The 56,178-nt window shown below is 61.3% G+C and carries 57 protein-coding genes, 3 tRNA genes and 1 other RNA gene (2 of these 61 running past the window's edge); 32 read left to right on the top strand and 29 right to left on the bottom strand.

The features are described from left to right. The 3 genes in view from ACE2AA_RS13340 to ACE2AA_RS13330 are tightly spaced (each overlapping or abutting the next) and all read left to right on the top strand, a layout consistent with a single transcriptional unit that may run on beyond the window. A protein-coding gene (locus tag ACE2AA_RS13340; RefSeq protein ID WP_141261870.1) for a (Fe-S)-binding protein crosses the window boundary here: on the top strand, nt 1–448 show its 3' portion. It extends 296 nt beyond the left edge of the window; the window shows 448 of its 744 coding nt (coding positions 297–744); its start codon lies off the left edge, out of view; its stop codon occupies nt 446–448. Beyond that, nucleotides 445–1,857: a lactate utilization protein B gene (locus tag ACE2AA_RS13335; protein WP_141261869.1), complete on the top strand. Its 1,413-nt coding sequence runs from the start codon at nt 445–447 to the stop codon at nt 1,855–1,857. The genes ACE2AA_RS13340 and ACE2AA_RS13335 overlap by 4 nt, the downstream gene beginning before the upstream one ends. Continuing rightward, nucleotides 1,854–2,441: an LUD domain-containing protein gene (locus tag ACE2AA_RS13330; protein WP_141301957.1), complete on the top strand. Its 588-nt coding sequence runs from the start codon at nt 1,854–1,856 to the stop codon at nt 2,439–2,441. Before ACE2AA_RS13335 ends, ACE2AA_RS13330 begins: the two co-directional genes overlap by 4 nt. A 57-nt stretch (nt 2,442–2,498) precedes the next feature. On the opposite strand, the gene ACE2AA_RS13325 is transcribed toward ACE2AA_RS13330, so the two are convergent. From ACE2AA_RS13325 to ACE2AA_RS13315, 3 genes are all read right to left on the bottom strand, one after another. After that, a complete protein-coding gene (locus ACE2AA_RS13325) occupies nt 2,499–2,768 on the bottom strand; it encodes an HU family DNA-binding protein (RefSeq protein WP_010514654.1) in 270 nt (89 codons plus the stop codon). A 342-nt stretch (nt 2,769–3,110) separates the two neighbouring features. Beyond that, a complete protein-coding gene (locus ACE2AA_RS13320; protein ID WP_395370099.1) occupies nt 3,111–4,811 on the bottom strand; it encodes a hypothetical protein in 1,701 nt (566 codons plus the stop codon). Nucleotides 4,812–4,976: 165 nt separating this feature from the next. Continuing rightward, nucleotides 4,977–7,037 carry an NAD(+) synthase gene (locus ACE2AA_RS13315; protein WP_395370097.1) on the bottom strand — a complete coding sequence of 687 codons (2,061 nt, stop codon included), beginning with the start codon at nt 7,035–7,037 and terminating at the stop codon, nt 4,977–4,979. A 132-nt stretch (nt 7,038–7,169) separates the two neighbouring features. On the opposite strand from ACE2AA_RS13315, the gene ACE2AA_RS13310 reads away from it, so the two are divergent. Further along, entirely contained in the window at nt 7,170–7,340 is a 171-nt protein-coding gene (locus ACE2AA_RS13310) for a DUF1328 domain-containing protein (RefSeq protein ID WP_199858354.1), read from the top strand. On the opposite strand, the gene ACE2AA_RS13305 is transcribed toward ACE2AA_RS13310, so the two are convergent. From ACE2AA_RS13305 to ACE2AA_RS13270, 8 genes are all read right to left on the bottom strand, one after another. Further along, on the bottom strand, nt 7,294–7,803 hold the full coding sequence (locus tag ACE2AA_RS13305; protein WP_141261866.1) for a disulfide bond formation protein B: 510 nt from the start codon (nt 7,801–7,803) through the stop codon (nt 7,294–7,296). The two genes, ACE2AA_RS13310 and ACE2AA_RS13305, sit on opposite strands and share 47 nt — an antisense overlap. A 6-nt stretch (nt 7,804–7,809) precedes the next feature. Beyond that, nucleotides 7,810–9,162 (bottom strand): trehalose-6-phosphate synthase, encoded by a 1,353-nt coding sequence (locus ACE2AA_RS13300; protein ID WP_141261865.1) that lies wholly within the window; start codon nt 9,160–9,162, stop codon nt 7,810–7,812. Then, nucleotides 9,150–9,905 (bottom strand): trehalose-phosphatase, encoded by a 756-nt coding sequence (gene otsB, locus ACE2AA_RS13295; protein ID WP_395370094.1) that lies wholly within the window; start codon nt 9,903–9,905, stop codon nt 9,150–9,152. The genes ACE2AA_RS13300 and otsB overlap by 13 nt, the downstream gene beginning before the upstream one ends. A 96-nt stretch (nt 9,906–10,001) precedes the next feature. Beyond that, nucleotides 10,002–10,649 carry a DUF2155 domain-containing protein gene (locus ACE2AA_RS13290; RefSeq protein WP_395370092.1) on the bottom strand — a complete coding sequence of 216 codons (648 nt, stop codon included), beginning with the start codon at nt 10,647–10,649 and terminating at the stop codon, nt 10,002–10,004. Continuing rightward, a complete protein-coding gene (locus ACE2AA_RS13285) occupies nt 10,646–10,876 on the bottom strand; it encodes a hypothetical protein (protein WP_141261862.1) in 231 nt (76 codons plus the stop codon). The genes ACE2AA_RS13290 and ACE2AA_RS13285 overlap by 4 nt, the downstream gene beginning before the upstream one ends. Then, nucleotides 10,873–11,415 (bottom strand): outer membrane lipid asymmetry maintenance protein MlaD, encoded by a 543-nt coding sequence (gene mlaD / locus ACE2AA_RS13280; RefSeq protein ID WP_395370090.1) that lies wholly within the window; start codon nt 11,413–11,415, stop codon nt 10,873–10,875. Before mlaD ends, ACE2AA_RS13285 begins: the two co-directional genes overlap by 4 nt. A gap of 59 nt (nt 11,416–11,474) precedes the next feature. Beyond that, nucleotides 11,475–11,843, bottom strand: a complete 369-nt coding sequence (locus ACE2AA_RS13275) for an NADH-ubiquinone oxidoreductase subunit NDUFA12 family protein (protein ID WP_141261860.1) — start codon at nt 11,841–11,843, stop codon at nt 11,475–11,477. 72 nt (nt 11,844–11,915) lie between these two features. Continuing rightward, on the bottom strand, nt 11,916–12,050 hold the full coding sequence (locus ACE2AA_RS13270; RefSeq protein WP_395370088.1) for a hypothetical protein: 135 nt from the start codon (nt 12,048–12,050) through the stop codon (nt 11,916–11,918). Nucleotides 12,051–12,186: 136 nt separating this feature from the next. On the opposite strand from ACE2AA_RS13270, the gene ACE2AA_RS13265 reads away from it, so the two are divergent. From ACE2AA_RS13265 to ACE2AA_RS13240, 6 genes are all read left to right on the top strand, one after another. Further along, a complete protein-coding gene (locus ACE2AA_RS13265; protein WP_141261859.1) occupies nt 12,187–13,749 on the top strand; it encodes a vitamin B12-dependent ribonucleotide reductase in 1,563 nt (520 codons plus the stop codon). 46 nt (nt 13,750–13,795) lie between these two features. Next, complete coding sequence (locus tag ACE2AA_RS13260; protein WP_141261906.1) at nt 13,796–14,263, top strand: RidA family protein; 468 nt, start codon at nt 13,796–13,798, stop codon at nt 14,261–14,263. Nucleotides 14,264–14,341: 78 nt separating this feature from the next. Next, nucleotides 14,342–15,496, top strand: a complete 1,155-nt coding sequence (locus tag ACE2AA_RS13255) for a GNAT family N-acetyltransferase (protein WP_162851955.1) — start codon at nt 14,342–14,344, stop codon at nt 15,494–15,496. Nucleotides 15,497–15,603: 107 nt separating this feature from the next. Then, nucleotides 15,604–16,590, top strand: a complete 987-nt coding sequence (locus ACE2AA_RS13250; RefSeq protein ID WP_141261858.1) for a zinc-dependent alcohol dehydrogenase family protein — start codon at nt 15,604–15,606, stop codon at nt 16,588–16,590. A 319-nt stretch (nt 16,591–16,909) separates the two neighbouring features. Next, nucleotides 16,910–18,676, top strand: coding sequence for a DEAD/DEAH box helicase (locus ACE2AA_RS13245; protein ID WP_395370085.1), 1,767 nt, complete (start codon nt 16,910–16,912; stop codon nt 18,674–18,676). A 99-nt stretch (nt 18,677–18,775) separates the two neighbouring features. Next, entirely contained in the window at nt 18,776–19,531 is a 756-nt protein-coding gene (locus tag ACE2AA_RS13240) for a hypothetical protein (protein WP_141301943.1), read from the top strand. 92 nt (nt 19,532–19,623) lie between these two features. On the opposite strand, the gene ACE2AA_RS13235 is transcribed toward ACE2AA_RS13240, so the two are convergent. Then, entirely contained in the window at nt 19,624–20,091 is a 468-nt protein-coding gene (locus tag ACE2AA_RS13235; RefSeq protein ID WP_141261855.1) for a hypothetical protein, read from the bottom strand. Between the two features lie 309 nt (nt 20,092–20,400). Between ACE2AA_RS13235 and ACE2AA_RS13230 the strand changes: the two genes are divergently transcribed. The 6 genes from ACE2AA_RS13230 to ACE2AA_RS13205 all read left to right on the top strand — a co-directional run bounded on the left by ACE2AA_RS13230 (nt 20,401) and on the right by ACE2AA_RS13205 (nt 27,778). Next, on the top strand, nt 20,401–20,619 hold the full coding sequence (locus ACE2AA_RS13230) for a hypothetical protein (RefSeq protein WP_141261854.1): 219 nt from the start codon (nt 20,401–20,403) through the stop codon (nt 20,617–20,619). Next, on the top strand, nt 20,616–21,287 hold the full coding sequence (locus tag ACE2AA_RS13225; RefSeq protein WP_141261853.1) for a helix-turn-helix transcriptional regulator: 672 nt from the start codon (nt 20,616–20,618) through the stop codon (nt 21,285–21,287). Before ACE2AA_RS13230 ends, ACE2AA_RS13225 begins: the two co-directional genes overlap by 4 nt. An 84-nt stretch (nt 21,288–21,371) precedes the next feature. After that, complete coding sequence (gene lepA, locus ACE2AA_RS13220) at nt 21,372–23,177, top strand: translation elongation factor 4 (protein ID WP_141261852.1); 1,806 nt, start codon at nt 21,372–21,374, stop codon at nt 23,175–23,177. A gap of 145 nt (nt 23,178–23,322) precedes the next feature. Beyond that, nucleotides 23,323–23,413: transfer RNA gene (locus tag ACE2AA_RS13215), tRNA-Ser, on the top strand. A gap of 1,179 nt (nt 23,414–24,592) precedes the next feature. Continuing rightward, nucleotides 24,593–26,287, top strand: coding sequence for a transglycosylase SLT domain-containing protein (locus tag ACE2AA_RS13210; protein WP_395370082.1), 1,695 nt, complete (start codon nt 24,593–24,595; stop codon nt 26,285–26,287). A 726-nt stretch (nt 26,288–27,013) separates the two neighbouring features. Next, nucleotides 27,014–27,778: an SDR family oxidoreductase gene (locus ACE2AA_RS13205; RefSeq protein ID WP_141261851.1), complete on the top strand. Its 765-nt coding sequence runs from the start codon at nt 27,014–27,016 to the stop codon at nt 27,776–27,778. A gap of 149 nt (nt 27,779–27,927) precedes the next feature. Here ACE2AA_RS13205 and ACE2AA_RS13200 read toward each other — a convergent pair whose 3' ends face one another. Then, complete coding sequence (locus tag ACE2AA_RS13200) at nt 27,928–29,295, bottom strand: 8-oxoguanine deaminase (RefSeq protein WP_395370080.1); 1,368 nt, start codon at nt 29,293–29,295, stop codon at nt 27,928–27,930. Nucleotides 29,296–29,680: 385 nt separating this feature from the next. Between ACE2AA_RS13200 and ACE2AA_RS13195 the strand changes: the two genes are divergently transcribed. Then, a complete protein-coding gene (locus ACE2AA_RS13195; protein ID WP_141301937.1) occupies nt 29,681–30,244 on the top strand; it encodes a thioredoxin in 564 nt (187 codons plus the stop codon). Between the two features lie 153 nt (nt 30,245–30,397). On the opposite strand, the gene ACE2AA_RS13190 is transcribed toward ACE2AA_RS13195, so the two are convergent. Beyond that, nucleotides 30,398–30,472, bottom strand: a tRNA-Thr gene (locus ACE2AA_RS13190). Between the two features lie 96 nt (nt 30,473–30,568). After that, nucleotides 30,569–32,695, bottom strand: a complete 2,127-nt coding sequence (locus ACE2AA_RS13185; protein ID WP_395370078.1) for an AsmA family protein — start codon at nt 32,693–32,695, stop codon at nt 30,569–30,571. A 205-nt stretch (nt 32,696–32,900) separates the two neighbouring features. Between ACE2AA_RS13185 and ilvD the strand changes: the two genes are divergently transcribed. Continuing rightward, nucleotides 32,901–34,763 carry a dihydroxy-acid dehydratase gene (ilvD, locus tag ACE2AA_RS13180; RefSeq protein WP_395372212.1) on the top strand — a complete coding sequence of 621 codons (1,863 nt, stop codon included), beginning with the start codon at nt 32,901–32,903 and terminating at the stop codon, nt 34,761–34,763. A 206-nt stretch (nt 34,764–34,969) separates the two neighbouring features. On the opposite strand, the gene ACE2AA_RS13175 is transcribed toward ilvD, so the two are convergent. After that, nucleotides 34,970–35,182 (bottom strand): hypothetical protein, encoded by a 213-nt coding sequence (locus ACE2AA_RS13175; RefSeq protein WP_110556578.1) that lies wholly within the window; start codon nt 35,180–35,182, stop codon nt 34,970–34,972. A 666-nt stretch (nt 35,183–35,848) separates the two neighbouring features. Here ACE2AA_RS13175 and ACE2AA_RS13170 point away from each other — a divergent pair. Next, nucleotides 35,849–36,529, top strand: coding sequence for a hypothetical protein (locus tag ACE2AA_RS13170; RefSeq protein WP_395370076.1), 681 nt, complete (start codon nt 35,849–35,851; stop codon nt 36,527–36,529). Between the two features lie 105 nt (nt 36,530–36,634). Here ACE2AA_RS13170 and ACE2AA_RS13165 read toward each other — a convergent pair. Together ACE2AA_RS13165 and ACE2AA_RS13160 are read right to left on the bottom strand one after the other, a co-directional pair. Beyond that, nucleotides 36,635–37,386, bottom strand: a protein-coding gene (locus ACE2AA_RS13165) for an IS5 family transposase (RefSeq protein ID WP_395372138.1) whose coding sequence is annotated in 2 segments (ribosomal slippage) — nt 36,635–37,056 and nt 37,056–37,386 — 753 coding nt in all. Because the reading frame shifts where the segments join, the coding sequence is not laid out codon by codon here. 109 nt (nt 37,387–37,495) lie between these two features. Further along, nucleotides 37,496–37,678, bottom strand: coding sequence for a hypothetical protein (locus ACE2AA_RS13160; RefSeq protein ID WP_141261846.1), 183 nt, complete (start codon nt 37,676–37,678; stop codon nt 37,496–37,498). Nucleotides 37,679–37,773: 95 nt separating this feature from the next. Here ACE2AA_RS13160 and ACE2AA_RS13155 point away from each other — a divergent pair, with 95 nt between their 5' ends. Then, nucleotides 37,774–38,610 carry a DNA/RNA non-specific endonuclease gene (locus ACE2AA_RS13155; protein WP_395372211.1) on the top strand — a complete coding sequence of 279 codons (837 nt, stop codon included), beginning with the start codon at nt 37,774–37,776 and terminating at the stop codon, nt 38,608–38,610. 26 nt (nt 38,611–38,636) lie between these two features. Then, complete coding sequence (locus ACE2AA_RS13150; protein ID WP_141261844.1) at nt 38,637–38,918, top strand: hypothetical protein; 282 nt, start codon at nt 38,637–38,639, stop codon at nt 38,916–38,918. A gap of 104 nt (nt 38,919–39,022) precedes the next feature. On the opposite strand, the gene rpsI is transcribed toward ACE2AA_RS13150, so the two are convergent. Then, on the bottom strand, nt 39,023–39,526 hold the full coding sequence (rpsI, locus tag ACE2AA_RS13145; RefSeq protein WP_025439615.1) for a 30S ribosomal protein S9: 504 nt from the start codon (nt 39,524–39,526) through the stop codon (nt 39,023–39,025). A 5-nt stretch (nt 39,527–39,531) separates the two neighbouring features. Then, on the bottom strand, nt 39,532–40,014 hold the full coding sequence (rplM, locus tag ACE2AA_RS13140; protein WP_010510192.1) for a 50S ribosomal protein L13: 483 nt from the start codon (nt 40,012–40,014) through the stop codon (nt 39,532–39,534). 231 nt (nt 40,015–40,245) lie between these two features. On the opposite strand from rplM, the gene ACE2AA_RS13135 reads away from it, so the two are divergent. After that, entirely contained in the window at nt 40,246–41,592 is a 1,347-nt protein-coding gene (locus ACE2AA_RS13135) for a hypothetical protein (protein WP_395370073.1), read from the top strand. Further along, the gene (locus tag ACE2AA_RS13130) at nt 41,592–42,452 is read left to right on the top strand and encodes an SDR family oxidoreductase (RefSeq protein WP_395370071.1); all 861 of its coding nucleotides are present in this window, start codon (nt 41,592–41,594) and stop codon (nt 42,450–42,452) included. Before ACE2AA_RS13135 ends, ACE2AA_RS13130 begins: the two co-directional genes overlap by 1 nt. A gap of 49 nt (nt 42,453–42,501) precedes the next feature. Here ACE2AA_RS13130 and ACE2AA_RS13125 read toward each other — a convergent pair. Next, a tRNA-His gene (locus ACE2AA_RS13125) sits at nt 42,502–42,577 on the bottom strand. Nucleotides 42,578–42,620: 43 nt separating this feature from the next. Continuing rightward, the gene (locus tag ACE2AA_RS13120; protein ID WP_395372210.1) at nt 42,621–43,826 is read right to left on the bottom strand and encodes an aminotransferase; all 1,206 of its coding nucleotides are present in this window, start codon (nt 43,824–43,826) and stop codon (nt 42,621–42,623) included. A gap of 155 nt (nt 43,827–43,981) precedes the next feature. Here ACE2AA_RS13120 and ACE2AA_RS13115 point away from each other — a divergent pair, with 155 nt between their 5' ends. The 6 genes from ACE2AA_RS13115 to ACE2AA_RS13090 all read left to right on the top strand — a co-directional run bounded on the left by ACE2AA_RS13115 (nt 43,982) and on the right by ACE2AA_RS13090 (nt 50,744). Then, complete coding sequence (locus tag ACE2AA_RS13115; RefSeq protein ID WP_010510184.1) at nt 43,982–44,320, top strand: P-II family nitrogen regulator; 339 nt, start codon at nt 43,982–43,984, stop codon at nt 44,318–44,320. A gap of 122 nt (nt 44,321–44,442) precedes the next feature. Continuing rightward, nucleotides 44,443–45,903: a type I glutamate--ammonia ligase gene (gene glnA / locus ACE2AA_RS13110; protein WP_110556571.1), complete on the top strand. Its 1,461-nt coding sequence runs from the start codon at nt 44,443–44,445 to the stop codon at nt 45,901–45,903. A 221-nt stretch (nt 45,904–46,124) separates the two neighbouring features. Beyond that, the gene (locus ACE2AA_RS13105) at nt 46,125–47,168 is read left to right on the top strand and encodes an NAD(P)H-quinone oxidoreductase (protein WP_395370069.1); all 1,044 of its coding nucleotides are present in this window, start codon (nt 46,125–46,127) and stop codon (nt 47,166–47,168) included. A gap of 11 nt (nt 47,169–47,179) precedes the next feature. Then, complete coding sequence (locus tag ACE2AA_RS13100; RefSeq protein ID WP_141261841.1) at nt 47,180–47,971, top strand: alpha/beta fold hydrolase; 792 nt, start codon at nt 47,180–47,182, stop codon at nt 47,969–47,971. 129 nt (nt 47,972–48,100) lie between these two features. Beyond that, nucleotides 48,101–49,261: an energy transducer TonB gene (locus ACE2AA_RS13095; RefSeq protein WP_141261840.1), complete on the top strand. Its 1,161-nt coding sequence runs from the start codon at nt 48,101–48,103 to the stop codon at nt 49,259–49,261. Nucleotides 49,262–49,289: 28 nt separating this feature from the next. Continuing rightward, on the top strand, nt 49,290–50,744 hold the full coding sequence (locus ACE2AA_RS13090) for an AMP nucleosidase (RefSeq protein ID WP_395370067.1): 1,455 nt from the start codon (nt 49,290–49,292) through the stop codon (nt 50,742–50,744). A gap of 242 nt (nt 50,745–50,986) precedes the next feature. Here the strand turns inward: ACE2AA_RS13090 and ACE2AA_RS13085 are convergent, their stop codons facing one another. From ACE2AA_RS13085 to ACE2AA_RS13060, 6 genes are all read right to left on the bottom strand, one after another. Next, the gene (locus tag ACE2AA_RS13085) at nt 50,987–51,802 is read right to left on the bottom strand and encodes a YmdB family metallophosphoesterase (RefSeq protein WP_395370066.1); all 816 of its coding nucleotides are present in this window, start codon (nt 51,800–51,802) and stop codon (nt 50,987–50,989) included. Nucleotides 51,803–51,816: 14 nt separating this feature from the next. Next, a complete protein-coding gene (locus ACE2AA_RS13080; RefSeq protein ID WP_395370065.1) occupies nt 51,817–52,428 on the bottom strand; it encodes a 5-formyltetrahydrofolate cyclo-ligase in 612 nt (203 codons plus the stop codon). 9 nt (nt 52,429–52,437) lie between these two features. Beyond that, nucleotides 52,438–52,596: non-coding RNA, 6S RNA (ssrS, locus tag ACE2AA_RS13075), on the bottom strand. A 9-nt stretch (nt 52,597–52,605) separates the two neighbouring features. Further along, nucleotides 52,606–52,947: a cell division protein ZapA gene (locus ACE2AA_RS13070; RefSeq protein WP_141301927.1), complete on the bottom strand. Its 342-nt coding sequence runs from the start codon at nt 52,945–52,947 to the stop codon at nt 52,606–52,608. A gap of 5 nt (nt 52,948–52,952) precedes the next feature. Beyond that, entirely contained in the window at nt 52,953–53,216 is a 264-nt protein-coding gene (locus tag ACE2AA_RS13065; RefSeq protein WP_141261835.1) for a hypothetical protein, read from the bottom strand. Continuing rightward, nucleotides 53,203–53,418 carry a hypothetical protein gene (locus ACE2AA_RS13060; protein WP_395370064.1) on the bottom strand — a complete coding sequence of 72 codons (216 nt, stop codon included), beginning with the start codon at nt 53,416–53,418 and terminating at the stop codon, nt 53,203–53,205. Before ACE2AA_RS13060 ends, ACE2AA_RS13065 begins: the two co-directional genes overlap by 14 nt. Here ACE2AA_RS13060 and ACE2AA_RS13055 point away from each other — a divergent pair. Both ACE2AA_RS13055 and thiE read left to right on the top strand, forming a co-directional pair. Further along, nucleotides 53,417–53,740: a hypothetical protein gene (locus ACE2AA_RS13055; protein WP_395370063.1), complete on the top strand. Its 324-nt coding sequence runs from the start codon at nt 53,417–53,419 to the stop codon at nt 53,738–53,740. The genes ACE2AA_RS13060 and ACE2AA_RS13055 overlap by 2 nt on opposite strands. Beyond that, a complete protein-coding gene (gene thiE / locus ACE2AA_RS13050; RefSeq protein WP_141261834.1) occupies nt 53,733–54,368 on the top strand; it encodes a thiamine phosphate synthase in 636 nt (211 codons plus the stop codon). Before ACE2AA_RS13055 ends, thiE begins: the two co-directional genes overlap by 8 nt. 93 nt (nt 54,369–54,461) lie before the next feature. On the opposite strand, the gene epmA is transcribed toward thiE, so the two are convergent. After that, nucleotides 54,462–55,481 carry an EF-P lysine aminoacylase EpmA gene (gene epmA, locus ACE2AA_RS13045; RefSeq protein ID WP_395370061.1) on the bottom strand — a complete coding sequence of 340 codons (1,020 nt, stop codon included), beginning with the start codon at nt 55,479–55,481 and terminating at the stop codon, nt 54,462–54,464. 50 nt (nt 55,482–55,531) lie between these two features. Here epmA and ACE2AA_RS13040 point away from each other — a divergent pair, with 50 nt between their 5' ends. After that, nucleotides 55,532–56,178 carry the 5' portion of a lysine-2,3-aminomutase-like protein gene (locus tag ACE2AA_RS13040; protein ID WP_141301921.1) on the top strand. The gene runs 412 nt beyond the window's last position, so the window shows 647 of its 1,059 coding nt (coding positions 1–647); it begins with the start codon at nt 55,532–55,534; its stop codon lies off the right edge, out of view.

Raw genomic sequence — 56,178 nt, 5'->3', positions numbered from 1 at the left:
GCGGGAAAACACCTACGAACTGGTCGAATTCCTGCATGATGTCCTGAAGGTGGATGCCTTCCCCTGGGCGGAATTCAACCATACCGTGGGTCTGCACAACAGTTGCGGCACGCTGCGCGCCCTGCGCACGGCCAGCATGTCCGAGCTGGGTGAAAAACCGTTTTCCAAGCCGATGGACCTGCTGTCGAAGGTCAAGGGAATCCGCTTCGTCACCCCCAGGCGTCCTGATGAATGCTGCGGGTTCGGCGGCACCTTCTCGGTCACGGAAGAAGCCGTATCGGCCAGAATGGGTGTGGACAAGGTGCGTGACCATTATCAGGCAGGGGCGGAGTACATCGTCTCGGCCGACTCCTCATGCGTGATGCACCAGCAGGGCTGCGCCGAACGTGCGGGGGTACCAATCCGCTTCATTCATATCGCGCAGATCCTTAACGGAGCAGCTCAATGAGCAACAAGCCCGTCAACCATGCCAAGGCGGCGGAGCATTTCCTTGAGGATGCGCCCCACCTGCAGTTCCACGACGAACGCCTGTGGGACATGCGCCAGAAGCGTGACGCCCAGATGCACATCCTGCCTGAATGGCAGGAACTGCGCGAGGAAGCGTCACGCATCAAGGAACATACGCTTTCCCGCCTGCCCGAATACCTTGAGCAGTTCGAGGAAAACGCGAAAAAGAACGGCATTCACGTCCACTGGGCGCGCGATGGGGCGGAACACAACCGTATCGTGGGCGAGATCCTGAAGGCCCATAACGCGCGCAACCTGATCAAGAGCAAGTCCATGGTCACCGAAGAGTGTGACATGCGACCCTATCTTGCAAAACAGGGCGTCACCGTAACCGAAACCGACCTGGGCGAGCGCATCCAGCAGCTTGATGACCAGCTTCCCAGCCACATCGTGGTGCCGGCGGTGCACAAGCTGACATCGGACGTGGCCAAGATCTTCGCCAAGGATTACCACACCGACCCCAACATCCGTGACCCGCACCTGCTCGCCGAAGCGCAGCGCCAGGCAGCCCGTCCGGTGATCCTGCATGCCGATGCGGGCATGACGGGTGGCAACTTCGTGGTGGCGGAAACCGGCACGTTCGTGGTCTGCACCAACGAAGGCAACGCCGACCTGAGTGCGACGGTACCCAACCTGCACATCGCAACCATCGGAATCGAACGCCTTGTGCCACGCATGGCCGATCTGGGCGTATTCATCCGCCTGCTGTCACGCAGCGCGCTGGGATCACCGATCACGCAGTACACCACTCATTTCCGTGGCCCGCAGAAGGGTGGCGAAATGCATGTGGTGCTGGTCGATAACGGTCGTTCCGCCCGCCTTGGCATGGAAGATTTCTGGACGTCGCTCAAATGCATCCGCTGTGGCGCGTGCATGAACACCTGCCCGGTGTACCGCCGTTCAGGCGGCCTGTCCTATGGCGCGGTGTATTCCGGCCCGATCGGCGCGATCATTGACCCGACTTTCAATGAACGCAAATACAGCACGCTTCCCTATGCCTCGACGCTGAACGGAAGCTGCACCAATGTCTGCCCGGTCAAGATCAACATCCACGAACAACTGTACAAATGGCGTCGCGTGCTGGTGCAGCACCATGAAATGCCGTTCGTCAAACGTGAGATCATGCACATGGCGGGCAAGCTTATGGGCCAGCCGAAGCTGTACCGCGCCGCCATCAAGGCCACCGAGGTCTCGCTAAGCACCATGCCGCGCTTCGTGCTGTACAACTGGCTGAACCCATGGGGCAAGCACCGCGAAAACCCCCATCCGGTCAAGCAGACCTTCAATGACTGGTACCGCAAGAACCGTGAGAAGGCCGAGCCTGCCGCCGCACCGGAGACCAAGAAATGAACACCGCACGCGACGAGATCCTGCAGGCCCTGCGCAACAACCGCCCCACGCCGGAAAACCACCCGCTTCCGCCAGTCAGGACACTGGGCGACCTTGATGCCAGCCGTGAGCGTTTTATCGCCAGCCTGAAGATACTGGGCGGTGATGTGCTGGAACCGGTCGGGGACGAAACACTGGATCAGGCCATCATGCGCCGACACCCGGATGCGAAGGTGATCTGTTCCAACGTGCCTGAAGCGAAGGGCACATTGCCGGTGGAGAAGGTCAAGACCCCGCAGGATGCTGCGGCAATCGATGTCACCGTGGTGCGTGCGCCTTTCGGCATCGCGGAAATGGGATCGATCTTCCTCAGCGAATCACAGCTACCGATCAATTCCTTCGCCCATCTGGGGCAGCATATCGTGGTGGTGCTGTCACCCGACTCGATCACGGCCAACATGCACACCGCGTATCAGGAACGACCGGAATTCAGATCTGCCAATTATGGCGTATTGATGAGCGGCCCCTCCGCCACGGCGGATATTCAGGGCGTGCTGATCCGGGGCGCACAGGGTGTGCGTTCCCTTTCGGTCTGGTTTGCCTGAACATTACAGGCGGCCCCTTCACGCCATTTTCCCGAAATGGTGCGAAGGGGCCTGATATCAGACAGCTTTCTTCAGATTTGGGCTGGCCTTGAACCGCACGGTCTTGCCTGCCTTGACCTTTACCGGCTCACCCGTACGCGGGTTCAGCGCCTTGCGGGCCTTGGTTTTCTTAACCGTAAACGTGCCAAAAGATGGCAGGGTAAAGCCACCCTCGCGCTTCAGTTCCTTTACAATTGCCGCGATCAGATCAGATGCAGCCTGATTGGCCGCGACGCCCGTGCAATCAATCGAATCCTGTATAACTGCTGCAATAAAGGCTTTACTCATCGTAACGGCCTGCTCCCTTCGGGCTGAAAATTGATGTCGTGAATATCCTGTTTCCGTAATCAAATGGGGCGATCGCCGCCATCTGGGCCGGACGGTCGCGGCTTTTAACCTGATGATTGGGCTTACACCAGCAATTTTTTGTTATCACATAAAAATTTCTGCTGTTGTGGTCAGCAAGAACCGTGGCCGTTTTACAAACAGCAGTTATATTGGCTATCTTCCGCGATAACGTATTGTTTATATCGAAATCGTATCATTTTGGTCAAAAAAAATAACCCGGCAACATAGCATCATTGCCAGATACGCTCCCAACCGGGGCATATCTGGCACAGGCCTTACCGATCAGCTTTTGAAATTCTGTACCTTCAGGTCCGTCACGCCGACGAAGGTAATCCGGGTATTATCTGTCAGGCTGACAGTCGTGTTCCCGCCAGCAATGGTGGCATTGTCCAGCATGGCCTGGATGGAAGACGATTTCGCATCATAACCGGACAGCTTGACGACATTGCCTGCCGATTTACCAAAATCCTGAATAATGTCGTTACCGCCGGCCTTGCCCTTGATGAATTCGAATTCCGTCTGGGCGCTGCCCGCCACGAACAGGTCATCGCCCGTTCCGGCCCGCAGGGTATCGTACCCGCTACCGCCAATCAGGGTGTCATTCCCGCTACCCGCCCGGGCATACAGCTTGCCTGTTGACAGGCCCCCATCCAGCGTTTCGTTCCCGCTACTGGCATAATAGGTGGTGGTCGTCCCTGTATTTGCCGTCAGGTCCAGTCCTGCCGTACCGTAAATGGTGGCATGGCTGCCGGTCACGGTGTCGGAAATGCCATTGCTGCCATCAATGAAGGTCAGGCTGCCATGCACGCTGACCGAAATCGTGCTGGTGTCCACATCATCAAGATGGGTGGAATGACTGGCGGAAATTGTATCGTTGCTGCCACCACTCACGGTCAGTTTTGCATGTGCCTGAATGGTGCTGTCACTGACCGAATCGGTACGCAGGTTACCCTTGCCATAGATGGTGTCGGATACGCCACCGTCCACGGTCAGCTTTGCATGTCCCTGGATATTGCTGTCACTGACCGAATCAACAAGCAGGTTGCCCTTGCCATAGATGGTATCGGATACGCCACCATTCACGGTCAGTTTCGCATGTCCCTGGATGCTGCTGTCGCTGACCGAATCAACAAGCAGGCTGCTGTTCCCATAGATGGTGTCGAATACGCCACCATCCACGGTCAGTTTCGCATGTCCCCGGATGTTGCTGTCGCTGACCGAATCAACAAGCAGGCGATTGCTGCCATAAATGGAATCAGATACGCCACCATCGATGGTGTTGGTATAGCGTGCGGGATTATGCTCCCCGAAGTAATCGTCATCCCCATAACCACTGATGGTGGAATTATTGACATCCTGGACCATCACGCCGTCAATGACCCGCAACTTCACGCCGCCACCGTTAAACTGTGCCGTGTCCCCGACGCTGCCCGGTACGTTCCAGTCCCCGGTTACGGTAGGGTGTCCATCAGCACCATAAATGGTGTCGGATCCACCCAGGACATGAACGGTGTCCCGCCCCTTGCCACTGACGAAATCCGTATTGCCACCAGCAGCGTAATAATTCACGTCCCCCATCTTCGCGACATAATTCACCCTGCCCATGTTACCATCAATGACAGTGGTGGCCTGCTTGCCACCTTTCAGGGTGATCGTGCTGTCCAGTGGGGTAGAGGTGGTGCTGCCGATCTCGACCTCGGTGCCGGTCACGGTGAATTTGCCGCGGGTCGTTACCTGCTGGTTCACGCCGCCAGACTGGTCCATCACGGTATCAATCCCGGCCACGCCGAACATGCGCACGGCCAGCGCCGGAATATCATTGCCATAGGCGTGCTGCAGGGCAGAAACCTCGGCACCCGAAACATTGGCGAGCGACTGCAGGGCCGCGACCTCGCTCACCTGGTTCAGTCCCAGTATGATATCGCTATTGTCCGGGTTGATCCCCAGTGTCAGGCCGGTGGCCCCGGTTACGGTCACGCCCATGCATTCCGTTCCTTTTCACGCATTGCGGGAACATGCATGTCTCCCGACCTCGCTACAGATATCCGCTACCCGTGCCGCATGATCGCAACGACCGGGGAGGAGATGCTTTCACGACGGTAATTGCCAGCAATGGGTTAAGAATTTCAGAATCAGGGTCAGATTGGTTCAGTTTAATGGAACACGATTTTCCAGTTCCTCCAGCCAGATGCGGGCATTGCCATCGGACGGCGCGCGCCAGTCCCCGCGCGGCGACAGCGCACCGCCGGCCACGACCTTCGGCCCGTTGGGCATGGCCGAACGCTTGAACTGGCTGAAGCCGAAGAAACGGTTAAGGAAAACACCCAGCCAGTGCCTGATTTCAGGCAGGCCGTACGCCCGCCTGCTACCGGCAGGGAAACCCGGCGGCCATGCCCCCTGCGTGGCATCGCCCCACGCATGCAGCGCCATGAACGCGATCTTTGACGGACGGAACCCATACCGCAGCACATGGAACAGGGTGAAATCCTGCAGGGCGTAAGGACCGATCAGCGATTCCGTGCTCTGCACCGCCTGCCCCGCCGTGGCGGGCACCAGTTCGGGCGAGATCTCGGTGGACAGGATGGCGTCCAGCACGGCACAGGTCCGTGCCTGCTCCCGCCCGTTGGCCATAACCCAGCGGATCAGGTGCTGGATCAGCGTTTTCGGCAGGCCGGAATTGACATTGTAATGCGCCATCTGGTCACCGACACCATAGGTACACCACCCCAGCGCCAGTTCCGACAGGTCCCCCGTGCCAATCACGATCCCGCCCGACTGGTTGGCCAGCCGGAACAGGAAGTCCGTCCGCAACCCCGCCTGCACGTTTTCAAACGTGACATCGTACACTTCCTCGCCAGCCGCGAAGGGATGCCCCATCTGTTCCAGCATCAGCCTTGCCGCCGGACGGATGTCGATTTCACGCGCCTGTATGCCCAGCGCCGTCATCAGTTCATGCGCATTGCCATGCGTGTCGCTGCTGGTACCAAAACCGGGCATGGTATAGCCCAGCACCGCCTGCCGCCCCAGCCCGCTTTCATCTGCCGCCCGTGCCGCCACCAGCAGGGCATGGGTCGAATCAAGGCCGCCCGAAACGCCAATGACCAGCGTTTTTGCCCGTGACGCCTGCAACCGCCGCTTCAGGGCCGTAACCTGTATGGTAAACGCCTCGTAACAGTCCTGATCCAGCACCGCCGGATCGCTTGGTACGAAGGGAAAGCGGGGAATGGCGCGCCGTAACCCGATATCATCCATGGGTGGCGTCAGGGTCAGGTCGATCCAGCGCCAGTCCGATGTCCCTGCATGTGCGCGGTTATCGGCAAAGCTGCCCATGCGCAGGCGTTCCTGCCGCAGCAGGTCAAGGTCCACATCTGCCGTCAGTGTAACCAGACCGGACGGGAAGCGGGCACTTTCCGCCAGTATCGCGCCATTTTCAAAAATGGAGGTCTGTCCGTCCCATGCCACGTCCGTGGTCGATTCCCCTTCTCCCGCCGCAGCGTAGACATAGGCACACACGCAGCGCGCGGAATGGGACTGGCACAGCAGCGTGCGCGTACGCGCCTTGCCCACCGTGATATTGGACGCCGACAGGTTGGCGATGACCGTGGCCCCGGCAAGGGCTGCCTGAATGCCCGGTGGCTGGGGCACCCACATGTCCTCACAGATTTCGGCAGCCACCACCAGCCCCGGCACATCACGGGCACGGAACAGCAGGTCGGTGCCAAATGGTACATCGTGGCCATTGATCGTAACATGGCCGCCCCGCAGCCTTGCACCGGCGCTGAACTGCCGGGTTTCGTAAAATTCCCGGTAACCGGGCAGGTAGGATTTGGGAATGACACCAAGAATCCGCCCGTCATGCAGGGCTATGGCACAGTTATACAGCGCATCCCCCCACACCACCGGCGCCCCCACCAGCACCAGCGGCCGCAATCCCGCCGTCTGCGCTGCAAGCCATGTGATGGCGTCTCCCACGCGGTCCAGCAGCACATCCTGCTGGCGCAGGTCCTCGATCGCGTAACCCGACAGGCCCAGTTCGGGAAAAACCGCGACCACCACCCCCGCGTCATGGCAGGCCCGGATACCGTCATGGGTGCAACGCGCGTTTGCCATTGGATCGGCCAGCACGACCGGCAGCGTACACGCAGCCACACGCGCAAACCCATGGGTGTACAGAGCGTAAAATCCGGCCGTGCCGCTGCCTGCTGTCATATCCTGCATCCCCGTCCCCAAGGCCAAAATCGTGCCCCCCGATGAACCGTGTGCCATCTGGCGCATTGTTATAGAGCGGATGGCATGCCCGCGTCTGTCACAACAACGATCGGAAGGAACCGGATCATGGACCTGTTACGCTGGACCATCACATTCCTTGTCCTGGCCCTGATCGCCGCGGTCTTTGGCTTCGGCGGCATATCTGACACCTTTGCCTATTTTGGCAAGGTGCTGTTCTTCGTCTTTATCGTCCTGTTCATCCTTGGATTGTTTTTCGGCCGCGGCCGCGGAACTTCGCCCTGATCCGCAATCCCCGGCGAACAAGCGGGATCAGCGCAAGGGCATAGATCCCGTCCATCATGGCCATGGACACTGGCACGCCGGGTACCAGATAGGTGGCCGCGTCGCACGGCTTGGCCGGACGACGCGGCATGGAGGCCAGGCGTTCGGCAAAACTGCCGCCGTGGAAAGTGGGCGCACGGCATTCAGGCAGCGGGCTGGCCCACCAGCCCTGTTCCACCCCCACATGGACCACCGACAGCCCGAAGGCGCATAGCAGCACCGGCAGGCACAGCCACAGCAGGCTACGCGCCATGTCACGCGGCAGAACGGTGGCCAGTCCCCCCAGCACGATCAGGATACGGTAAGGCCAGCGTTCCCACAGGCACAGCCCGCAGGGTACGTGACCCAGGGCATACTGGCTCCACCACGCCACACCAAGTGCGGCAAAGCCTGCCAGCACCATCAATAAAGCAGTTGAACGCATGGCCGGTTACGATCGGTCCACGACGGGTGCGGCCTGCAGCGCGCGCATGAAATCAGCGGCCCAGCTTACGGCTGTCGTGCTGCTGACCTCCCGTTCCAGGGCCTGCCAGCGCGTACGCCGTTCCGCAAGGCCCATCGTCAGCGCTTCATGCAGGGCATCGGCAATTTCATCAGGGTCATACGGATTGACCAGAATCCCCTCATCCATTTCCGGCGCGGCCCCCGCGAAATGCGACAGGATCAGCACACCCGGATCAGCCGGGTTCTGTGCCGCGACGTATTCCTTGGCCACAAGGTTCATTCCATCACGCAGGGGCGTAATCAGGGCGGCTTCCGCCCGGCGGTAGAACCCGGCCAGAACCTCACGCGGGAGGGGGCGGGTGATGTAGCGGATGGGTGTCCAGTCGAATTCCGAATACGCGCCGTTGATCCGCCCGGTCAGTTCATCCAGCTGGCGACGCAGCTGGCGGTATTCCTCCACGCTGCCACGCGAAATCGGGGCGACCTGCAGGAAAGTCACCTTGCCCCGATGTTCGGGATAGCGGGCCAGAAGCGCTTCATACCCACGAAAGCGTTCGGGCAGGCCCTTGGAATAATCCAGCCGGTCCACGCCCAGCACCAGCTTGGCGCCACGCAGGCTGCCCTCCAGTCGCTCGATTTCCGGCCCCTGCATGCTTTTTTCCGCCTGTGCGCGGAATTCGTCGGGGTCGATGCCAATGGGGAAAGCCTGCCCACGCGGCGGCAGGCCATTGACCTCCAGCGAATGGTTCAGATTCTCGGCGTCCTCGGGGGTCTGCACGCCTACCAGATCGTAGCTCTGCATGTCTTCCAGCAGCAGTTCCGCGCCGGGCAGCGACCGCACCAGACTCCATGGCGGAAAGGGAATATGCAGGAAGAAGCCGATCCGGCACTTCACTCCCAGATCCCGCAGCGCCTGCCCCAGCGGAAACAGGTGGTAATCATGCACCCATATCACGTCATCGGGCCGCAGCAGCGGCAACAGCGTGCGCGCGAACATGGCGTTGACCGCAAGGTAGGTTTCCCAGTCCGTGCGGGAATAGTTCATCAGCCCCACACGGTAATGGAACAGCGGCCACAGGATCCCGTTGGAGAAATTCTGGTAAAATCCCTCGTACTGCAGCGGAGTCAGGTCAATGGTGGCATAGGTTACGTTATCAACCTGATCCAGCCGCGGCACGGGATCGCCGCCATGAAGCTGCACCTGCTTGCCTGACCAGCCAAACCACAGCGATTCCCCTTCGCGCAGCGCGTCTTTCAGGCCGACAGCCAGACCACCGGCGGGCTGGCTGCGTTCACGTGGGGACGGGACGCGGTTGGAAACAATAATCAGTCGCCCCATGCGTCCCTGCCCCCCTGTGCCAGTTGCGCAAGCCAGCCACGAAAAGCAGCGGGATCAGGGAAATCGGCAGGGATACGGAACCCAACCCCGCCCAGATGCACCGCCATGCGGATACCATCTTCATCCGTTACGTCATCGCCGACAAAAATGGGGGACCGGCCGGCAAAGGGCGCACTTTGCATAAGCACTTCCACCGCATGGCCCTTGTCTATTCCGGCAGGGCGGATTTCCCATGCCATCTTGGCGGCCTGAACGTGAAACGCGCCGCCTGTCGCGGCAACCCAGCCATCCGCCACCCTGCCCAATGCCTCGCCCGCATCGGGGGCGCCACGGTAATGCAGCACCAGACCCGCCTTCTTGCGTTCGATCCGCACACCGGGATGGGCGTGGGCCAGCTGGTCGGCCTGTTCAATCCACGCGGCGGGCACGGACGGCAGGGGGGCGCGTTCAACGGCCTGCCCCGGCGCGTGCCGGATGGCGATGCCATGTTCACCCGCCACGGCATAGGGTACATCCCCCAGAAAATGGTCGATCTGATCGATGGGCCGCCCCGAAATCACGGCCAGCGCATTCCCACATTTGTCGCGCAGGCGCCTGAGTGTATCAAGCAGGCCGGGCGCCACCACGACGGATTCAGGCGTGGGCGCGATATCAACCAGTGTCCCATCAAAATCCAGCAGGAATGCCGCGCGGGCAGGCGGGGGCAGCCGATCGAGCGAAGGAAGGGAAGGTATCTTGCTCATGATGGATCTAGCCTCCGGCAAAGCTGGGGAATACGCAAGCCCGGAACCATACCGGACAGGCCGACAGCATTGATACGATACAAATTAAACTATTATCTAATGCAGCATTAGCGGGGCTGCCCCCTCATCCGCCGGATCAGCAGGCGGCAGGGCCGGAAGTGGCGGGGAAGCCGGGGGCGCTGCCGTAGGGGCCTGCGAGGGAGACAGGGGCTGTGGCGCGTCAGCAGCCCCCGTACCGGTCGTGGGCGACGGGGGGGCGGCGGCCACCGGGGCCGGGCTGCCATCCGCACCGGGCTGCGGGGCGGCGGCAACCGTCAGCGGCGGCGGCACGGGGGCCACGGCATCCCCGCCGCAGCCCGCAAGCTGTACGTCATATAGCGGGTTCTGGAACACGCCGGTCGCGGGTTCAGCTATGGCCATCCAGCCCTGAAAGGCCGCCATGCCTTCATGCGCGTCATGCACTTCCAGCCATGCAGCGCTGTCCGCTGGCAGGGTGGCCGGGCGCTGCAGGCATGACGTGGCGTGCAGCGTCAGACTTTTATATGTCACATCCTGCCCCGTGGGGATGTCGAGCATCTGGATATGGGCATCCAGCTTGTCCAGCACCCGCACCGTGGCAATGGTGCGTCCCTGCCACGTATCGGGGGGATACATGGCGGGTGGGGCCAGCCATTCAGCGGCATGGGCGCAGGCGGGCAGGCTGGCAAGCAGGGCGGCGGGCAGGCAGCGCAGCAGACGCCTCATGCCTTCGGGCTCCGCAGGCTGTTCACAAGATCCAGCAGGATCTGGCGCATCGCCGCCTCATCCACGCCCATCAGGATCGCGTCCTCGAACGCATCACGGAGAATACCCTGCAATTCAGTATGGTTTTCCTGCAATATCAGTAATTTGTCACGACACGACACCGGCGCGCCATCGGGTTGCGGCCAGACCTTTGGCATGCCCGCACCATCGCCTGCCTCATGGTTCATGGTGTCTCTCCGCCCGCAGGGGCCTGCGCAGGCCGGGAAGCCTGGGCCTTGTCCTGCCGGGCCTTGGTCAGCGTATCGGTGACGGAGAAGATGAACTTGCTCAGCAGCTGCTCAAGGCTGATCGCGCCCTGCGTCTGGCCGATCGTACCGCCGGGGGCCAGCATCCTGTCATCCCCACCCGGCGAAAGGGCGATGTATTTGCCCCCCAGCAGGCTGTCGCTGGTAATGATCGCCGCCGTATCATCGGGCAGCTTGATATCGGGCCGCACGGTAAAGGTAACCTGGGCTACAAAGGTTTTCGGATCGACATGCTCATCGACCACCTGACCGACCGTGATACCGGCCAGCCTGACGTCCGATCCCACGGACAGGCCATCGATATGGGCAAAGCCCGCATTCAGCCGATAGCCTGATTCATGCGGACGCCCCTTGTCCAGCACGGCATAGGCCAGCAGTCCCGCCAGTACGGCCAGCACGGCAAACCCGGCAAGGAGTTCCGCAGGCTGGCGGACCGCCCGCCCTGAAACAGCAGCAACCATGTTGGCAAAGCTTCCCCAATATCCAGTAGCGCGCACCCTAGCAGGTTACGCCACCGGTTTCATCCCTCGGGGTACCATGCCTCATAATCGCTGGTAGTTGAAGCCCGCTGCCCACCGCGCAGGTCGCTGCCGGGGGGATGATACGCCGCCACCGTCCCGGTCTGGTTGGGCTGCCACGGCTGCTGCCATGGCTGGCGCGCGCTTTCGGGCAGGGGCGCATTCTCCATATGGTGCAGCCAGCCCCACCATTCGGGCGGGACGGCGGATGCGTCCTCCCCCTTGTGATAGATGACCCAGCGTTCATGACGCTTTTCCCCGCCGCCGGTGCGGTTGGGTGTCCGGGCCTCATAATAAGGTCGGCCATCGGCGTCCCTGCCGACCAGCCGCCCCTTGAAATGCGTATAGATACGGGTGCCTAGATTTGCCATGACCGAAGCCTAGTCCGCCCGCACGCGCGCGGTCCACGCGCATGTGCGCGACCGGCCGTCACATCTGCGGGATCAGGGTGGCGGCAGGGCTGCATCCATGCCCCCCGCGCGGTTACCGGCCTGACGGGATGCGCTATCGCGCAACGGGACTCGATTCCTGCCGTCAGCGTGGCAGCACAGCGCAATTTCATCGCTGTCCCGACCCATGCATACTTATCCCCCATATCCACGGTATCCAGTGGAATGTATAGTTGCGACTCCGGTCCAGACGGGTTCCGCACGCCCTGTCCGTGCCGGTAAAACAGAAGGCATGACAGCACGAAGCCACTGGAACGGCGTGCGCATGCGAACCGTAGAGGCCGCAGCGGACCCCGACGACGCACCACGTTCCGTTACCCTGCCCGCCGACTGGGATGACACGGCAGCCGAGGCCCTGGCCCAGCTTGCTCCCGGCCATGGTCCCGCCAGCCTGCCGGCGGAGGCGGCGCGATGGATAGACGACCTGTGTACGGGCGAGGTAGCCGGCCCCACGGTCCGCCCCATCGCGCGCACGCTGTCGTGCCTGCTGCTGATGCGGCAGGCGGCCCCCGCGGAAAGCCTGTGGCATGGCCACCATGACCGCAGGCCCGCCTTCGTGGTCAACCTTGCAGCCTTTGTCGAAGCCGATAACGGGTTCATGGCCACCGATTTTGTCGCGGCCCTGCGCCTGCTGGCCCGCGTGCTGCGCGCGGTGTCGCGGCAGAAGATGCCCATGCGCAATGGAGAACTGCCGCTGCCCGACCCGTTGGGCCGGACCACTCCGCACCTGCGTGCCGTTCCCGCCCCCACTGTCGCGGATCCGCATGAACGCCCGCCCACGGCTGGCGCCATCCTGCTGACCAACCTTGACGCCTGCCTTGCAGGGCTGGGGCTGGATTATGACAGCGAGGCCGGGCGCGACGCGGCATGCAGCATCGTGGCCCTCGCCACCCTTGTCGCCCATTCCGGCGAGGGAGCGGACGCCATGCCCCTGCCGCCCGTGCGCAGCATCCTGCCCGGTGTCAGCCAGATCGCACGCACGGTGTGGCAGGAAGCCGCCGTCGAGACCGACTGTCCCGTCGCCCGCGTCGAAACCGGCTTTTCCACACCCGGCCCGATTGATGCGCTGCTGGGGGTGGAATCATGCGGGCTGGCCCCGGTCTTCTCCCCCCTGCGCGCCGACGGGCGTCTGGCCACCAGCACGCTCGCGCGCCTTGCCTGCCGGGGGCTGACGCTGGAAGCGGCATTCGCAGCGACCCTGGCGGGGGACACCGTGCTGCCGCTGCCCGGTGCCGCATCGCATCAGGCCATGCACCGCGCGCTGAGCGGGTTCGTGGACCGCGTGCCCGCCCGCCCCGATGCCACACGCGACACGCTGGCCACCCGCGCGGGGCTGGAACGTGGCGCACGCCGCCCCCTGCCCGCGCGCCATGGCGGCTTTACCCAGAAGGCCAGCGTGGGTGGCCACCGCCTGTTCCTGCGCACGGGTGAATACGCTGATGGGTCACTGGGCGAAATCAGCCTGACGCCCACGCGCGAAAGCCCGATGGTGCGTGGCCTGATGGATACGCTGGGGCAGGCCGTCAGCATCGGCCTGCAATATGGCGCGCCGCTGGAAAGCTATGTCGAGGCGTTCGCCTACACCCATTTCGGCCCCGCCGGCACGGTGGAAGGCGACCCGGTTGCATCCTATGCGACATCCATGCTGGACTACGCCTTCCGCGCGCTGTCCGATGCCTATCTGGGCCGCAGGCTACCCGACGCCCCGCATGAGGACATGATGGTGGACAGCCCCGCCCCCATGCTGCCGCTGAACCTGCCCGAATCCGGCAATGACGATGGCGATGACACTCCCCCACGGCGGCGCAGGCTGCGGCTGGTCGGATAACGCGACGGCCCTGCCTCCCCCGCCCCTGACGACAAAGGATGACCCGATGCCCGACACCACCCCCGAACAGCGCCTGAAGCAGCTTGGCATTGTCCTGCCCACCCCGGCCGTGCCGGTTGCGAATTACGTCGCGGCCGTCATCAGCGGTTCCTCGCTGGTGGTATCGGGGCAGTTGCCGCTGGTGGATGGCAAGCTGCTGACCACGGGCAAGCTGGGCGACAGCGTTGCCGTTGAACTGGCGATCGAGGCCGCGCGCTACAGCATGGTCAACGTCATCGCGCAGGTTAAGGCCGCGATTGGCGACCTGTCGCGTGTCAAGCGCGTGGTGCGTCTGGGCGGGTTCATTGCCTGCACACCTGACTTCACGCAGCATGCCGCCGTCATGAACGGCGCATCCGATCTGGCGGTGGCGGTGTTTGGTGACGCGGGCCGTCATGCGCGCTCCACCGTGGGCGTGCCATCGCTGCCGCTCGATTCGGCTGTTGAAGTGGAAGGCCTGTTCGAAATAGGCTGAGGCAAAGCCCCACCACAATAAAAGGGAGCCTGTCATGACCCCAACGCCCCACGCGGTTTTTCCACTGGCGCGCCCGTCATGACCGGCACCACCATGATCCTGCACCGCAGGATAGCCGAAATCCCGGCGCACGAATGGGATGGCTGTGCGGGCGATGACAACCCGTTTGTCAGCCATGCCTTCCTGTCCGCACTGGAAGACAGTGGCTCTACCGGACCGCAGACCGGCTGGATGCCCCAGCACCTTGCCCTGCGCGACGGGACTGGACGCCTGCTGGCGGTCGCACCACTTTATGCCAAGGGCCATTCCTACGGCGAATATGTGTTCGACCAGCAATGGGCGCAGGCCTTCATGCAGGCGGGCGGGCAGTATTACCCCAAATTGCAGGTGGCCGTCCCCTTTTCCCCCGTGCCGGGACCGCGCCTGCTGGTACACCGGGACGCGCCGGATGCTGATGTCCTGCGCCAGCTTGCAGGCCGGGCGCTGCGGCAGGCCTGTGGGGAACTGGACCTGTCGTCGGTCCATGTCACGTTCTGCACGCAGCATGAATATGACCTGCTGGGACAGACCGGCTGGTTGCAGCGCCTTGGAATGCAGTATCACTGGGACAACTGCGACTACACCAGTTTCGATGATTTCCTGGATACCCTTGCGTCCCGCAAGCGCAAGGCCATCCGCCGCGAACGGCGTGACGCCAATGCCTGTGGCCTGACCTTCCATACCTGTCGCGGCAGTGAGATCACCGACGCCCTGTGGCATGATTTCTATCAGTTCTACCTGTCCACCGTGGACCGCAAATGGGGCAGCGCCTATCTCCAGCCCGGCTTTTTCCCGCTGCTGTCGCAACGGCTGGGGGACCGGGTGGTGCTTATGATTGCAAAACGCGATGGGGTGCCGGTGGCGGGAGCGCTCAACCTCATGGGACGCGACACGCTGTATGGCCGCAACTGGGGACGGCTGGAGGGGGACTGGCCCTTCCTGCATTTCGAGCTGTGCTATTACCGCGCCATTGATTTCGCCATTGCCCACGGGCTGAAGCGGGTGGAGGCAGGTGCGCAGGGTGAACACAAGCTGCAGCGCGGCTATCGCCCCTGCCTGACCCATTCCGCCCACTGGATCAGCCATCCCGGCCTGCGTGAGGCGGTAGCGGAATTCCTGCGCCACGAACGTACCGCCATCATGGCAGGACTGCCCGCGCTGGACGCCATGACCCCCTACCGCGCCGGGTCGTGATGGGCATGATGATACATGTCATGCCGCATGAACACCCGGACATGATAGCGTAGCATGACGACTGGCGGCCCGCAGGCCGCAGCCTGACAGCCAAGGAGCGGCCCCCCATGTACGCAATGCGACTGCTTGCCCCCCATACTCCCCTGCAATGGACCGAACTGCCCGACCCCACGCCGGGACCAGGGCAGATCCGTGTAAAGGTGGGGGCATGTGGCGTGTGCCGCACCGACCTGCATGTGGTGGATGCGGACCTGCCCTTTCCCGGCCATGCGCTGACACCGGGGCATGAAATCGTGGGCCGGATCGATGCCATCGGCCCGAATGTGGAAGGCCTGCATATGGGCCAGCGCGTGGGCATACCGTGGCTGGGCCATACCTGCGGCTGCTGCCATTACTGCGAAACCGACCATGAAAACCTGTGTGACCACCCGCTGTTCACCGGCTACACGCGCGATGGCGGCTATGCCACCATGGCGGTGGCTGATGCGCATTTCACCTTCCCTCTGCCCGATGGGGATGACGACGTGGCGACGGCCCCGTTGCTATGCGCGGGGCTGATCGGCTGGCGGTCGCTGGTCATGGCGGGGAAGGATGCGCGCAGCATCGGGCTTTACGGTTTCGGGGCAGCAGCCCACATCATAGCCCAGGTGGCGGTATGGCAGGGACGCTCGGTCTACGCCTTCACCCGGCCGGGTGACACGAAAACGCAGGAATTCGCCCGCTCGCTGGGTTGTGTCTGGGCTGGCGGATCGGATGAGCAGCCGCCCGAACAACTGGACGCCACCATCATATTCGCCCCCGTGGGCGCGCTGGTGCCCGCCGCACTCAAGGCCGTGCACAAGGCCGGGCGCGTGGTCTGCGCGGGCATCCACATGAGTGAGATCCCCGCCTTTTCCTATGACCTGCTGTGGGAGGAACGCCAGATCGTCTCGGTCGCGAATCTCACAAGACAGGATGGCATCGATTTCCTTGAACTGGTGCCGCGCGTGGGCATACGCACCACGACCACCCCGTACCCGCTGAAAGAGGCGAACAGGGCACTGGATGACCTGCGCCATGGCCGCTTTGAAGGGGCCGCGGTCCTGGTGCCCTGACCATGCGTGGCCAAAGGCGGGGATGACGGCCACAGGGTGCGTATGTTACTGGTGCCATGATCGCCCGCCTGTTTTGACGCGCCCTACGGCAACCGGCCGAAAGGCACAATGCCCATGCAGGTGGAAAATACCCCCCGATCCCCGCCGGAAGGGTATTCACGACCGCTGCAAAAATGCCCCCGCCATTATTATTTCTGGCTTTTGGGGCAATCATTCTTTATGCACCGGCCTTCTCCCTGACGCATGAACACGGGCCGGCGGCCAGTTTCCTTCCTGCGTCGCCCGTGTTCTTCATGTTTTTGTCCGGATTGCCCGATACATGCCGTTTCCCGAAACCCACCCCGCCCTGCAACGCGCGCTGGACGAGCGTGGGTACGATAACCCTACCCCCGTCCAGACAGCCGTGCTGGATGTCGCCGCCGAAGGGCGCGACCTGCTTGTTTCCGCCCAGACCGGGTCGGGCAAGACCGTCGCCTTCGGGCTGGCCATGGCCGATACCCTGCTGGGTGGGGCCGAACATTTTGGCCCGGCGGGTCCGCCGCTGGCCGTCATCATCGCGCCGACACGCGAACTGGCCATGCAGGTCACGCGTGAACTGACGTGGCTGTACGCACCAGCGGGTGGCCGTATCGTATCGTGCATCGGCGGAATGGACGCGCGGCGTGAAGCCCGTGCGCTGCAGATGGGTGCCCATATCGTGGTCGGCACGCCGGGCCGGCTGTGCGACCATCAGTCGCGTGGCCGTCTGGACATGTCCCAGTTGCGCGTGGTCGTGCTGGATGAAGCAGACGAGATGCTCGACCTCGGCTTCCGTGATGAGCTTGAGCAGTTGCTTGACGCCATGCCCAAGACGCGTCGCACGCTGCTGTTCTCGGCCACCATCGCCAAGGAAATCGCGTCGCTGGCGCGCCGTTACCAGAACGACGCCGTGCGCATCGACACCCTGTCGGGCGCCAAGCAGCACGCCGATATCGAATACCGCGCCATCGTCGCCGATGCGCGCGAACTGATCCCCGCCGTGGTCAACGTGCTGCGCTATACCGACAGCCAGACCACCATGGTGTTCTGCGCAACACGTGAAATGGTGCGCCACATGCAGACGGCACTGGTGGAGCGCGGCTTCTCCTCCGTCGCCCTGTCGGGTGAACTGGGGCAGAACGAACGGACGCGTGCCATCGACAGCCTGCGCAAGGGTCAGGCCAATGTGTGTGTCGCAACCGATGTGGCTGCCCGTGGCATCGACATTCCCGCGCTTGCGCTGGTGATCCACGCGACCCTGCCGACCGACCCCGCCACCCTGCTGCACCGTTCGGGCCGCACGGGCCGCGCGGGACGCAAGGGCGTGTGCGTGCTGATGGTGCCCATGTCGCAGCGCCGCCGCGCCGAACGCCTGATGCAGGGTGCCAAGATCACGGCCACATGGTCCGGTGTGCCGACGGCCGCTGACATCCGCGCCAATGACGCCAGGCGCCTGCTGGCCGATCCCGTCCTGAACGAGGACGTGGCTGAGGCGGACAAGGAACTGGTTGGCCAGCTGGTTGAAGGCCGCAGCAGCGAACAGCTTGCCGCCGCCCTGCTGCAGATGTACCGCGCCCGTCTGCCCACACCGGAAAACGTGCGCCACATCACGCCTGACGCCCCGCGCCCCGTACGTGAGCGCAGTGAGCGCGACGGTCCCCGCCCCACACGCGACAGCTACGCCAGCGCCGAACCTGGCGCATGGTTCGCCATGAATGTGGGCCGGCAGGAAAAGGCCGACCCCAAGTGGCTGATCCCGCTGATCTGCCGCCTTGGCGGCGTGCGCAAGGCGGATATCGGTGCGATCCGCATCAACGATACCCAGACCCTGTTCGAGATCACTCCGGATTCGACCGAGAAATTCCGTTCGTGCATTGCCGCGATCGAGAATGACGAAGTGCAGATCACACCCGCCAGCGCACCGGCTGGGGGTGCTCCGCGCCGTGGTGGTCCGCCGCCACGTGGCGGGCGTCCGTTCGGGCGCAAGCCCGGTGGTGGTCGTCCCGGTGGCGGGTTTGGCGGGCCGCCGCGCGGTGCGGCGTCCTCCCGCAAGCGTCCGCGTTCATAAACGCGGCACGCAACCCGATAAAAGACGCTGTGTTTCTTTCATGCCCGGTTTCAGCCGGGCATGTCTGTTTTCATGACCCTATGTCAGGACGGGACTGCCGTGTTGAAACTTCGTCATTCCATCTTCTGCCTGTTTAGCCTTCTGGCGCTGCTGACCGCAGCCCCTGCCCATGCTGATCCCGATACCGCGCTGGGCCGCGAACTGGCGTCGGCCATCGGACATTACGCGCCTGATACCGACCTGTTCGGGAAAGGGCCGCTGGCCACCGTCGTAAAACAGGCACTGGGGGCACAGTACGACAGCTTCATCCGGAACATGGAAGTAGCAGGCCCGCTGGAGGCTGCGGGCGACGTCCTGTTCATTACCGGCAACCGACGGCATGAAGGTGGCAGCCGCACTGCATGGCTGCTGATTGACCGGGGGGGACGTAACATGACGGTTGGCCTGCTCAACCCCGGCATGCTCTCACTTTACACAATCGGCCCGGTCCCGCTGACCAAACCTGCCGATGTGCGGACCCTGATTGAAAACCTTGATGCCGACCCACCGTTCTGTAACCAGCCACAGGACCTGCCACCGGGCGGACGGCTGAACTGGCAGGGCATGCTGGAAGCGGGTGGCACATGCGTATATCGCATCGGCCTGCATCAGGGTGAGCAGGTGACAGCGCGGCTGGATGCCCCCGCTAACGGGCTGGAACTGCGTGTTATTGACCCCCATATGAACCATGCCGGCGTCACGTGGTCATGGACCGTGCCGCGCGATGACCTCTACCTTGTCGAGGTTGCTCCACGCCCCGATGCCACGGTGCAGAAGGGACGCGCCTTCCGTCTGGGCATCAGCACGCACCCCTGATAAAAAAGGTCCGTTCCCTTGCGGAAACGGACCCTGAAAAAGGTGGGCGACCGACATGGCCGCATTCCGATGGCATGAACCTGTTCAATATTTTACTGGCTGTTGCCACCGCCCAGGAAATTATTGAGACTGGAGCCGGTCTGGCTTTTCAGATCATCCCAGCGCTGGCGTTCGGCACTGCCTGCGTTGCGCAGGTTGTCCAGACGGTTTTTCGGGGCATTGCGAATCGCATCCAGACGGTCGCGACCATTCTGGATTTTATCGTCAACACGGCTGCGTGCGCTCTCCAGCTTCTGCTTTTCCGCATCACGGGCGTTATCCCAACGGCCAACCGTGTTGTCATGCAGGCTGTTCACCCTGTCATCGTAATCCTGCTTGAGGTTCTGCTGACGGTCCCGCAGGCGGCTATCCGCGCAATTGCCCGCCTGTGCCGCACGGCCCAGCAGATCCCAGCCAGGAGTGTTCTGGCCATTGTCGCAATCAGCCGCCATGGCCCCTACGGTTCCCCCCACGGTTGCACCGGCAAGGGACAGGGCAAGAAGATATTTATGGAATTTCATCAACAGGACCTTGAAGCAATTGTTTTCTACATGAATTTTACGAAAATCATAGACCATATTCCGGTCGGGAATATGACAACGCACCCACTTCATGCCTGAATATAGTAATCAATTCGCCAATGCATAGCGCATGTAACACATGCCACCCTTCTTACTGGCGCAGGCAAACACGCCACGCATGGTGGACATGCCGTAATAATGCCACTATGTGACACGGACAAGCACACACGCCCATACCTGAACCCCGGTCACGATCCATCGTGAAAAGACGGCGGTGCGCATACCTTGTTCCTTGGCGGTCCCTGTCCCATGTGGAATGAACCTTATCTTGAAACATGCTGCCGTTCGGCCCTGCACCGCCTGAAACTGAGCGGTCATGACGGCCGCCCGGCCCACGTGCCCGATGCGCCCTGCCTGAACCGGCTCAGCCACATGGGACTGGCGCGCAGCGAAGAAAACGACCGCTTCATCCTGACCGGAGCGGGCGATGCCCGCCACCGGACCGAAATACTGAAATTACCCGCATGATCAGCCATGACGACATCTGGCGCGCCATCGACCGGCTGGCCGCAGAACGGGGGCTGACACCTTCCGGCCTTGCACGGGCGGCGGGACTGGACAGCACGACCTTCAATCCGTCCAAACGGATCACGTCATCGGGCCGTCCCCGCTGGCCCGGAACGGAAAGCCTTGCACGCACACTGTCGGCCACGGGCATTTCGTTTGAAGGGTTCAGTCGCCTGCTGTCTGGCCACCACGATCCCGAGGTATCGAGCAAGGCCCATCATTCCCATCTCAGGATCGCTCCCTTCTCGCAGCTTGCCCACCCCGAGCTGTTTGACGAAACCGGGCTGCCAGATGGCGAACGGTGGGAAAAGTGGGAATTCCACGGCATGGCCGACCACCATTCCTATGCCGTGCATGTGGATTGCGACACCATGGAACCGATCTTCCGCAAGGGCGGCACGCTGGTCATTTCCCCTACCGCCGCCATCCGTGTGAATGACCGTGTCCTGCTTCATACACCGCAGGGCACATCATGCTGCGGGCTGGTGGCCGAACGCTGGCACGATGCGCCGGTAACCGCCCCCCTGCATGAACTGGTGCGCATAAAGGGACTGGCCGCGATCGAGGGGGAGGAAATCATCGTTGACGGCGCGACCCGTATCCACCGCATTACGATGGCCTGCATGTAACATTGCGTGCAGGCGGCGATATTTTCCGTATTATCGTGACAGGTAGCGGCTGACTTTCTCCCCGATTTACACTATGTCTCGCCCATGACCGACACGCCCCTCTCCCTGATCCGCAATTTCTCGATCATCGCGCATATCGACCATGGGAAATCCACCCTGGCCGACCGCCTGATCCAGGCATGCGGCGCGCTGACACAGCGGGAAATGACCAACCAGGTTCTGGACAACATGGATCTGGAACGTGAACGAGGCATCACCATCAAGGCGCAGACCGTGCGCCTGTCCTACCCTGCCGAAGATGGCAAGACGTATGTCCTGAATCTCATGGACACGCCGGGCCATGTGGATTTCGCGTATGAGGTCAGCCGATCGCTTGCCGCGTGCGAGGGGTCGCTGCTGGTGGTCGATGCGTCACAGGGGGTGGAAGCACAGACACTGGCCAACGTGTACCAGGCCATCGACGCCAACCATGAAATCGTGCCGGTCCTCAACAAGGTAGACCTGCCCGCCGCCGACTGCGCGCGCGTGAAGGAGCAGATTGAGGAAGTCGTCGGCATCCCCGCCGATGACGCGGTTGAGGTTTCGGCCAAGACCGGCCTGAACATCGAGGCCGTTCTGGAAGCGCTGGTCAAGCGCCTGCCGCCCCCCACCGGCGATGCGGAGGCTCCGCTCAAGGCGCTGCTGGTTGATAGCTGGTACGACCCCTATCTGGGTGTCATCACGCTGGTACGCGTGAAGGAAGGTCGCCTGAAACGCGGCATGCGCATCCGCATGATGTCCACCGGCGTGGTCCACCAGGTGGATCAGGTGGGCGTGTTCGCCCCGCGCATGACCAACGTGGACGAACTCGGCCCGGGTGAAATCGGTTACATCAACGCCGCCATCAAGACCGTGGCCGACACCAACGTGGGCGACACCATTACCGATGACCGCCGTCCGGCCAGCGACCCCCTGGCGGGCTTCAAGCCCTCCATTCCTGTGGTGTGGTGCGGCCTTTATCCGGTCGTGGCCGATGATTTTGAGAAACTGCGCGACAGCCTCTCCAAGCTGCGGCTGAATGATGCCTCCTTCCATTACGAAGCCGAGACTTCCGCGGCACTCGGTTTTGGCTTCCGCTGCGGATTTCTGGGGCTGCTGCATCTTGAAATCATCCAGGAACGCCTGAGCCGCGAGTTCAATCTCGACCTGATCGCGACCGCCCCTTCGGTTGTCTACAAGATGCAGCTGACCAATGGGGAAACGGCGGAACTGCACAACCCCGCCGACATGCCCGACCTGTCGCTGATCGAGAAGATCGAGGAGCCATGGATCAAGGCAACGATCATGGTGCCTGACGAATACCTTGGCGCGGTGCTGACCCTGTGCAGTGAACGGCGCGGCGCGCAGGAAGACCTGACCTATGTCGGCAACCGCGCCATGGCGGTCTATCGCCTGCCGCTGAACGAGGTCGTATTCGACTTCTACGACCGCCTGAAATCGGTCACGCGCGGTTACGCCAGCTTCGATTACCAGATGGACGGGTATGAGGAGAGCGACCTCGTGCGCATTTCCATCCTTGTCAATCAGGAGCCGGTGGATGCCCTGTCATTCATCGCCCACCGCTCGGCAGCCGAAACGCGCGGGCGCTCCATCTGCGCCAAGCTGAAGGAACTGATCCCCCGCCAGCTGTTCAAGATTGCGGTGCAGGCCGCGATCGGCAGCCGGATCATTGCGCGTGAGACCATTGGCGCCATGTCCAAGGATGTGACGGCAAAATGTTATGGCGGCGATATTTCGCGCAAGCGCAAGCTGCTGGAAAAGCAGAAGGAAGGCAAAAAGCGCATGCGTCAGTTCGGCAAGGTCGAAATTCCGCAGAGCGCCTTCCTCGCCGCACTGAAGATGGACCAGTAACCCCTGTCCCGACCTGTCACACCATAATTGTGACAGGTCGGACGGACATGGCGTTTTCCACTTGCGCCAATAAAAATTGGTGATATGTTCCGCACGCATCGGACCCTGCCATCCCGACAGGATGGCATATAGTCTGGTACCGGCTGGAGAGATGGCCGAGCGGCTTAAGGCGCACGCTTGGAAAGCGTGTGTACGTTAATAGCGTACCGTGGGTTCGAATCCCACTCTCTCCGCCATATTCTATATTCCCCCCATAAAATTGACCATTTAGCTGCGCACGGCATTACAGTTTTGTATGATGTAGTGACATATCGCAGGGTATGCGTGACGTGCATGGTATTATCTGCCGTCCGTGCATAATACCTAGCAAGCTCTACAGCGATACAATATCTGCGTCGGACAGGTGCCCGCATTGGCCGCTTACGCACCCCTCCAATCTTCTCCTTAATGGTATCTCGTACGCATTCTGTGACCTCTGTCAGCATCAAGGGCATCGCAATGAATATGAAGTCCCGATACCGCCGCCAATCATCCATTTACGCAAACAGGGCTGATCTCCTTCAGGCAACTATCGACCAACCGAATAACTGACATCTGCACTGGCTAGAAAAAGAAAGCAGAAATGCCGGTTCCAGAAATCATAAAAAATATAGCTGGTTGAATTCCCCCCCCCAGACTACCGATCAATGCCACAATGGCAATTTATCCTGCTGGTAACATGACTTCAGCAGGTGAACATGGTCCTTCACAGCGATTGGCGAGTTGCGGACACTCCAGGCAAGAATAGAGCATTGCCCGGTCCATCAGGGTGGCCTGGATCCGCCCATGGCCAGATGCCAATCCCACTGTATCCAGTGGTTACGCTGGGCAACGGCCGCCTGCGCCTGACGGACAGTGTTAAGAGCGGCTGGCATGGCATAGCCTCTACCGTCATTCTGAAAATCTTTTTGCAACCGGGTGCCCATCTGGTCGCTGAACGCATCGTTAGCCGTATGGCTGTCGCCAACCTTACGAAGCAGGGGCGATATGGGAACCTCTGATTGCGATGATACGTTTTTGTGGCAGGACACCGCCACAGGATCTGCGGCATAGAATACCGGTTGTTTTTTCCGGCGTTATGGAATGGCGAACCGGAGTCTGGTGCAGACGCACGAACCACTGAGGGCTTTCATCATACGCAACACCTTTCCCGGCGTTCCCCACCGGGCGGTAGCTATAGGGAAAAATCTTGCATGCGCTTCATGAGCATATCACGAACATGGAGACGCATCCCACCATTCCGGCAAAACGGCGAAAGACACCAGCAACCCGCCCGGGATCGGCCTGCCGCCGCGGACATCTGGTCGCAACGCAGGGCGAGAACGACGGGCTGTTACAGACTGCAATCAGGCCCCGGCAGAGGCCAGACCGGCAGAGTGAAATTCTGGTGTTTATTCATTTTAAAATATCTGTTATTGCCAAAAATTATGCGGTATATTTTGCAACATTTAAAAAACAGGTTGGTAACTCTATCCGCTATTGCTTTTATTTCTATTTTTTCTTTAGAAACGGTATCTTGCCAGGCGTCTGATATTTCAGATCATTCATCGCTGGTGGATGAAGTTGCCGTAGCCGTCCCCACAAAACAAGGACAGACTGCCCTCTTCCATCCGCTTTCCCCAAGTGACGCCTCCCGTATCCGCACAGCTTTTGCAGATCAGTCCGCCGGCAATTTTAGACAGGCAGATGTCCTGCTGAAACAACTGAAGGATAACAGCCTGACCGGCACTGTGCTGGCAGAACGGTGCATTCATACATCATATGCCTGTGCGACACCCATGCTGGAAGACTGGCTGGTGCATTATCAGGACCTTCCCTCAGCCCCCATGATGCGGGCATTGCTGGAATCCCGCACCGATCTGCCGGCGAATACATCAACGCGATCCCCGGCAACAGCACCTGTCAGTGGAAATGGTGCATCCGGGGACACCATCAACGCAGCGGATGCACAAAATCTTTATGTACAGGGACACGATCAGGTCGTTCTCAGCAAGGCCATGCCCACATCCGTCCTTAGGGACGTGAGCGGCAAGGTGGCATTTTATGCAGGCCTGTCTGCCTGGCGGCTGGGGAAGATGCAGCAGGCACAGCTCCTGTTCGCATTGGCTGCCAATGCTGATAACGGTTCCAGAGATTTACGTAGCGCTGCTTCCTGGTGGGCAGGTCGTGTAAGCGGGCATACTGGCAATACGAAAGATGCCTTGCGCTGGCTGGTACAAAGCACCCGTTGCAAAGACTGCTTTTATGGGGTGCTTGCACGCCATGCCCTCAATAAAAACGGCGCACAGATGTATGATGCGGGCGTGCCCACGGTTGTTGATGTCAGTGCGGTTTCCGCGCGGCCCGCAGGCCACCGTGCCCTGGCGCTTCTTCAGGTTGGCCGCGTGGATTTAGCCGAGGCCGAACTGCGCACTGACTGGGTGAGTGCAGAAAATACCAATGCGCGCCAATCCATAGGGCTGATTGCACACGCAGTCGGGGACGCGGCCGAAACATCCGATGCAGCAGCCAGCCGCGCGGGTACCAGCAAACTTGTTCCTGGTCACACTATTGACCTACCGCAGCATTTTACTCCACGCGGCGGGTTTGTGGTGGATCCGGCGCTTATTTATGGGATTGTTTCCATTGAGTCGCGCTTTCAGCCCACGGTCGTCTCCAGAAGTGGTGCAAGGGGGCTTATGCAGCTCATGCCGCGTACAGCCGCGAATTTCGTCGGCGGCCAAAAGGAGGATTTAAGTAATCCTTCCATCAATCTGCAGGTCGGGCAGCGTTACCTGATGGCACTTGCCCGGGACGGGCAGATCAACAATCATCTTATCCGCCTGCTGGCCAGTTATGCAGTCGGCCATACTGCAGTGGCCCACTGGAATGCCTCCGAACACGGCAACAATGAGTCTCTGGCCTTTCTGGAGGCCATTCCCAACCCCAGGACCCGGAACTGGATCGAGACAGTACTTCTCCATAGCTGGATGTATTCAGAAAAGCTCAATCGCCGTCCCATAAGCCTTGACCTGCTGGCTGAAGGCAAGAAAGCCAATCTGCCGCTGGAAGCGGAAACATCCCTACAGTAAAGGCTGATTTTTCCTAATAATATTTTGTTTCCATGGAATCAGCAGTATGCGCACACGCAGAATTCCGACAAAAATGTGCGTACTGTTCTTTCCGGATACCGATGATCTGTTCTTCCATACACTGGCAGTATTTCGACATCCGTATCCCTCTTATCCGACCTCCACTTCAAAATGGTCATGGTTCCGGGTAATGCATCACGAATTTTTTCGAGACAGATTGACGAATCTACAGGATCATCTTCATGGGAAGACCTGAATTCATATAGATATACAATTGACATTACATTTATAAACCTTGGTAAAATGTAAATACGATTGTAAATTATGGTATAAAATTCCGTTTTCTGGTCCGTTATCTCAGGATAATTCCTTATTCACGGAGACGGGCCTCCTGCTTCCGACGCGCCAACCGCGTCTGGCACTGTTCGTATCGGGCATAACAATAATACAGTATAATACCATCAGGCCCTGCCAGCATATGCCGGTATATTGATGCAGAGGAGTGAAGGGTTATCGACGTATCATTTTATTACAGATATCATGAACAAGGTCAGACAAGGGGCAGGCATTCCCTTGCACCGCAGGGAAAAGCCCTTGCAGAATGTCGGGTCTGGCGCGTATCAGGCGCTACGACAGGATATTGCGGTCAGGGAAGTATGTAGTTCATTGGAAAAGAGTTATTTAAACGACAGAACCTGCAAGCCAGCGACAGACAGGGTCGCCGTCGTGACAGGGGCAACCGGTGGCATTGGGCAGGCACTGGTACGTCGCATGATCGGGCGCGGCTATCGAGTAATCATATTATCCCGACAGGCACAGGTGAACATGCCCGGCGTCATGCCGGTTGTATGCGACCTGACCAATATGGACAGCATATGCAACGCTGCCAGAACAATTATCCAGCATGCGCCGCAACTGGACGTTATCGTGCATTGCGCAGGCATCATCACACCCCGACCGGTTGGCCAGATGGGCACGCAGGAAATCGCCGACCAGATCACGGTGGACCTGACCGCCCCCATTGAACTGACCAATGCCCTGCTGCCAGCGATGCGACGCGGTGGACATATCGTATTCGTCAATTCCATGGCGGCGGTTTTTCCGCTGGCGGGCAGCAGTGTCTACACGGCGGCCAAATTCGGCCTGCGCGGTTTTGCCCGTGCGCTGGAACAGGAACTGCGTCCCCGGCGCATACAGGTGTCATCCATATATCCCGCCAGCGTCAATACACCCATGCTGCGCCATGAAATGGATGCAGGCGGGTCAATATACAATTTCATTGACCAGCCACAGGAACCCGATGTCACGGCGCAACGGATCCTGGAATGCTGCGAACGCAACAGCCGGGAAATCTTCAGTTCTGTCTTTGACAAACTGTTCACCCATGCCTGCCTGGCGTCCCAGGGGCTGCTCAACCTAAGCCTGCCGGTCATGAAAATTCTGGGACGGATGGGCTACCGTACCTACAAACGGCGCACCTCACGCATGTAACGGATCAGGAATTGCCTCAAGCAGTCGGCTCATGAAGCGCCCTGCAGATCAAACAAAGTTTTTGGTGAAGTTTTTCCAAAAGTTTCGAAGAATGCCGCCTTTTAAAAAAAGGCGGCACCCAAAAACTTTTATTTTTTATCAACCATTTATCAGGCATTTTCTAACAGGTTACGGGCCAGCGCATTATGCTGCCGGGCCAATGCGGCCGGGTCATGCGCCGTAAACTGTCCGTCCCGGATCAGCACCCGTCCATTGACGATGCTACAGGCCACCCGCCCCGGCGTGCAGAACACCAGGGCCGCCACCGGATCGGACTGCGCGCCCGCATGGTCAATCCCGCGCATGTCGAACGCCACGATATCCGCTGCCATGCCGGGGGCAAGATAGCCGACATCATCGCGTCCCAGAACCGCAGCGCCACCGCGTGTTGCCAGTTCCAGCACCTCACGCGCCTGCATCATGGGCTGGTTATCACCTGTGGGCAGCAGACGCCCCAGCAACATGGCCTGACGGGCTTCCCCCAGCATATGGCTGCCATCGTTCGAGGCCGAGCCATCCACCCCCAGCCCGACCCGCATGCCCGCCGCCGCCATCCGGCGTACCGGGGCAATACCCGATCCCAGCCGCATGTTGGAACACGGGCAATGCGCCATACCGGTACGGGTCGCGCCAAAACGGTGAATACCCGCGTCATCCAGTTGCACACAATGGGCATGCCAGACGTCCCTGCCAACCCAGCCGGTGTCCTCGGCGTATTCGGCGGGGGTCATGTTGAACTTCTCGCGGCTATAGGCAATGTCGCTGGCATTTTCAGCCAGATGGGTATGCAGCATCGTCCCCGTCGCGCGGGCAAGGGCAGCGGCATTGCGCATAAGGTCGCGGCTGACGGAAAAAGGCGAACACGGGGCCACTGCAACCCGTAACATCGCCAGTGGCGCGGGATCGTGGTAGGTTTCGATCACGCGCTGCGTATCCGACAGGATGGCGTCCTCATCCTCCACCACGCGGTCCGGCGGCAGGCCCCCCTTGCTTTCACCAACGCTCATCGCGCCACGGGCGGCATGGAAACGTATGCCCATCTGCCCTGCCGCCTCAATTTCATCATCCAGCCGCGCACCATTGGGAAACAGGTACAGGTGGTCGCTGGTGGTGGTGCAACCCGACCACAGCAGTTCCGTCATGGCCGTGCAGGCGGAAACGCGGATCATGTCCGGCGTCAGCCCCGCCCATATGGGATAGAGCGCCTGCAGCCACCCGAACAGGGATGCATCCTGTGCCGCGGGAATGACACGCGTCAGGGTCTGGTACATATGGTGGTGGGTATTGACCATGCCAGGCATCACCACGTGTCCCGTCATGTCGATAACATCATCCGCAGCGGGCAACGGGTCCGCAGGCGTTCCGATGGCCGCGACCTGCCGGTCATGCACCAGTACCCATCCCCCTTCGATTTCGCGCCTGTTCCCATCCATCGTTACCAGACGCAGCGCATTTTTGAGCAAAAGGGAACGGACCATGCATTACCACCTTGGAAATTAGTTCAGGACAACCAGTCGATAGAAATAACAGGAGCTTTTGGACACTGCCTTTTTTCAAAAAGGCGGCATTCCCTGAACCTTTTTGAAAAAAGCTTCACCAAAAACTTTTTCATGTCTGGCAGGATATCGCATCGACAGATTTCTGGAACCGTTCATGGAGAAAGGGAAACGTTGCGTTTATGCAGGTTTTCCAGCGGAGTGCCTATATGAAAGACCACTGCCCGCACGACCGGCACGCTGCGGTCCATTAGGCATATGCCCTGTCCGTAGAGTAAAAAAGACATTGGATGAACCGGCAGGCTTCACCCATGTTCCATGGCAGGAAACTGTCCACTCACCACGCCAGCATGAAGGAACCCAGGCAATGCCAGCAACCCCGTCCCCCCTGCATGTCGATCCGCTTGTATGGGGCCATGGCCCGCGTGTTTTTGAAGCTTTCCTTGAACCAACCTGCCCGTTTTCGGTTCGTGCGTTCAACAAGCTGCCCGACCTGCTGGCCAGGGCGGGGGAAGACCGGATCACCATCAGGCTCCGCCTGCAGTCCCAGCCATGGCACATGTTTTCCGGTGTCATCATACGGTGCATCCTTGCGGCCTCCACACTGGAAGGGGGCAGGGATACAGCCCGCGCCGTCATGGCGGCCGTAGCTGCGCATCGTGAGGAATTCGAATTTACCGATCACTGCGCCGGTCCCAATATGAATGCAACGCCAAACGACATCATCAAACGGATCGAACACTATAGCGGCGTGAAGCTGGCTGCGGCCTTTGCCGTGCCTGAACTGCAGAAAGCCATCAAGTGGCAATGCAAATATAGCCGCCAGAACGGTATCCACGTTTCCCCCACCTTCATGGTAGACGGCCTGATCGACCCCGCCATCAGCAGTGGCGATACGGTCGAGGCATGGATGGAACGTATTTTCGCCTGAAGGACGTTTTGGTGAAGCTTTTTTCAAAAAGCTTCGAAAGAACGCCGCCTTTTTGGAAAAAGGCGGCACCCAGAAACTTTTGCCATTCTTTACCAGCCGGAATCCCACGCGCCACAGGCGCATTGCATGGATTACCGTATTTTGGGGAAAAAATGGTGCCGGGTGAGGGATTTGAACCCCCGGCCTTCGGTTTACAAAACCGCTGCACTACCACTGTGCTAACCCGGCATGACAATGAACAACGTCCGGCAATATGGACGATTCACCGCACCTGTCCCCCTTTTTGCCGAAATGCCCCGCATGGTCAAGCAGGGATTCCACCCTTTAATGCGCGGCCATCCGGCGTGCCCATACGGCACGGATACGGTCACGTTCAGCACGGCTCAGGTTACCGGAAACCGTGCCGGTTGCCTGCTGTGCCGCAGGAACCTTGCGCGCCCGCGCGGCACGGCGCGCAGGACGCGAGGCATGGGGCGCGATGCCGGCGGCCGGGTTTTCATTCACCTCCCTGATCGCCTCGGCGCATGACGACTGTTTGCCCACACCTGCCTCGATTGTGGGCAGCAGCCCCACGGGAGAGAAAACAAAGCCCGTCAGCACCGACGCCACAGCCCGGCCGATTACTTCCGCCCCGGGCATGATGCTGGGATGCTTGAGCGGCCCGGTAATGTGCAGCGGACCGGGAAAGGACGCGATCGCGAAATGCCGCGAGCGTGTCAGCAGGGCGTATTTGATGGTGTTGTCACTGAAGTTGATATCCCCCTTGCCCACCGTGGAGGTATCGCCCGTTTCCATCAGCATGGTTCTGGTATGGAACACGCCATCACGCAGCGGCATGTCCGCGATCAGGCATTTCAGGTCTGTCCTGGCAGGCAGGCCAAGGGCGGACAGCAGCGCCTTGCCCAGTTCCAGCCCCAGCAGGTCGGGCAGAATGGCGGAAATATCCCCGCCTTCATCCAACGCCATGGTCACACCGCCATTGCCATCACCCACGATCTGCGCCAGCGACTGCCCATGGCCATGCACCATGATATGGCCACCAATCGTTCCCTGCCCCTGATAATTACCCAGTGCCTGCATGAGGCGGGACAGATCGATCTGTTCCATATCAACCCGGATGCGCGCATCGACACCGTTGCCCTGCGGCACGAAGGTACCGCTGCCGGCAAGTTTCCCCTTGCCCACGCCAAAGCTCAGGTGATGGACATCAATCGTCCCGTCCCGGATATCCACCAGCGCATCGATGTTATCCAGCGGCACATGCCGGTTTTCGATATGGTCCCCATGATAGGCCAGATGGACATTGGTGGCCTTCAGCCTGGGCAGGTTGATGGGCGTGGTAGGCAGTACGGCGCCACTGGCCTCATGCGCCTTCTGTTCCGCCGCCTGCTGCGCGGTGGAGGGATGATCCCCCGGTGTCGCCCCGAAGAAGCCGCCAAGGTCGGCAAGGTCCACATGGCGTGAATGCAGTTCGGCATCCACGAACGTCACCACCTGGTGTGGATCGACACTCAGCGTGCCGCCAAGGTCGCTGGACCCGACCGTACCCTCGAAATCATGGAAGCGCACGCGCTGGTCCTGGTAATCAAGACTGCCCGCCACATGGTAGGTGGGTGTCTGCGGGATCACCACCCCCGTCAGCGGATACAGCAGCGACATGTCCGGCCCCGCCAGCGTCAGCTTCAGACGCGCACCCCGGAACGATAGCGGGTCATCCACCGACCCCACCAGCGTCAGGCGCGTGGGACCATGATGCACCTCGACATCCACGGGATAGGGCTTCGTCCTGTCCGCCAGTGAAACCAGCGCCCCGCCTGAAAAATGCCCCGTGATGGCCTGCCCGGTATAGGTACCGCGTACCTCCGCCACGATACGGGCTTCCGCATCCCCTTTCGCTGGCGTGGTATGCACCTGCGCGCGCATATCGCTGCGCAGGCCCGCATGCACGAAATGCAGCTGCCCGTCGGCAATGTTCAGTTCACCGATGCGTGGCATGGCCGTGGACCCGCCATCACTGCCGCCGGGGAAATGATAATTGGCGGTCCCGTCACGTTTTTCATCCAGTTCCACGACCGGCCTGTCCAGCGCGATCACCGGCAGGTCAACCGTCCCCCCCAGCAGGTGCCACAGGTTGACCCCCACCATCAGATGATCCGCCGTGGCGAATGGCGGCAGGGTGGCAAATCCGTCAGGTTCATCAATATGTACGTCGTCGGCGGTGATGCGGATCACGCGGCCTACATGCACATGCAGGTGCGCGATCGTGACCCTGCGCCCCAGCGCAGCACCTGCCCGGCGTTCCACCAGCGGGATGAACCAGTCCCATGACCAGAAGATGACCAGCGCCAGGATCGCAACCGCCAGAGCTCCCAGCACCGGAAAACGTATCCGCGCAAACACGCCACGCCGTTGTGCCGGGGGTGATCCATCCTGACGGTCCGGTTCTGGCATGCCGCGTGCGCTCCTTGTGCAATGGCGGGTAAGGTATCAGATGAACGAATGGCCGCAGGTGGAGTTGCGCGCCCTGCCCGTCCCCATCCCTACCCGCCCACGGTTAACGGCAGGTTTGGACTGGCGCGCAGGCCGCGTGTCCTGTATGCGGTCAGGCGATATTGTTCCCCCTATGCTAACCCCTTTGTCGCGAGAGGTCACCGTCATGCCCGCCTATCGTTCCCGCACTACGACCCATGGCCGCAACATGGCCGGTGCGCGCAGCCTGTGGCGTGCAACCGGCATGAAGGACGGTGACTTCGGCAAGCCGATCATCGCCATCGCCAACTCGTTCACGCAGTTCGTGCCCGGCCATGTCCATCTCAAGGACCTGGGCCAGCTTGTGGCCGGCGCGGTGGCCGAAGCCGGTGGCGTCGGGCGTGAGTTCAATACCATCGCCGTGGATGACGGCATCGCCATGGGCCATGGCGGGATGCTGTACAGCCTGCCGTCACGCGAACTGATCGCGGATGCGGTGGAATACATGGTCAACGCCCACTGCGCCGACGCGCTGGTGTGCATAAGCAACTGCGACAAGATCACGCCGGGCATGCTGATGGCGGCGATGCGGCTGAACATCCCGACCATCTTCGTCTCCGGCGGGCCAATGGAAGCGGGCAAGATCATCAATAACGGCGCCGAGCAGCAGGTTGACCTCATCACATCGATGGTGGCGGCGGCCAATTCCGATGTGACAGATGAACAGTCGGCCACGATCGAACGCTCCGCCTGTCCCACCTGCGGGTCATGTTCGGGCATGTTCACCGCCAATTCCATGAACTGCCTGACCGAGGCGCTGGGCCTTGCCCTGCCGGGCAATGGCAGCCTGGTCGCAACCCACGCCGACCGTCGCAACCTGTTCGAGCGCGCAGGGCACGAGATCGTCGCCCTCGCCCGCCGCTGGTATGAAAACGACGATGCCACTGTCCTGCCGCGCGGCATCGCCACCAAATCCGCGTTTGAAAATGCCATGTCGGTCGATATCGCCATGGGCGGGTCAACCAACACCGTGCTGCACCTGCTGGCGGCGGCGCATGAGGGCAAGGTACATTTCACCATGTCCGATATCGACCGCCTGTCCCACAAGGTGCCCAACCTGTGCAAGGTTTCGCCGTCGCGCATGGATATCCACATGGAGGACGTGCACCGCGCCGGTGGCATTCCCGCCATCATGGGCGAACTGGCCCGCATGGGCCTGCTGCACATGAACGCCCCCAGCGTGCATGCCCCCAGCGTGGCGGCAGCCCTGGCAAAGTGGGATATCAGCACCGATACAGTGGATGAGGACGCACGCACCTTTTTCCGCGCGGCCCCCGGTGGCGTGCGCACCACGGAAGCATTTTCGCAGGCCAGCCGTTACAAGGCGCTGGATACCGACCGTGCCAATGGCGCGATCCGTAATGCGGAACATGCCTACAGCCAGGACGGTGGCCTTGCGGTGCTGTTCGGCAACCTTGCGGAAGACGGTGCCATCGTCAAAACCGCGGGCGTTGCCGATAACCTGCTGACGTTTACGGGGCCGGCCCGCATCTTTGAAAGCCAGGACGCAGCCGTATCCGCCATCCTCGGCAATAAGATCGTGGCGGGTGACGTGGTGGTGATCCGCTACGAAGGACCGAAGGGCGGACCGGGCATGCAGGAAATGCTGTATCCGACCAGCTACCTGAAATCCAAGGGGCTGGCTGAAAAATGCGCCCTGATTACCGATGGCCGCTTCTCTGGCGGCAGTTCAGGACTGTCGATCGGCCACATCTCGCCCGAAGCGGCGGAAGGCGGCATTATCGGGCTGCTGGAGGAAGGCGATACGATCGAGATCGATATCCCAAATCGCATCCTGCGCACCACCGTAAGCGATGCGGACCTTGCCGCCCGCCGCGATGCGATGGAAGAACGGGGCGACCGCGCATGGCAACCGGACCGCACGCGCGAAGTCTCCGTAGCCCTTCAGGCTTACAGCGCCCTGACCACCAGTGCCGCGCGCGGTGCCGTGCGTGATGTCAGCCAGCTTGGCCGCCGCACCAGCCGCTGATACATCTGGCGGCCTGACAGGCTGTTTGAAAACAATGAAGGTTTCTGAATGCCGCATTTTTTCAAAAAAGCGACATTCTTCTGAAGCTTTTTGAAAAAAGCTTCACCAAGAAACTTCCTTATGATTGCAGCCTGTCCAACAGCCTTTTACGATACCGACGCCCCGGCGGGACACAGGTTCCCAACGGGGCGTTACGCGTTTTATGGCTACGCCTCGCGGAAAGTGACGGCCTTATGCCCCATGCGGCGGAAGGTCGCCGTAACCCGCTGCTTCAGCGCCACCAGATCGGGCAGGATGGCATTATGCAGGCAGCGCACGCTGTCATGGGTTGCGTAGAAACGCAGCGAGGAAGCAATGCCCGTAATGATGGCCGCCCCCACGAACACGCCATCCACTTCTATGATCTTTGACTCAAACATGGTTCCCTGACCCACACCACCGGTTACGCCAGCCCGTGCGCACGACTGCCCCATGGGCCAACCGTACCAACATGCTGCCACCGGCAGTATTCTTCTGATTTCCATTACCCGCCGCAAACGCGGCAGGGCACCGGAAGTTTCATCATCACACACCCAAAAATCCTTTGGCCACAAACGGTTGCCAGCCATGGTCTGCAGTATGCGACAGGTTCCCCGCCAGACGATGGCAATGGGACTGTGGAGCACGAAAAAGACGATTATTGTGGCATTTCCATGACTGCAGCAATATGGACATACAGATATTAAAACAATACATGCAGAACATGGCATACCTGGAAATAATTCCATACCAAAATGCAATAAAATGAAAAACCACATGAAAACAAGTCATTGATAAATAAAAGTCTTTTTGTGTCGCCTCTTTTCGGAAAGGCCGCGCTTCCTGAAATTTTTTGAAAAAGTTTCAGGAGAAACTGTCCCGTTAACCTGCACAATGGCTCAAAGGCAGACCCTGACATGCCATACGACAGGTCTTGCCCAATATGGGAAAGACCGCCCATATTGGGCAGGTCTGACATGCCCGTACCCTTCGTGACAGCAGGGGGCAAAAGCTGTTTTCTGCCCCCCCGACCATCATCAAGACCTTACACAGACCGGTGCCAACCCTTGCCTAGCCTGACACGTCCGACCTTTCCCGCACGTCCCATCCCGCCACGGCGGGTCATGCATGCCGCAGCCCTGGCCGTGGGCCTGATCCTTCCGGGTGGCATGGATGCCACTGCGCATGCCGCATCACTCACCTATCCCGCGCCCATCATGGGAACGGAAACCACCGCGCATGCATGGGGTATTGAAACCCGCTTTGCACAGACCACGCCATGTGTGGTCGAAATGACCATAAACCAGACCACTTTCATGGCCCACATGCCCGAAATGATTCAGGCCGGACTGTTCAATACGCAGGTAACACCCACCCTGCAGCGGCAGGCGCCGCATTATCTCATGAACACATTGCAGATGGATGTAACGCCCGGCTTCGTCCATACGCTGTTTACCCAGCGTGGCGCGCCCGCGCGCTGCCATTTCGCATGGTCCTACATTGCCCCGAACGGGACGCCCCATCCCATGGTGAACTTTGACGTCACCCGTCAGACCCATGACCGCATCGACTGGGCGCACCTGCGTTTTGGCGACATGATGACGATGGCGCAGAATCCGGTGGTGGACCGGCAATTCGATGCCCAGGTCAATCAGGAAACGATAGATGTGACCATTGCCCTGTCCAGAAGCGGTATTTCAGCCGACCTGCCGCTTCCCACCACAACGGCAGGAACGCATTCTCCTTAAGAGATATAAAAACTTACCTGATAAATAAAAATAAAAGTTTTTTGGGTACCGCCCTTTTTTCAAAAAGGCGGCATTCTTTTGAAGCTTTTTGGGGCCTGTTGGGAATTATCTTGAATTAATGATTGCGCCAACGAGATAGATCATGGCTTCGAATGATCTGTCTGTTTTTTCGCTGCGCATGGCGATGCGCTTGAACTCCTTGAGCTTGCAGAAGAAGTTCTCAATGAGATGGCGTGCTTTGAACAGGGCCCCATCGAACGGGCGTCTGTCGAGGCGGTTTTTGCGCTGGGGGATGGCCACGCAGGCCCCTTGCGCGCGTATGGCGTCCACGATCCAGTGGACATCGAAAGCCTTGTCAGCAAGAATTCCTTTAAAATCAGCTGGTTCGAGAAGAGGCGCAACGCCGACCGTATCGTAATGCTGGCCGGGGATAAGCGTGAAGCGGACCAGATTACCCAAGGCGTCGGTCATGGCGATGATCTTCGTTGACCACCCCGTTACACTCCGCCCTATCGCCTGGCTTCGGGTCCCCCTTTTGCGCCTTGGCCGTGGCGGTGAACCCGGACCACCGTACCGTCAATCATCGCGTATTCCATATCGGCATCGTCAGAGACAGCGTCAAAAAGCCGTTTGAAAACACCGGCTTTCATCCAGTCACTGTAGCGCGAATAAACCGAGTTCCAATGTCCGAAATACGTCGGCAGGTCCCGCCACGGACTACCGGTCCGGGCGATCCACAGGACCGCCTCGATGAAGAGGCGGTTATCCTTCCCGCTGCGTCCCTGATCCGTCTTCTTGCCAAGGCACAGCGGTTCCATTTTCGCCCATTGGGCATCCGTCAGTATGAAGCGATCCATATGGTCTTTGAAACACATCATGGCCCTTTAGAAAACTCAATTCCCAACAGCCCCTGAAAAAAGCTTCACCAAACACTTCTTTATACTATGCAGGTTTTTCCCCTGCTCCTTAACGGCCATGTCCGGCAAGCTGCACGACAAGGTCGATCAGCGCCGCCGCCAGCAGCATGACCGTCACCACGCGCAGGCCAATGCGCAACATGCGCTCACGCCGCGTGGGGGGTAATTCCTGACGATGCAGGATAAAGGAATCCTGCTGGCCGGGATTTCCCAAATCAGGTGGCTCGGCCATTGCCCTGTCCCATCGGATGTTTCATGGATAGGCCCCGTTTTACCAGAACAGATGGATAACGCCAGACCGTGCCCCGCCATTGCCCTGCCTTTCGCATGACACGGTATGTCCTGTCCCTTCTCCTTCTGGTCGGACCTGTAGCCCTGTACCCGTCCCATGGGGCACACGCCGAAGGGTGCGCGGAACTGGGGGCGGAACAGCAATTGCCAGTGCTGGACAACACAAAGCTGTCGTCCCGGACGCAACTGCTGTGCAATGCCCGATATGCTGTACTGTATTCCGGCCTGGCGCATGAACCGCTGTGGTCAGCGGAGCATCTTGATACCGCCATGGTCCGCGCAGCCATATCCACCCCGCGCCGGGGAGAATTCCGTCCCGATACGCGCATTGCGCCGGACGCACGGTCGGAACTGGAGGATTATGTCAGATCCGGCTTTGACCGCGGACACATGACCCCATCGGGTGACATGCCGGACGAACAGACACAGGAAGAAACCTTCCTCCTGTCCAACATCGTGCCGCAACACGCCGTGCTGAACCGGGGCAAATGGGCAGAAATCGAATCGGGCGTGCGCAGGATGGCCCTGCGTGAAGGGGAACTGTATGTGGTGACTGGCCCCGCCTTCCATGCCCGCACCCTATCGGCCATCGGGACGAACCACGTGCTGGTGCCAACTTCGACATGGAAAGCCATATACGACCCCCGTCGTGCACAGACAGGGGTTTACGTATGCCATAATGTCGCGCGCGCGCCCGGCTGCAGCCATGTCAGCGTGGCGGAACTGACCCATATTACCGGGATAGATCCCTTTCCCGCCCTGCCCGCACGCATGAAGCAGACCTGCATGACGCTGCCCTTTGGCACGACACACAGACGCACGACCACCCATCGCCGCCGCCGCACCCGACAGAGCTATTATCGCTGGTGGTAGACCCCTTTTCCGAAGGAGACACGATCATGACCACCCATTGCCCGACATCGCAGGCCGACACAGCCCTTGTCCCCTTTGCTGATAACAGCGTCAGCCGCACCATCGGGGGCATGACGGTGGAAAACGGCACCGACAGCATCGCCTTTTACGGCCAGACGGACCTGAGCCGTGACAGGGCCGGACTGGAACGCGCACGCGCGCTGCTGGCCTTCATGCAGCAGGTTGTGGAAACGCTGGAAGCGCAGAAGAACCTGCCGGACGCCCTGCCACCGCGCAAACCGGCCAAGGTTGCCAATCCCTTTGCCTGATAACGCGCGGATCCCGCCCGCCTGATGCACAACGGGGCCGGCCCATTGCTGGACCGGCCCCGTTGAAAAACCCGTATCCCGTGGCATGCCACGGGAAAGCAGGATCAGCGCTTGCTGAACTGGAAGGAACGACGTGCCTTGGCGCGACCGTACTTCTTACGTTCAACAACACGCGAATCGCGCGTCAGGAAGCCAGCGGCCTTCAGGATGCTGCGCAGCGCGGGTTCGTAATGGGTCAGCGCGCGGCTGATGCCATGGCGGACCGCACCAGCCTGACCGGACAGACCGCCACCGACAACGGTGCAGTACACGTCAAACTGGTTGTAGCGATCAGCAACCAGGAACGGCTGGGTGATCAGCATGCGCAGCACGGGACGTGCGAAATAGGTGCCAACCGGACGGCCATTGACGATGATGTCGCCCTTGCCCGGCTTGATCCACACGCGGGCCACTGCGTCCTTACGACGGCCCGTGGCATAGGAACGGCCCTGCGCATCGCGCTTGGCTTCGTAAACGGGCGCGGCTTCCTGCGAAGAGGTTACCTGGCCGGACGCAACGGCTTCCTTGAGGTCAGCCAGCGTGCCTGTACGTTCTTGGGTTTCAGACATGTTGTTCAGCCCCCGACCTTCTGGGTGTTCACGGCGTTCTTGCGGTTCATTGACGCAACGTCGAGAACCTGCGGCTTCTGCCCTTCGTGCGGATGTTCGCTACCGGCATAGACATACAGGTGCTTCATCTGCGCGCGCTGCAGCGGGCCACGGGTGATCATGCGCTCGACGGCCTTGCGCACGACATCGCCGGGGTTCTTGCCGGTCAGGCGCTGGGTGATCGTGCGTTCCTTGATCCCGCCGGGGTAACCGGTGTGATAATGGAACAGCTTCTGGTCCACCTTGTTGCCGGTCAGGCGGACCTTCTCGGCGTTGATGACGACAATGTTGTCGCCACAGTCAACATGCGGGGTGAACTGGGGCTTGTGCTTGCCGCGCAGGCGCTGGGCGATGATGGTCGCCAGGCGACCCAGGACGAGGCCTTCGGCGTCGATCAGGGTCCAGCCACGCGTCACCTCTGCGGGTTTCAGCGAAAGTGTGGTCTTCATGGATTCAGTGTTCCGTCCAGTAATGTAGCGGTAACAGGTGGCGCGTTATCATCCGTACGCGGTGCGAACGTCAAGCACATAATCCCGTACAGACGGCATTTTTCCGGTAAAAAAACGTGTGTGGTATCATGATACCGCACATCTTTCCGCAGCTCTCTGCCCGCGGGTGATTGCCCAAGGGGGCTGGAATGCGATAGCACTCGGTTCAAGGTCATTACGGATACCAGGCTCGTGAAGAAACTCTATCCCGCCATTCCCCTGCTTATACTTGTGCTGCTGGTTGGCAGCTGGGGGGTGCATCACTTTGCCCAACGCAGGCTGGAGGCCGGCATCGCCGACTTCAGGGCTTCCATCGGGCCTGACGCCACGTTCAGCTACGCCACGGCGCGGCCGCGTACGCTGGCGCGGGGCGCGCATTTTACCGCTGTCACCTACCACAACCCCGCCATGACGCTGATCGCGGCGGATGTGCGGCTGGGGGGGCTGACCGGTAATAACGTGCAGGGCGAAAAGATCGGCAGCCTGGTGCTGCGCAACGTGAAGGTCATGACCACCGCCAACACCATATCGCTGGACCAGGTGGAACTGAGCAACCTTGTCCTGCCCAATACCGCGCGGGTCGCGGGGGACATGGCCCGCCCGCTGGGTTTCGATTCCCTCGTGCTGGACAAGGGGGCGTTCACCAACCTGCATGTAGCGATTCCCGCCAGCCAGACGGACGTGACCATCGGACGCATGACCATCAGCCAGTACGGGATGGGCCGTTCGTCGCATCTGGACCTTGACCGGCTGGCGACACAGATCAACCTGACGCCCACCCGCCGCATTGCCATCGAACATATCGTGGTGGACGGGCCGGATTTCGCTGGCGAGGTGGCAAGCCTGATCCAGTCAGGCCACCTTGTCCATGAACGCCATCCGCAGACCATGGACCTGAAGAAGGTGGAAATCGACAGCACCCACCCCATGCTGCAGATCGACCATGTCACCACGTCGCGTTTTTCCACCGAAACCGAAGACAAGATGGACACGAAGCTGGACCACCTGACCCTGTGGTCCACCGGCACGGACAACCCGTCCATCCTCAACGCCTTCGGCTATGACCATTTCAGCGGCAACATCCACGCCGACAGCACCAGCGACCGCAGTGCGGGCCGCGTGCATCTGGAACCGCTGACCATCGAAGCCCCGGACATGGGCAACCTGACCATGGTGGCCGAACTGGACCAGATCCCGTTTGACGACATGGCCATCATTCCCGAAACCGCCCGCATCGTCTCCGCCGCCATGACGTGGGATGACCTGTCGCTGGCCAGCCACGTGGTGGCGGGGCTGGCCAAAAGCCGTGATATGGATGTGGATGCCTACCGGCAGAATCTGCTGACCTCGCTCGGTACATCCGATGACGCCTCGATGCGGGCCATGGGCCGCTTCCTTCAGTCACCGCAGGACCACCCGCTGCAGATCGCCCTGCGTCCGATGAAGCCGGTCAACCTGATGATGCTGGGCGTTGCCCTGTCCATGGCGGGAGATCCGTCGGTTGCAGCCCCGCTGGGCCTGACCATCTCCACACCCTGATGACCGATTCCGGGCCGGTGCATGTCATTGGCGCGACCGGCCGGTCGGGACTGGCGCTGTGCCATGCTCTGACGGCGCGTGGACAGACGATCATTCCCGTAGTGCGCAGCCTGTCCCGGTGGCAGGCAACGGGCATTGCCTGTCCCGCCCGCGTCGCTGACCTGCAGGGGAATGCTGACCGCCTGCATGCCGCACTGGCGGATGCCACGTCCATCGTACTGACAGCCCATGCCCGCCACCTGCCCGCCGTGCTGGCGGCGGCCCCGCCACAGGCCCGGATCGTAGCACTGGGCAGCACCCGTATCTTTACCCGCTGGCCCGACGCGCATGGCCGTGGCGTGATGGGAGGCGCACGGGCCTTTGCCCGGTCTGGCCGCGATGGCGTGCTGCTGCACCCCACCATGATCTATGGCGCAACGGGCGAAGACAATGTGCAGCGCCTGGCCGCCCTCATGCGCTGCCTGCCCATCCTGCCGCTGCCCGGCGGCGGAAGGTCACGCATCCAGCCCATATGGCAGGGTGATGTGACACGCGCCATCCTTGCGGCCGTGGACCACCCATGGGATGGGCCACACAGCATGGTCATTGCGGGCGGGGATCAGGTCACCTATCGCGATTTCACGCGCCATGTCGCCCTTGCGGCAGGGTTGCGCCCACGACCTGTCGCGCCAGTGCCCGGATGGCTGCTGGTGGCGACGGCGCGAATCCACCTGTCCGGTCTCCCGCATATTGCGCCAGCGGAGGTGCGGCGACTGATGGAAGACAAGATTTTCGACATTACGCCCATGCGCATGCAACTGGGGCTTACCCCCACGCCACTAACAGTTGGGCTGGAACGCACATTCGTCCGGCGCGGTTAAGGAAACCTGCTGCCAGATGCCATATTCATTATTGTCTGGAAAGAAGAGTTGGGGCGAACGACGGGGATTGAACCCGCGACAACCGGTACCACAAACCGGCGCTCTACCAACTGAGCTACGTCCGCCACAACTGCGCAGTCATTTAGAAAATTCGTGCGCGTACGTCAACTACCCTTTTTGGATTTCCACAATATTTCCCGCGCACAGCCGTTCACGCACGGATTGCAGCCGCTTTACGGCGCCCGCGATCACTTCCGCCTTCTTGCAGAATGCGAAGCGGACATAGCGGGCGGGAATATCCACCCCCCTGGCATCATAGAAAGCCGAGACCGGAATAGCGGCAACGCCCACATGGCGGATCATCTGTTCACAGAACGCGACATCATCACCCGCAAAGCCAAGCGGCGCGATATCGGCAATCAGGAAATAGCTGCCATCCGACGGCAGCACTGACAGGCCTGCGCGCGCAAGTCCGTCTGCCAGACTGTCACGCGCACCGCGCATGCCCTCCGCCAGCTGGTGGAAATAGGCGGTATCCTTGTCCAGCCCCATGGCCACCGCACGCTGCAGATTGGGAGCGACGGTAAAGGTCAGCAGCTGGTGCGCCTTCATCACAAGATCCGCCAGCGCGGCGGGGGCGGTGACGTAACCGACCTTCCACCCCGTCATGGAAAAGCTCTTGCCCGCGCTGCCAATGCGGATCGTGCGCTCCCGCATGCCCGGCAACATCATAAGCGGCAGATGCCCGATCGTGCCGAAGGTCAGGTGTTCATACACCTCGTCACACACCGCGTAGACATCGTGGCGCGCGACAAGACCCGCGATGAATTCCAGTTCGTCGCGCGTGAACACCTTACCGGTCGGATTCATGGGCGTATTCAGCAGGATCGCCTTGGTGCGCGGACCAAAGGCTGCCGCCAGTTCCGCCCGCGGCAGGTCCCAGTGCGGCGGCGTCAGCCGTACCTTGCGCACGACCGCGCCCAGCATTTCCAGAACGGGCATGTAGGTGTCGTATAACGGCTCGAACACCACCACTTCATCGCCCCGGTTGACCAGCGCCATAAGGGAGGCGGTAATCGCCTCTGTCGCGCCACAGGTCACCACCACCTCGCGCGCGGGATCGACCTCGATTCCATAAAAGCGCGCATTGGACCGCGCCACGGCGCCCCGCAGTTCCGGCAGGCCGGCAAGGGGGGGATACTGGTTGCGCCCGTCACGCAGGGCGCTGGCCGCGGCATCCACCATGTCAGCCGGGCCTTCGGTATCAGGAAAGCCCTGACCAAGGTTGATGGCGTCATGTTTCACCGCCAGCGCAGAGATGACTGAAAAAATGGTGGTCGGCAGCCCCGAAAGCAGCGAGTTGGCGGGTTTCATCGTATCATCCTGTCCCGGCGCGCGTGTGGCGACGCGCGCGCGTGTTTTTTGCCTTATCATCCGATTGCCTGAAATCCAAAGCCATGCAACCCTGCCTGCGCCAGACAGACGGCACGCGGACCTTACGCCACGAGACGGAAGACAGACACAGCAGCATGAAAAAGATCGAGGCCATCATCAAGCCCTTCAAACTCGACGAGGTGAAGGAGGCCCTGCATGAAATCGGTCTGATGGGAATCACCGTCACGGAGGCCAAGGGCTTCGGGCGGCAGAAAGGCCATACGGAACTGTACCGTGGCGCGGAATACATCATCGACTTCCTGCCCAAGGTAAAGCTGGAAATCGTGTGTCCCGACGACATGACCGAACGCGCGATAGAAGCCATCATGGCGGCGGCCCGCACGGGACGCATCGGCGATGGCAAGATATTTGTCACCCCCGTAACGGATGTCATCCGTATCCGTACAGGTGAACGCGGCGCCGATGCGGTCTGATATCCGGAACGTAAACATGGGTCCCATGGCAGCACGCCTATCGACAGCAGCCTTCCGTTTCCGTAACCATAGCCGCCGCGCCGCATGGAACGGCACACCAAAGTCAGGACAGGTAAATTAACATGGCAAAAAAAGCACAGGCCCCGGCCGCGGCCTCCACGCCGTCACATTCCGCCAAGGCCATTGCGAAGGTCTTTGAGATCATCAAGGAAAACGCGGTCGAAATGGTTGACCTGCGTTTCACCGATCCGCGTGGCAAGTGGCACCACACCACGCAGTACGTCACCACGATCGAGGAAGACACCTTCCGCGAAGGCTTCATGTTTGACGGTTCGTCCATCGCAGGATGGAAGGCCATCAACGAAAGCGACATGATCCTGCTGCCTGACCCGACCACCGCGGTTATGGACCCGTTCTCCGCCAAGCCGCAGCTGATCCTGATCTGTGACATTGTCGAGCCGTCCACCGGGCAGTTCTACAACCGCGATCCCCGCGCGACCGCCAAGCTGGCAGAACAGTACCTGCAGTCCACCGGCCTGGGCGACACTGCCTTCTTCGGCCCCGAAGCCGAATTCTTCATTTTTGACAGCGTGCGCTTCGGCACCGGCCCGAACTTCGGCATCTACGAGCTGGAAAGCATCGAGGGCCCCGGCGCCTCGCTGAAGGACTACCCCGAAGGCAACATGGGCCACCGCCCCGGTGTCAAGGGTGGTTACTTCCCCGTAGCCCCGGTTGACAGCGAAGGCGACCTGCGCGCCGAAATGCTGACCACCATGGGCGAGATGGGCCTGCCCATCGAAAAGCACCACCACGAAGTCGCACAGTCGCAGCATGAACTGGGCACCAAGTTCGACACGCTGGTCCGCTCCGCCGACTTCATGCAGATCTACAAGTACTGCGTGCACAACGTCGCCCATTCCTATGGCAAGACGGCGACCTTCATGCCGAAGCCGATCTATGGCGACAACGGTTCGGGCATGCATGTCCACCAGTCCATCTGGCGCGACGGCAAGCCCACATTTGGTGGCAACGGCTATGCCGACCTGTCGGATGAGGCGCTGTACTACATCGGCGGCATCATCAAGCACGCCAAGGCGCTGAACGCCTTCACCAACCCGTCCACCAATTCCTACAAGCGCCTGATCCCCGGATTCGAAGCCCCCGTGCTGCTGGCATACTCGGCCCGCAACCGCTCCGCTTCGTGCCGTATCCCGTACGCGACCAGCCCGAAGGCGAAGCGCGTCGAGGTCCGTTTCCCCGATCCGACCGCGAACCCCTACCTTGCCTTCGCCGCCATGCTGATGGCCGGCCTCGACGGGATCAAGAACAAGATCCACCCGGGTGATGCGATGGACAAGGATCTGTATGACCTGCCGCCGGAAGAGCTGAAGCAGATCCCGACGGTTGCAGGTTCCCTGCGTGAAGCCCTGACAGCACTGGAATCCGATTACGAATTCCTGCTGGCCGGTGGCGTGTTCACCAAGGACCAGATCGAAAGCTACTGTGCCGTGAAGTGGGAAGAAGTCTACAAGTTCGAACACACGCCGCACCCCGCTGAATTCGAAATGTACTACTCCGTCTGATAACGGCTTCCCCACAGGAAAGCCTGTCAGGCAAAAGCGCCGGAACCGATATGGTTCCGGCGCTTTTTTCATGTCTGCATCATGACCACGCGCAGCGATGGGCAACCGGGATGGAATGCACACGTTTGCTCGATTCCCGGTCATGCACACTGGTCCTGCGCGCCATATCGCCTACACCTTGAGGCCTGCATGCCGCACGTACACGCCTCACGAGGACAGACATGACCCAAGCCATACCCGACACCATGCAGGCCATTACATTCAGCCAGCCCGGCGGTCCCGATGCCCTGTGCATTTCCACCCTGCCTGTGCCCCGGCCCACAGGGGGCGAGGTACTGGTCCGCGTCATGGCGGCGGGCATCAACCGGCCCGATATCATGCAGCGTCAGGGATTGTATCCCCCACCGCCGGGGGCCAGCCCCCTGCTGGGGCTGGAAGTAGCGGGCGAAGTCGTGGCGACCGGACCGGACGTGCCCGCAGGCGCCTTCCCCGCCATCGGCGCGCGGGTATGCGCTCTGGTCAATGGCGGGGGCTATGCCCAGTACTGCGCCGTGCCCGTGGGCCAGTGCCTGCCATGGCCCGCAGGCTTTGACGCCATCCATGCGGCTGCCCTGCCCGAGACCTTTTTCACCGTCTGGTCCAACCTGTTCATGACTGCCGACCTGAAACCGGGGGAAAGCGTGCTGGTGCATGGGGGCACCAGCGGCATCGGTACCACCACCATCCAGCTGGTCCGCGCCATGGGGGGCACGGTCTACGCCACGGCGGGCACGGACGACAAATGCACACTGTGCGCCGCCCTAGGCGCCACCGCCGCCATCAACTACCGGACCGAAACCTTTCCTGATCGCATAAAGGAACTGACGGACGGTCGGGGCGTGGACGTCATACTGGACATGATCGGAGGGGCATATATGGATGGCAACCTGCGGTCGCTGGCGATGGCGGGACGACTGGTCATCATCGCCCTGCAGGACGGGGCAAAGGCCGATGGCGTCAGCCTGGCGCGCATCATGACCCGCAGGCTGGTGGTGACCGGCACCACGCTGCGCCCGCGTGACGCTACCTACAAAGCGACCATCGCCCGCCAGTTGGAAGAACGGGTGTGGCCACTGCTCGCACAGCGGGCCATCCGCCCCATCATCCATGCCACCTTCCCCTTTGCGCGGGTTGCCGATGCCCATAAACTCATGGAAAACGGAACACACATGGGCAAGATCATGCTGGACCTGCAGCACCTGCCTGCGGACACGACAGGACGATAGGGACACAGCCGGTGCTACTGAACGTCATTGAGCGCGGACCAGAAGACATTACCCCCGACACGGCCGGACGTCCCCCTGTTGTCCTGCTTCATGGCCTGTTCGGACGCGCGCGCAACCTTGGCTTCTTCCAGCGTCGGCTTGCCACCACCCGCCGCACGCTGGCCATCGACCTGCGCAACCATGGCGACAGCCCGCACGGGCTTATGGATTACTACACCATGGCCGCCGACCTGCTGGAAACGCTGGCCCACCACAATGCGCTGCCCGCGACCCTGGTGGGCCATTCCATGGGCGGCAAGGTTGCGATGACGCTGGCGCTGACCCGGCCGGGCATGGTGCACAGTCTGCTGGTGGCCGACATCCCGCCCGCGCGCACCGGGCATGGTCAGTTCGCGCTGGGTGAGCAGATGCTGCGGGTGCCGTTCCCGCCCTTCCTCAACCGCGCGGGGGCGGACAGGCTGCTGCAGCACTACATTCCCAACACGGATGTCCGCGCACTGATGCTGCAGAACATCCGGGTGGGGGAAAATCCGGGCTGGAGCATCGGCCTGCGTGAAATCGTGGAATCGCTGCCCAATGTGGAAAACTGGCCCTATATCCCCGAAGGCTATACCTATCCCGGTCCCACGCTATTCCTGGCAGGGGGGAATTCCCCCTATATCCGCCCGGAGCATTATGGCATCATGCGCCGGCTGTTTCCGTGTTACCGGCTGGAACTGATCGAACAGGCCGGGCACTGGCTGCATGTCGAAAACCCTGAAAGATTTGCGGAACTGCTGGAAAATTTTACTGAACGTTACTGAACCGCCTTCCGTTACACATCCGGTCCTTGACAGACCCCCCATCCGCGTCGGTTATGCTGGCGATATAACAGGGCAGGCAGGTGCGCGGCCCCGGCAACAGACCAACATGGCGGAGACCCGTAGCCTTTCATGACGGTGACACTCAGTCCCTCCTCCCGGCGGCGCAATGCCGTGGAGCCCGTACTGATCCCACGCCGCACGCAGCCCGGCGCCAGTCTGCCGCCCGATACGGCAGGGGACCAGTACCGGCCACCCGACCGCGAACGGCTGCTGGCGGGCGTGGCCGTGCCGCAGCCACCGGGATACCGCAAGCTGCGCCCCACCATGTCGGGCCTGATCCGTCCGGATACGGAAGAAACCCCCGGTCCCGGCCGGGCCATCGCCATATCGGGGCTGCTGCACGCAGCCCTTCTGGCGACCATCCTGATTGAATCCGCCCATCACAGCCAGCACGGCTCCCCCAACGCCACGCAGTCGGAGCCGCAGGTGGAAATGGTCTTTTCGCCCCCGACATCCAGCGGGATGCAGGGGCAGTCTTCACCCGATATGGCGGGCGGCCAGAACGCGCCCAGGCAGCAGCAGGACCAGCCCGAACCCAGCGCACAGGAAAAGACCCCCAATCCGCAGCAGAGCGACGAGGATTCCTCCCCTTCGCCCAACATACCCACACCGGAAGTTCCCGCCGCCCCGCCGCTGAGTGACGCGCCATCCGACCTGTCGGTACCGCAGTCCGAACGGCAGGACACATTCAATCCGTCCATGCAGAGTTCGGGCCACGGCAACCACCCCGCACAGCAGTCGCACAGCCATTCCTCCGCCACGGATTACAGGGCGCTGGAACATCCCCGTAACTGGTCGCTGTCGCAATCACCGCTGCCACGCCGCAACCAGCGTGGCCGTGCAGGCGGCACGGGCAGCCCGATCGACCTGTCGCTTGGCCCGCTGGTCAAGAACGGGCAGGTCAACGCCCCCTATTCCACCAATACGCAGATCAAGGGGGTCAGCGATGATTATGGCAGCGAACTCGACCGCTGGATCCGCAGCCACATGTACTACCCCGAGGAAGCCGCCCGCGCGGGTGAGGAAGGCCCGTCCTCGGTGCATGTGGAACTGGACCGCGATGGCCATGTCACCAAGGTGCGCCTGACAGGGCAGTCAGGGTCGTACTACCTTGACGCAGCGACCGTGGGCATGTTCCGCAACGCGCAGCTACCGCCCGTGCCGCCGGACATGCAGGGGGATACCTTCCCCATTGACCTGACCATCAACTACATCCTGATCCGCCGCTAGGCGCGTCAGGCAGACGGAGAGACCCGCCATGGATACAGCAGACCTCCTGCAGCAGGTCGGACGTGACTTCCAGCCGTTTGATACGGCTGACGCCGCCGTGGCCCGCATTACCGAACTGTATGACCATGCGGGCGAACTGGTCCGCCACGCCTTCACCACCCGCGACACCACGGGCCTTGCGGATGCGGTCTATCCCTACCTTGCCTTCATGCCGCAGGCCGCCCTGCCAGCCGATGGCCCCCGCCCCCCCTTTGACGTAGTGCTGGAGCCGGGATTTTACGGCACCACCCTGACCCGGCCCGCGCTGTTTGCCGATTACTGGCGCGAACAGATCGAAAGCCTGCTGCGCCATTACAGGACACCGGTCATGGTCGGGCTGTCGAACCAGCCGATCCCGCTGCCCTATGTGACGGAAGAAGCGGTCACGTCGCTGACCGAATCCGACCTTGCATGGATCCAGTCGCATTTCGCGCTGCCGGACCTGCATGTCACCGATGATTCGATCGCCAACTGCGATTACATCCCCCGCCCCGGCGTACCCCGGCCGCTGGCGCTGTTTACGGCGGCGCGCACCGATTACTCGCTGGCGCGGCTACACCATTACACCGGCACCGCCCCACGCCATTTCCAGCGCTTCATCCTGCTGACCAATTACCAGCGTTACGTGGATGCATTCCGCGAATACGGCCATGCGCAGGTGGATGCGGGATCGGAATACACCACCTTTGTCGAACCAGGCGAAATCATCCATACCCGCGACACCCCGCATACGGCCACCCATGCGGGTCAGAGCCTGCCGCAGATGCCCGCCTACCACCTGTGCCGCCCCGATGGGGATGGCATCACGCTGATCAATATTGGCGTCGGCCCCGCCAACGCCAAGACCATTACCGACCACCTTGCGGTGCTGCGCCCGCACTGCTGGCTGATGGTGGGCCACTGCGCGGGACTGCGGCGCAGCCAGAAGCTGGGGGACTACGTGCTGGCGCATGGCTACCTGCGAGATGACCATGTGCTGGATGACGACCTGCCGCCATGGGTGCCCGTGCCCCCCATTGCCGAAGTGCAGGTGGCGCTGCAGGACGTGACCGCGCGCGTGACCGGCCTGCACGATGCCGAAGTCAAGACACGCCTGCGCACCGGCACGGTCATGACGACGGACAACCGCAACTGGGAATTGCGGCTTGGCGCGCTGTTCACCCGCATCAACACATCCCGTGCCATTGCGGTGGACATGGAATCGGCCACGATCGCAGCCAACGGGTTCCGTTTCCGCGTACCCTATGGCACGCTTCTGTGCGTATCGGACAAGCCGCTGCATGGGGAACTGAAGCTGCGCGGCATGGCCAATGCCTTCTACCGTGAACGCGTACGCCAGCATCTGGTGGTGGGGATCGAAACCATGCAGCAGTTGCGCGCGCAGGGCGTGGACCGCCTGCATTCGCGCAAGCTGCGCGGGTTTGACGAACCGGCGTTCCGGTAACCGACGACAGGGACAGGACAGGGCTGCTGCCACACCCTGTCCGAGGCGCACGTTTCCTCAGGGCACTGCCCTGAAACCCGGCAAAGGTCACCTGCCTTTGCAAACCTCTTTTTTGGGATCTGCTTCACAAGGCAGTCCGCAGGAAGTTTCTGGTGAAGCTTTTTTAAAAAGTTTCAGAAAAATGCTGCCTTTTTGAAAAAGGCAGCCCCAAAAAACTTTTATTCCCATCAGTGATGTATACGTTAAAAATCTGGCAGTGTCGGCGCCAGATGACCACCCTGCCTGATCGGAGCCATGCGACGGGCAAGGCCGGTGGCATCATCAGTTTCAACCATCATGCCCGCGATGCTGGCGTCCCCTTCGGCGGGTTGCAGACGGTCACCAGGCATCTTGCGCACGAAACGGGCGATGGCCGCGTCCTTGCCCATACCGATCACGCTATCATAATCGCCACACATGCCCGCATCGGTCTGGAACGCGGTGCCACCCGACAGAATCCGGTGGTCTGCCGTGGGCGTGTGTGTGTGGGTGCCGATGACCAGCGAGACCCGGCCATCAAGGAAATGACCCATGGCCCATTTCTCACTCGTGGCTTCGGCATGAACATCCACTACGGCGGCATGCATGGTCACACCCAGACGATGGCGCGACAGGATATCGGTAACGGAGCGGAACGGGTCATCCATCGCATCCATGAACTGGCGGCCCATGACGCTGACAACCAGCGCCTTGCGGCCATCCACCAGTTCCACCATCACGCTACCCTGCCCCGGCGTGCCGGGCGGGTAGTTGGCAGGACGGATGATGCGGGGTTCGCTGTCAATATGGCCAATCAGGTCACGACGGTCCCAGCTATGGTTACCCAGCGTGATGACATCGGCCCCCGCTTCAAGCAGGTCACGCCCGATGGCGGGCGACAGGCCAAAACCATGGCTGGCGTTTTCCCCGTTTACCACCACAAGGTCGAGTGCAAGATCGCGCCGCAGGGTGGGCAGGCGGGAAATAACGGCCTCGCGCCCCACGCGCCCGACAATGTCACCCAGAAACAGTATTCTCAAGAAAACAGCCTTTGTTACCGTGTACGCCCGTCGCCACGACACCGGATCCATTCGCGTTCGGTCACGATCGCGGGCAATGCCACATCATACAGGCCGGTCGGAATACATGTCACTTCCTGAAAGGACAGGCCGAACCCCACCGTCCGCGCACGCGGCAGGCGTGCGAGCGTGCGGTCGTAATATCCCCCGCCATATCCCAGCCGCATGCCACGCCGGTCAAACGCCAGCAGCGGCACGCACACCACATCAGGCTGCATGGGAGGACCATCAGGATGAAAGGTGCCATAGCGTCCGGACTGCATGGGACAGTCGGGCTGCCAGCGGCGAAAGACCAGAGGGTGCCCGCGTGGCGGCGTTTCCGGCAGGGCGATGCACAGCCCGTCCGCATGCAGGACCTGCATGACCGGGCGCAGGTCGCTTTCCCCCGGCAGGGGCCAGACCAGGGCGATACAGTCCCCTGCCCCGGCCATGCCACGCAGGCCACGCACCATACGGTGACACAGGGCTTCTTCCGCACCGGCGCGGGTGGGGCTGGTTGCGAAAGCCTGCCGGTGGTGCGCCATCTGGTGGCGCAGGGCCTGTTTGGCACGCACGACAGGCCACGATTCGGGATCAAGAGAGGTCATGAAAACATATACGGAGCCGCCATGGCCGTTGGTCGGATCAGCCCTCCCGGACCTGCTGACGCAGGTGGGCGCCAGGTAACGTGACCACGGTCACGACAGTGCCAGCTCCCTAGGAAGTGCTTATCGGCCCAGGGGTTGAATCATGCCTGACGCACCCGGCAGCCCCGCCCCTGCAATCTAGTCTTCTTCCATCGCGGCTGCAATGTTTTCCGCATGTTCAGCCAGATGCGCCAGCTGATCGCGGCGGCGTTCGTTCTCGATCCGCGCCTGACGGCCCTCCGCCAGTTGATGGGCGGTATCGGAAGACATCTTTTCCGCCGTAAGGTCATGGATTTCATCAGCCATCAGCAGGGCGGCAAGGGCCAGCAGGCGGCCTTCACCACTATGGCCACCCAGTTCGCGGATGCGGTCGATACGCCGTTCCACTTCCTGCGCCATGGCCTGCAGGTGCTTTTCCTGTCCTTCCTTGCAGCCCACGGCATAGGAAAAGCCGTTGATGCGCACGGTCACCTGACTCATGGCCGTTATTCCTTCCCGCTGTCAGCTTCGTCTTCGCCCAGCACGTCACGCACGCGGGCGATCAGGACATCGATATTGGCCGCCAGCGCCTGCACGTCCACCTCTGGCCCGGATGGGCGGGCGATGGACGCCAGTTCCGCGCGCCGGTCAAGGGCGAAGGCAATACGGTTCAGGGCGAGTTCAAGACGATCCACCGGGTCCTGCCCGGTCTCCGAGGAGGAAGGGGCGACTTCCTGCCCCGGTGGCATGATAATATCAGACACGTTCATCCTTTCCCTCGTTCCTCCCCTTGAACTGATCGCGCGGTGCGGTTTCAACGTCAAGCATGATCGACAAACATGACCATTCTATGCGCCCTGCCCCCTGCGTCACCATTTCCTGCGCGCATGACCTGGGACTGGTCATGGCCATGGCCGCATCGTTACGCGTGAACTGCACCGTGGTTTCCCCTCCAGGTGCCGGATGCGTCATGGGGGTACCATGGTGGGTGGCGCTGGTGACGGACTGCCCGCTGCCCGCCCTGCTGGATTGCGGGCAGGCGGCGGGCCATGCCGCAGCAGCCCTGCGCGCGGGACTGGGTGGCGTCATCGCGCATGTACCTGCGGCACAGCACCGTGCCCTGGTGTCACTGGCACAGGTTACGGGCGGCCACATCATGGCGCAACGCCCCGCATCGCTGGACCTGCCCCTGCGCGGCGCCGGGCATGTTCTGGAGCAGTACCTGCGGGCACATGCCATGCCGGGGGCTGTTCGCCATCACGATGGTGGCATAGGATCAATCCGACATGACTGATTGCCAGCTTTACCTCATCACCCCCGAATCGCTTGATCCGGCGGCGTTCGCCCCCCGTCTGGCCGAGGCGCTGGACGCAGGCCCGGTTGCGGCCGTGCAACTGCGCCTGAAAAACGTGGATGATGACACGATCCGCCGTGCGGTGGACGTTCTGCAGCCCGTGGCCCATGCGCGTGACGTGGCCTTCATCATGAATGACCGGCCCGACCTTGCCGTCGCCTGCGGGTGTGACGGGGCGCATGTGGGCATGGACGATACGGATGTGGACACGGCCCGGCGCATACTGGGTGACGGACTGCAACTGGGCGTTTCGTGCTACGACAGCCGCGACATGGCCCTGCGCGCGGGTGAGGCCGGAGCCGATTACGTGGCGTTTGGTGCGTTTTTCCCCTCCCCTTCCAAGGAAACCGAAATCCGCGCCGATCCCGCCCTGCTGACATGGTGGAGCAGCATGATCGAACTGCCCGTCGTGGCCATCGGCGGCATCAATCCCGATAACTGCGCGACACTGGTGCGTGCGGGGGCTGATTTCCTGTCGGTCATCAGCGCGGTCTGGTCCCACCCCGATGGGCCGGGTGCGGGAGTACGCGCCATGAACGCGGCAATCTCGGCGGCGGAAACCATTTAAAAAATAACAGAAGTTTTTGGGTGCCGCCTTTTTCTAAAAAGCAGCGTTCTTCGAAGCTTTCTGACAAAAGCTTCACCAAAAACTTCTTGTTCTTCAGCCTTCCCCCATCCACTGCACATCACTGATCCGCCCGGTGCCTGCCGCCAGCATCACCAGCCGGTCAAGACCAAGGGCGATCCCCGCGCATGGCGGAAGCTGGTCGAGTGCAGACAGGAAGGCTTCATCCACCGGCCAGTCCAGACCGGCTTCATCGGGATAAAGCGCCAGCCGCCGCGCACGGTCGGCCTCGAAACGCTGGCGCTGTTCGGTGCTGTCGGTCAGTTCCTCGAACGCATTCGCCAGTTCGATCCCGCCCGCATACAGTTCAAAACGCAGCGCCACGCGCGGATCCGCCGGGTCACGGCGCGCAAGGGCCGCCTGACTTGCCGGCCAGTGGGTCAGGAAGGTAGGGCGCGTACGGCCGATATGCGGCTCGATCCGCGCCATCATCAGGCGAAAGAACAGGTCTTCCCATGTCTCGCCCTGCCGCAGGTCGCAGCCTGCCGCACGGGCAAGGGATACGGCATCCCCCTCGTTCGCCAGAATGTCCACACCGGCGTAGCGATGGAATGCATCCGCAACACGCAGCCGTTCAAAGGGGGCATTGATACTGATTTCATCGCCGCCAGCCCTCACAACGGGCGGCAGGACGCCACGAAGCAGGGTTTCCGTTTCGTCCATCAAGGCAGCAAGCGTGGCGCCGGGGCGATACCATTCCAGCATGGTGAATTCATGCGCATGCAGCCTGCTGCCTTCCGCATTCCGCCACACGCGGGCCAGCTGGTATACCGGCAGGCCGGTAGCCGCCACGATCCGCTTCATGGCGAATTCCGGGCTGGTGTGCAGCCATAGCGGCTGGCGGGTACCATCCGCACCCGCGCGTTCGGTGCGGAACACCTTCAGGTGGACTTCCTCACCCGGAGTCGGCACGGCATAGGGGGTTTCCACCTCCACATACCCACGCGCGTCAAAAAACGCCCGGACGCCACGCAGCACGAGGTTACGCCGCAGCAGGAACGGCAACCGGTCGGCAATACGGGCGGAATCGGGATGGGGAGCGATAGAATCGGGCATGGGCGGGATCTCCGGTTGCAGCGGACAGGCGGGCGCAGTACAGCCCCGGCATGGCATCATCGGTCAATCCCCCCACGCGCACGCTGCGCACCGTAACGGACCTGCTGGAAGCAGGACTGGTTACCCCCACGCAGGTCCCGGCGCTGGAACAGGTGGCCCGGCAGTACGCAACCGCCATCCCGCCTGCATTTGCCGGATTGATCGAAAGTCCCGATGACCCGATCGGGCGGCAGGTCATACCTGACGTTACGGAATGCCATACAGACCCGACGGAAAACCCCGACCCGATCGGAGATGACGCCCTGTCCCCCGTACCGGGAATCGTGCATCGCTATGCCGACCGCGCGCTGCTCAAGCCGCTGCTGGTCTGCCCGCTGTACTGCCGTTTCTGCTTCCGGCGCGAACATGTCGGCCCCGGCGGGGGCGTGCTGGATGACGCGGCCCTTGAACGGGCGCTGGACTGGCTGCGCACCCATACCGACATTCATGAAGTCGTGATGACCGGGGGTGATCCGCTGATGCTGTCCCCGCGCCGCATGCGCGCGATCATGACGGCGCTGGAGGGAATGGATCATATCCACACCATCCGCATCCATTCCCGCGTGCCGGTGGCCGACCCCGCGCGTCTGAATGACGACATGGCAGATGCGCTGGAAACCACGCGTTCCATATGGCTGGTGGCGCATGTCAACCATGC

This window comes from Komagataeibacter diospyri, assembly GCF_043995075.1.
GTDB classification, from domain to species: Bacteria; Pseudomonadota; Alphaproteobacteria; order Acetobacterales; family Acetobacteraceae; genus Komagataeibacter; species Komagataeibacter diospyri.
This window is presented reverse-complemented; position numbering and strand designations above follow the sequence as displayed.

Coding starts and splice junctions, on each gene's coding strand:
- ACE2AA_RS13320 (WP_395370099.1), bottom strand. CDS start 4,811: ATGGGCGTGACCGTAACCGGGGCCACCGGCCTGACACTGGGGATCAAC.
- ACE2AA_RS13200 (WP_395370080.1), bottom strand. CDS start 29,295: ATGGTCCGTTCCCTTTTGCTCAAAAATGCGCTGCGTCTGGTAACGATG.
- rpsI (WP_025439615.1), bottom strand. CDS start 39,526: ATGTCTGAAACCCAAGAACGTACAGGCACGCTGGCTGACCTCAAGGAA.
- ACE2AA_RS13115 (WP_010510184.1), top strand. CDS start 43,982: ATGAAAAAGATCGAGGCCATCATCAAGCCCTTCAAACTCGACGAGGTG.
- ACE2AA_RS13255 (WP_162851955.1), top strand. CDS start 14,342: ATGACCGGCACCACCATGATCCTGCACCGCAGGATAGCCGAAATCCCG.
- ACE2AA_RS13260 (WP_141261906.1), top strand. CDS start 13,796: ATGCCCGACACCACCCCCGAACAGCGCCTGAAGCAGCTTGGCATTGTC.
- ACE2AA_RS13315 (WP_395370097.1), bottom strand. CDS start 7,037: ATGACAGCAGGCAGCGGCACGGCCGGATTTTACGCTCTGTACACCCAT.
- ACE2AA_RS13155 (WP_395372211.1), top strand. CDS start 37,774: ATGACACGGTATGTCCTGTCCCTTCTCCTTCTGGTCGGACCTGTAGCC.
- ACE2AA_RS13090 (WP_395370067.1), top strand. CDS start 49,290: ATGGATACAGCAGACCTCCTGCAGCAGGTCGGACGTGACTTCCAGCCG.
- rplM (WP_010510192.1), bottom strand. CDS start 40,014: ATGAAGACCACACTTTCGCTGAAACCCGCAGAGGTGACGCGTGGCTGG.
- ACE2AA_RS13080 (WP_395370065.1), bottom strand. CDS start 52,428: ATGACCTCTCTTGATCCCGAATCGTGGCCTGTCGTGCGTGCCAAACAG.
- ACE2AA_RS13245 (WP_395370085.1), top strand. CDS start 16,910: ATGCCGTTTCCCGAAACCCACCCCGCCCTGCAACGCGCGCTGGACGAG.
- ACE2AA_RS13325 (WP_010514654.1), bottom strand. CDS start 2,768: ATGAGTAAAGCCTTTATTGCAGCAGTTATACAGGATTCGATTGATTGC.
- ACE2AA_RS13060 (WP_395370064.1), bottom strand. CDS start 53,418: ATGACGCATCCGGCACCTGGAGGGGAAACCACGGTGCAGTTCACGCGT.
- glnA (WP_110556571.1), top strand. CDS start 44,443: ATGGCAAAAAAAGCACAGGCCCCGGCCGCGGCCTCCACGCCGTCACAT.
- ACE2AA_RS13150 (WP_141261844.1), top strand. CDS start 38,637: ATGACCACCCATTGCCCGACATCGCAGGCCGACACAGCCCTTGTCCCC.
- ACE2AA_RS13300 (WP_141261865.1), bottom strand. CDS start 9,162: ATGGGGCGACTGATTATTGTTTCCAACCGCGTCCCGTCCCCACGTGAA.
- thiE (WP_141261834.1), top strand. CDS start 53,733: ATGACTGATTGCCAGCTTTACCTCATCACCCCCGAATCGCTTGATCCG.
- ACE2AA_RS13335 (WP_141261869.1), top strand. CDS start 445: ATGAGCAACAAGCCCGTCAACCATGCCAAGGCGGCGGAGCATTTCCTT.
- ACE2AA_RS13095 (WP_141261840.1), top strand. CDS start 48,101: ATGACGGTGACACTCAGTCCCTCCTCCCGGCGGCGCAATGCCGTGGAG.
- ACE2AA_RS13055 (WP_395370063.1), top strand. CDS start 53,417: ATGGGGGTACCATGGTGGGTGGCGCTGGTGACGGACTGCCCGCTGCCC.
- lepA (WP_141261852.1), top strand. CDS start 21,372: ATGACCGACACGCCCCTCTCCCTGATCCGCAATTTCTCGATCATCGCG.
- mlaD (WP_395370090.1), bottom strand. CDS start 11,415: ATGGTTGCTGCTGTTTCAGGGCGGGCGGTCCGCCAGCCTGCGGAACTC.
- ACE2AA_RS13270 (WP_395370088.1), bottom strand. CDS start 12,050: ATGGGTCGGGACAGCGATGAAATTGCGCTGTGCTGCCACGCTGACGGC.
- ACE2AA_RS13330 (WP_141301957.1), top strand. CDS start 1,854: ATGAACACCGCACGCGACGAGATCCTGCAGGCCCTGCGCAACAACCGC.
- epmA (WP_395370061.1), bottom strand. CDS start 55,481: ATGCCCGATTCTATCGCTCCCCATCCCGATTCCGCCCGTATTGCCGAC.
- ACE2AA_RS13290 (WP_395370092.1), bottom strand. CDS start 10,649: ATGAGGCGTCTGCTGCGCTGCCTGCCCGCCGCCCTGCTTGCCAGCCTG.
- ACE2AA_RS13160 (WP_141261846.1), bottom strand. CDS start 37,678: ATGGCCGAGCCACCTGATTTGGGAAATCCCGGCCAGCAGGATTCCTTT.
- ACE2AA_RS13065 (WP_141261835.1), bottom strand. CDS start 53,216: ATGAACGTGTCTGATATTATCATGCCACCGGGGCAGGAAGTCGCCCCT.
- ACE2AA_RS13185 (WP_395370078.1), bottom strand. CDS start 32,695: ATGCCAGAACCGGACCGTCAGGATGGATCACCCCCGGCACAACGGCGT.
- ACE2AA_RS13120 (WP_395372210.1), bottom strand. CDS start 43,826: ATGAAACCCGCCAACTCGCTGCTTTCGGGGCTGCCGACCACCATTTTT.
- ACE2AA_RS13225 (WP_141261853.1), top strand. CDS start 20,616: ATGATCAGCCATGACGACATCTGGCGCGCCATCGACCGGCTGGCCGCA.
- ACE2AA_RS13130 (WP_395370071.1), top strand. CDS start 41,592: ATGACCGATTCCGGGCCGGTGCATGTCATTGGCGCGACCGGCCGGTCG.
- ACE2AA_RS13275 (WP_141261860.1), bottom strand. CDS start 11,843: ATGGCAAATCTAGGCACCCGTATCTATACGCATTTCAAGGGGCGGCTG.
- ACE2AA_RS13285 (WP_141261862.1), bottom strand. CDS start 10,876: ATGAACCATGAGGCAGGCGATGGTGCGGGCATGCCAAAGGTCTGGCCG.
- ACE2AA_RS13305 (WP_141261866.1), bottom strand. CDS start 7,803: ATGCGTTCAACTGCTTTATTGATGGTGCTGGCAGGCTTTGCCGCACTT.
- ACE2AA_RS13235 (WP_141261855.1), bottom strand. CDS start 20,091: ATGAAATTCCATAAATATCTTCTTGCCCTGTCCCTTGCCGGTGCAACC.
- otsB (WP_395370094.1), bottom strand. CDS start 9,905: ATGAGCAAGATACCTTCCCTTCCTTCGCTCGATCGGCTGCCCCCGCCT.
- ACE2AA_RS13250 (WP_141261858.1), top strand. CDS start 15,604: ATGTACGCAATGCGACTGCTTGCCCCCCATACTCCCCTGCAATGGACC.
- ACE2AA_RS13195 (WP_141301937.1), top strand. CDS start 29,681: ATGCCAGCAACCCCGTCCCCCCTGCATGTCGATCCGCTTGTATGGGGC.
- ilvD (WP_395372212.1), top strand. CDS start 32,901: ATGCCCGCCTATCGTTCCCGCACTACGACCCATGGCCGCAACATGGCC.
- ACE2AA_RS13265 (WP_141261859.1), top strand. CDS start 12,187: ATGCGAACCGTAGAGGCCGCAGCGGACCCCGACGACGCACCACGTTCC.
- ACE2AA_RS13230 (WP_141261854.1), top strand. CDS start 20,401: ATGTGGAATGAACCTTATCTTGAAACATGCTGCCGTTCGGCCCTGCAC.
- ACE2AA_RS13175 (WP_110556578.1), bottom strand. CDS start 35,182: ATGTTTGAGTCAAAGATCATAGAAGTGGATGGCGTGTTCGTGGGGGCG.
- ACE2AA_RS13105 (WP_395370069.1), top strand. CDS start 46,125: ATGACCCAAGCCATACCCGACACCATGCAGGCCATTACATTCAGCCAG.
- ACE2AA_RS13070 (WP_141301927.1), bottom strand. CDS start 52,947: ATGAGTCAGGTGACCGTGCGCATCAACGGCTTTTCCTATGCCGTGGGC.